At 72.5% G+C, this 54,602-nt stretch carries 55 protein-coding genes and 1 pseudogene; 15 read left to right on the plus strand and 41 right to left on the minus strand.

From position 1 onward, the window contains the following. Positions 1–49: 49 nt before the first annotated feature. Positions 50–1,411, minus strand: coding sequence for a sensor histidine kinase (locus ACFWB8_RS01665; RefSeq protein ID WP_385221289.1), 1,362 nt, complete (start codon positions 1,409–1,411; stop codon positions 50–52). A 118-nt stretch (positions 1,412–1,529) separates the two neighbouring features. Continuing rightward, positions 1,530–2,207: a response regulator transcription factor gene (locus ACFWB8_RS01670; protein ID WP_385220900.1), complete on the minus strand. Its 678-nt coding sequence runs from the start codon at positions 2,205–2,207 to the stop codon at positions 1,530–1,532. 279 nt (positions 2,208–2,486) lie between these two features. Between ACFWB8_RS01670 and ACFWB8_RS01675 the strand changes: the two genes are divergently transcribed. Further along, positions 2,487–2,996, plus strand: a complete 510-nt coding sequence (locus tag ACFWB8_RS01675) for a hypothetical protein (protein ID WP_385220903.1) — start codon at positions 2,487–2,489, stop codon at positions 2,994–2,996. Between the two features lie 301 nt (positions 2,997–3,297). Here the strand turns inward: ACFWB8_RS01675 and hypE are convergent, their stop codons facing one another. The 16 genes from hypE to ACFWB8_RS01755 all read right to left on the minus strand — a co-directional run bounded on the left by hypE (position 3,298) and on the right by ACFWB8_RS01755 (position 19,106). Then, on the minus strand, positions 3,298–4,377 hold the full coding sequence (gene hypE, locus ACFWB8_RS01680) for a hydrogenase expression/formation protein HypE (protein ID WP_385221291.1): 1,080 nt from the start codon (positions 4,375–4,377) through the stop codon (positions 3,298–3,300). 37 nt (positions 4,378–4,414) lie between these two features. Beyond that, complete coding sequence (gene hypD, locus ACFWB8_RS01685) at positions 4,415–5,557, minus strand: hydrogenase formation protein HypD (protein WP_385220907.1); 1,143 nt, start codon at positions 5,555–5,557, stop codon at positions 4,415–4,417. Then, complete coding sequence (locus tag ACFWB8_RS01690; protein WP_385220909.1) at positions 5,554–5,898, minus strand: HypC/HybG/HupF family hydrogenase formation chaperone; 345 nt, start codon at positions 5,896–5,898, stop codon at positions 5,554–5,556. Before ACFWB8_RS01690 ends, hypD begins: the two co-directional genes overlap by 4 nt. After that, positions 5,867–8,326: a carbamoyltransferase HypF gene (gene hypF, locus ACFWB8_RS01695; RefSeq protein WP_385220912.1), complete on the minus strand. Its 2,460-nt coding sequence runs from the start codon at positions 8,324–8,326 to the stop codon at positions 5,867–5,869. The genes ACFWB8_RS01690 and hypF overlap by 32 nt, the downstream gene beginning before the upstream one ends. Beyond that, a complete protein-coding gene (gene hypB, locus ACFWB8_RS01700) occupies positions 8,323–9,177 on the minus strand; it encodes a hydrogenase nickel incorporation protein HypB (protein ID WP_385220915.1) in 855 nt (284 codons plus the stop codon). Before hypB ends, hypF begins: the two co-directional genes overlap by 4 nt. 3 nt (positions 9,178–9,180) lie before the next feature. Further along, positions 9,181–9,576 carry a hydrogenase maturation nickel metallochaperone HypA gene (locus ACFWB8_RS01705; RefSeq protein WP_385220918.1) on the minus strand — a complete coding sequence of 132 codons (396 nt, stop codon included), beginning with the start codon at positions 9,574–9,576 and terminating at the stop codon, positions 9,181–9,183. Positions 9,577–9,701: 125 nt separating this feature from the next. Beyond that, complete coding sequence (locus tag ACFWB8_RS01710) at positions 9,702–9,818, minus strand: DUF6893 family small protein (protein WP_385220921.1); 117 nt, start codon at positions 9,816–9,818, stop codon at positions 9,702–9,704. Continuing rightward, entirely contained in the window at positions 9,815–10,357 is a 543-nt protein-coding gene (locus tag ACFWB8_RS01715; RefSeq protein ID WP_385220923.1) for a hydrogenase maturation protease, read from the minus strand. Before ACFWB8_RS01715 ends, ACFWB8_RS01710 begins: the two co-directional genes overlap by 4 nt. Further along, positions 10,354–11,787 carry a hypothetical protein gene (locus ACFWB8_RS01720; RefSeq protein ID WP_385220926.1) on the minus strand — a complete coding sequence of 478 codons (1,434 nt, stop codon included), beginning with the start codon at positions 11,785–11,787 and terminating at the stop codon, positions 10,354–10,356. Before ACFWB8_RS01720 ends, ACFWB8_RS01715 begins: the two co-directional genes overlap by 4 nt. Further along, positions 11,784–12,485, minus strand: coding sequence for a DUF6084 family protein (locus ACFWB8_RS01725; protein ID WP_385220928.1), 702 nt, complete (start codon positions 12,483–12,485; stop codon positions 11,784–11,786). Before ACFWB8_RS01725 ends, ACFWB8_RS01720 begins: the two co-directional genes overlap by 4 nt. Further along, the gene (locus tag ACFWB8_RS01730) at positions 12,482–13,144 is read right to left on the minus strand and encodes a DUF5947 family protein (RefSeq protein WP_385220930.1); all 663 of its coding nucleotides are present in this window, start codon (positions 13,142–13,144) and stop codon (positions 12,482–12,484) included. The genes ACFWB8_RS01725 and ACFWB8_RS01730 overlap by 4 nt, the downstream gene beginning before the upstream one ends. Beyond that, positions 13,141–13,677, minus strand: a complete 537-nt coding sequence (locus ACFWB8_RS01735) for a hypothetical protein (RefSeq protein ID WP_385220933.1) — start codon at positions 13,675–13,677, stop codon at positions 13,141–13,143. The genes ACFWB8_RS01730 and ACFWB8_RS01735 overlap by 4 nt, the downstream gene beginning before the upstream one ends. Further along, a complete protein-coding gene (locus ACFWB8_RS01740; RefSeq protein ID WP_385220936.1) occupies positions 13,674–15,458 on the minus strand; it encodes a nickel-dependent hydrogenase large subunit in 1,785 nt (594 codons plus the stop codon). Before ACFWB8_RS01740 ends, ACFWB8_RS01735 begins: the two co-directional genes overlap by 4 nt. Before the next feature lie 84 nt (positions 15,459–15,542). Beyond that, entirely contained in the window at positions 15,543–16,601 is a 1,059-nt protein-coding gene (locus ACFWB8_RS01745; protein WP_385220939.1) for a hydrogenase expression protein HypE, read from the minus strand. A 101-nt stretch (positions 16,602–16,702) separates the two neighbouring features. Beyond that, a complete protein-coding gene (locus tag ACFWB8_RS01750) occupies positions 16,703–18,463 on the minus strand; it encodes a hydrogenase maturation protein (protein WP_385220942.1) in 1,761 nt (586 codons plus the stop codon). 271 nt (positions 18,464–18,734) lie between these two features. Continuing rightward, positions 18,735–19,106: a low affinity iron permease family protein gene (locus ACFWB8_RS01755; protein ID WP_385220944.1), complete on the minus strand. Its 372-nt coding sequence runs from the start codon at positions 19,104–19,106 to the stop codon at positions 18,735–18,737. Positions 19,107–19,340: 234 nt separating this feature from the next. On the opposite strand from ACFWB8_RS01755, the gene ACFWB8_RS01760 reads away from it, so the two are divergent. Beyond that, a complete protein-coding gene (locus ACFWB8_RS01760; protein WP_385220947.1) occupies positions 19,341–19,712 on the plus strand; it encodes an STAS domain-containing protein in 372 nt (123 codons plus the stop codon). A 12-nt stretch (positions 19,713–19,724) separates the two neighbouring features. Beyond that, positions 19,725–20,231, plus strand: coding sequence for an ATP-binding protein (locus tag ACFWB8_RS01765; RefSeq protein WP_385220951.1), 507 nt, complete (start codon positions 19,725–19,727; stop codon positions 20,229–20,231). Here the strand turns inward: ACFWB8_RS01765 and ACFWB8_RS01770 are convergent. Beyond that, positions 20,191–21,081, minus strand: a complete 891-nt coding sequence (locus ACFWB8_RS01770; RefSeq protein WP_385220953.1) for a SigB/SigF/SigG family RNA polymerase sigma factor — start codon at positions 21,079–21,081, stop codon at positions 20,191–20,193. The genes ACFWB8_RS01765 and ACFWB8_RS01770 overlap by 41 nt on opposite strands. Before the next feature lie 222 nt (positions 21,082–21,303). Here ACFWB8_RS01770 and ACFWB8_RS01775 point away from each other — a divergent pair, with 222 nt between their 5' ends. Next, positions 21,304–22,887, plus strand: a complete 1,584-nt coding sequence (locus tag ACFWB8_RS01775) for an FAD-dependent monooxygenase (RefSeq protein ID WP_385220956.1) — start codon at positions 21,304–21,306, stop codon at positions 22,885–22,887. A gap of 24 nt (positions 22,888–22,911) precedes the next feature. On the opposite strand, the gene ACFWB8_RS01780 is transcribed toward ACFWB8_RS01775, so the two are convergent. After that, positions 22,912–24,405: an FAD-dependent monooxygenase gene (locus tag ACFWB8_RS01780; RefSeq protein WP_385220958.1), complete on the minus strand. Its 1,494-nt coding sequence runs from the start codon at positions 24,403–24,405 to the stop codon at positions 22,912–22,914. A gap of 39 nt (positions 24,406–24,444) precedes the next feature. Here ACFWB8_RS01780 and ACFWB8_RS01785 point away from each other — a divergent pair, with 39 nt between their 5' ends. After that, positions 24,445–25,095 (plus strand): TetR/AcrR family transcriptional regulator C-terminal domain-containing protein, encoded by a 651-nt coding sequence (locus tag ACFWB8_RS01785; protein ID WP_385220961.1) that lies wholly within the window; start codon positions 24,445–24,447, stop codon positions 25,093–25,095. A 31-nt stretch (positions 25,096–25,126) separates the two neighbouring features. On the opposite strand, the gene dacB is transcribed toward ACFWB8_RS01785, so the two are convergent. From dacB to ACFWB8_RS01825, 8 genes are all read right to left on the minus strand, one after another. Next, the gene (gene dacB, locus ACFWB8_RS01790) at positions 25,127–26,746 is read right to left on the minus strand and encodes a D-alanyl-D-alanine carboxypeptidase/D-alanyl-D-alanine-endopeptidase (RefSeq protein ID WP_385220962.1); all 1,620 of its coding nucleotides are present in this window, start codon (positions 26,744–26,746) and stop codon (positions 25,127–25,129) included. Positions 26,747–26,852: 106 nt separating this feature from the next. After that, a complete protein-coding gene (locus ACFWB8_RS01795; RefSeq protein ID WP_385220965.1) occupies positions 26,853–27,335 on the minus strand; it encodes a hypothetical protein in 483 nt (160 codons plus the stop codon). Positions 27,336–27,349: 14 nt separating this feature from the next. Then, positions 27,350–27,736, minus strand: a complete 387-nt coding sequence (locus tag ACFWB8_RS01800) for an ArsR/SmtB family transcription factor (protein ID WP_385220968.1) — start codon at positions 27,734–27,736, stop codon at positions 27,350–27,352. Continuing rightward, on the minus strand, positions 27,733–28,179 hold the full coding sequence (locus tag ACFWB8_RS01805) for an SRPBCC domain-containing protein (protein WP_385220971.1): 447 nt from the start codon (positions 28,177–28,179) through the stop codon (positions 27,733–27,735). The genes ACFWB8_RS01800 and ACFWB8_RS01805 overlap by 4 nt, the downstream gene beginning before the upstream one ends. Positions 28,180–28,306: 127 nt before the next feature. Then, positions 28,307–28,732 carry a VOC family protein gene (locus tag ACFWB8_RS01810; RefSeq protein WP_385220974.1) on the minus strand — a complete coding sequence of 142 codons (426 nt, stop codon included), beginning with the start codon at positions 28,730–28,732 and terminating at the stop codon, positions 28,307–28,309. A gap of 59 nt (positions 28,733–28,791) precedes the next feature. Beyond that, on the minus strand, positions 28,792–30,228 hold the full coding sequence (rox, locus tag ACFWB8_RS01815) for a rifampin monooxygenase (RefSeq protein ID WP_385220977.1): 1,437 nt from the start codon (positions 30,226–30,228) through the stop codon (positions 28,792–28,794). A gap of 146 nt (positions 30,229–30,374) precedes the next feature. Further along, positions 30,375–31,361 carry a HEAT repeat domain-containing protein gene (locus ACFWB8_RS01820; protein WP_385220979.1) on the minus strand — a complete coding sequence of 329 codons (987 nt, stop codon included), beginning with the start codon at positions 31,359–31,361 and terminating at the stop codon, positions 30,375–30,377. Between the two features lie 102 nt (positions 31,362–31,463). Continuing rightward, entirely contained in the window at positions 31,464–32,429 is a 966-nt protein-coding gene (locus tag ACFWB8_RS01825) for an ankyrin repeat domain-containing protein (RefSeq protein ID WP_385220982.1), read from the minus strand. A 115-nt stretch (positions 32,430–32,544) separates the two neighbouring features. Between ACFWB8_RS01825 and ACFWB8_RS01830 the strand changes: the two genes are divergently transcribed. Next, positions 32,545–33,198: a maleylpyruvate isomerase N-terminal domain-containing protein gene (locus tag ACFWB8_RS01830; protein ID WP_385220985.1), complete on the plus strand. Its 654-nt coding sequence runs from the start codon at positions 32,545–32,547 to the stop codon at positions 33,196–33,198. An 18-nt stretch (positions 33,199–33,216) separates the two neighbouring features. Here ACFWB8_RS01830 and ACFWB8_RS01835 read toward each other — a convergent pair whose 3' ends face one another. After that, the gene (locus ACFWB8_RS01835; RefSeq protein ID WP_385220988.1) at positions 33,217–33,957 is read right to left on the minus strand and encodes an SDR family NAD(P)-dependent oxidoreductase; all 741 of its coding nucleotides are present in this window, start codon (positions 33,955–33,957) and stop codon (positions 33,217–33,219) included. Between the two features lie 77 nt (positions 33,958–34,034). Next, entirely contained in the window at positions 34,035–34,655 is a 621-nt protein-coding gene (locus ACFWB8_RS01840; RefSeq protein ID WP_385220991.1) for a TetR/AcrR family transcriptional regulator, read from the minus strand. 94 nt (positions 34,656–34,749) lie between these two features. Between ACFWB8_RS01840 and ACFWB8_RS01845 the strand changes: the two genes are divergently transcribed. Beyond that, entirely contained in the window at positions 34,750–35,793 is a 1,044-nt protein-coding gene (locus ACFWB8_RS01845; RefSeq protein WP_385220993.1) for an aldo/keto reductase, read from the plus strand. Here ACFWB8_RS01845 and ACFWB8_RS01850 read toward each other — a convergent pair. After that, positions 35,745–35,954 carry a hypothetical protein gene (locus ACFWB8_RS01850; protein WP_385220996.1) on the minus strand — a complete coding sequence of 70 codons (210 nt, stop codon included), beginning with the start codon at positions 35,952–35,954 and terminating at the stop codon, positions 35,745–35,747. The genes ACFWB8_RS01845 and ACFWB8_RS01850 overlap by 49 nt on opposite strands. A 96-nt stretch (positions 35,955–36,050) precedes the next feature. Here ACFWB8_RS01850 and ACFWB8_RS01855 point away from each other — a divergent pair, with 96 nt between their 5' ends. After that, entirely contained in the window at positions 36,051–36,506 is a 456-nt protein-coding gene (locus tag ACFWB8_RS01855; protein ID WP_385220999.1) for an SgcJ/EcaC family oxidoreductase, read from the plus strand. 13 nt (positions 36,507–36,519) lie between these two features. On the opposite strand, the gene ACFWB8_RS01860 is transcribed toward ACFWB8_RS01855, so the two are convergent. The 5 genes from ACFWB8_RS01860 to ACFWB8_RS01880 form a co-directional block, all read right to left on the minus strand. Then, a complete protein-coding gene (locus tag ACFWB8_RS01860; protein WP_385221002.1) occupies positions 36,520–37,656 on the minus strand; it encodes a substrate-binding domain-containing protein in 1,137 nt (378 codons plus the stop codon). 40 nt (positions 37,657–37,696) lie between these two features. Beyond that, complete coding sequence (locus ACFWB8_RS01865) at positions 37,697–38,716, minus strand: ABC transporter permease (protein ID WP_385221004.1); 1,020 nt, start codon at positions 38,714–38,716, stop codon at positions 37,697–37,699. After that, positions 38,713–40,239 carry a sugar ABC transporter ATP-binding protein gene (locus tag ACFWB8_RS01870; protein ID WP_385221007.1) on the minus strand — a complete coding sequence of 509 codons (1,527 nt, stop codon included), beginning with the start codon at positions 40,237–40,239 and terminating at the stop codon, positions 38,713–38,715. The genes ACFWB8_RS01865 and ACFWB8_RS01870 overlap by 4 nt, the downstream gene beginning before the upstream one ends. Positions 40,240–40,316: 77 nt before the next feature. Then, positions 40,317–43,061, minus strand: coding sequence for a SpoIIE family protein phosphatase (locus ACFWB8_RS01875; protein WP_385221294.1), 2,745 nt, complete (start codon positions 43,059–43,061; stop codon positions 40,317–40,319). Between the two features lie 105 nt (positions 43,062–43,166). Continuing rightward, positions 43,167–44,135: a cyclase family protein gene (locus tag ACFWB8_RS01880; RefSeq protein WP_385221010.1), complete on the minus strand. Its 969-nt coding sequence runs from the start codon at positions 44,133–44,135 to the stop codon at positions 43,167–43,169. Between the two features lie 171 nt (positions 44,136–44,306). On the opposite strand from ACFWB8_RS01880, the gene ACFWB8_RS01885 reads away from it, so the two are divergent. The 3 genes and pseudogenes from ACFWB8_RS01885 to ACFWB8_RS01895 all read left to right on the plus strand — a co-directional run bounded on the left by ACFWB8_RS01885 (position 44,307) and on the right by ACFWB8_RS01895 (position 45,541). Then, positions 44,307–44,717: a VOC family protein gene (locus ACFWB8_RS01885; RefSeq protein WP_385221012.1), complete on the plus strand. Its 411-nt coding sequence runs from the start codon at positions 44,307–44,309 to the stop codon at positions 44,715–44,717. Between the two features lie 108 nt (positions 44,718–44,825). After that, positions 44,826–44,927 (plus strand): annotated as a pseudogene (locus ACFWB8_RS01890) (AraC family transcriptional regulator); the annotation flags it as partial. 5 nt (positions 44,928–44,932) lie between these two features. Beyond that, positions 44,933–45,541 (plus strand): glyoxalase, encoded by a 609-nt coding sequence (locus tag ACFWB8_RS01895; protein ID WP_385221014.1) that lies wholly within the window; start codon positions 44,933–44,935, stop codon positions 45,539–45,541. 16 nt (positions 45,542–45,557) lie between these two features. On the opposite strand, the gene ACFWB8_RS01900 is transcribed toward ACFWB8_RS01895, so the two are convergent. The 4 genes from ACFWB8_RS01900 to ACFWB8_RS01915 all read right to left on the minus strand — a co-directional run bounded on the left by ACFWB8_RS01900 (position 45,558) and on the right by ACFWB8_RS01915 (position 48,445). Next, positions 45,558–45,746: a hypothetical protein gene (locus ACFWB8_RS01900; protein WP_385221016.1), complete on the minus strand. Its 189-nt coding sequence runs from the start codon at positions 45,744–45,746 to the stop codon at positions 45,558–45,560. A gap of 117 nt (positions 45,747–45,863) precedes the next feature. Next, entirely contained in the window at positions 45,864–47,252 is a 1,389-nt protein-coding gene (locus ACFWB8_RS01905; protein WP_385221019.1) for an MFS transporter, read from the minus strand. Beyond that, a complete protein-coding gene (locus ACFWB8_RS01910; protein WP_385221022.1) occupies positions 47,249–47,896 on the minus strand; it encodes a TetR/AcrR family transcriptional regulator in 648 nt (215 codons plus the stop codon). The genes ACFWB8_RS01905 and ACFWB8_RS01910 overlap by 4 nt, the downstream gene beginning before the upstream one ends. A 72-nt stretch (positions 47,897–47,968) precedes the next feature. Then, entirely contained in the window at positions 47,969–48,445 is a 477-nt protein-coding gene (locus tag ACFWB8_RS01915) for a carboxymuconolactone decarboxylase family protein (protein ID WP_385221025.1), read from the minus strand. A 206-nt stretch (positions 48,446–48,651) separates the two neighbouring features. Between ACFWB8_RS01915 and ACFWB8_RS01920 the strand changes: the two genes are divergently transcribed. Both ACFWB8_RS01920 and ACFWB8_RS01925 read left to right on the plus strand, forming a co-directional pair. Beyond that, on the plus strand, positions 48,652–49,590 hold the full coding sequence (locus tag ACFWB8_RS01920) for an RNA polymerase sigma-70 factor (RefSeq protein WP_385221027.1): 939 nt from the start codon (positions 48,652–48,654) through the stop codon (positions 49,588–49,590). Between the two features lie 167 nt (positions 49,591–49,757). Next, entirely contained in the window at positions 49,758–51,800 is a 2,043-nt protein-coding gene (locus tag ACFWB8_RS01925) for a calcium-binding protein (protein WP_385221030.1), read from the plus strand. A gap of 248 nt (positions 51,801–52,048) precedes the next feature. On the opposite strand, the gene ACFWB8_RS01930 is transcribed toward ACFWB8_RS01925, so the two are convergent. Further along, positions 52,049–52,249, minus strand: a complete 201-nt coding sequence (locus tag ACFWB8_RS01930) for a hypothetical protein (RefSeq protein ID WP_385221033.1) — start codon at positions 52,247–52,249, stop codon at positions 52,049–52,051. A gap of 596 nt (positions 52,250–52,845) precedes the next feature. Between ACFWB8_RS01930 and ACFWB8_RS01935 the strand changes: the two genes are divergently transcribed. Together ACFWB8_RS01935 and ACFWB8_RS01940 are read left to right on the plus strand one after the other, a co-directional pair. After that, entirely contained in the window at positions 52,846–53,811 is a 966-nt protein-coding gene (locus ACFWB8_RS01935; RefSeq protein ID WP_385221036.1) for an LLM class F420-dependent oxidoreductase, read from the plus strand. Between the two features lie 13 nt (positions 53,812–53,824). Next, a complete protein-coding gene (locus tag ACFWB8_RS01940; protein WP_385221037.1) occupies positions 53,825–54,496 on the plus strand; it encodes an HAD family hydrolase in 672 nt (223 codons plus the stop codon). Positions 54,497–54,602: the final 106 nt, after the last annotated feature.

Below are 54,602 nucleotides of genomic sequence, written 5' to 3' on the forward strand. Positions count from 1 at the left end.
GCGGACCCCGCCGGGGCTCGCGGAGGGGTCCGCCGCACGGCGTCGGCGGCTACCGGGAGGGATCCGCCAGCGGCAGCCGGACGACCATGCGGGCCCCGCGCGGGGAGTCACCGGCGGTCAGGGTGCCGCCGTGGTGGGAGGTCAGGTCACGGGCGATGGCGAGCCCCAGCCCCGTACCGCCGTGGTCACGGCTGCGGGCGTCGTCGAGGCGGGCGAAGCGCTCGAAGACCCGCTCCCGGTCTTCCGGCGGGATGCCGGGCCCGTCGTCGGTCACCTCCAGTACGGCGCTGCGCGCGTGCGGGACGCCACCGGTGCGCAAGGCGACGCGGATCTCCCGGTCGGCGTACCGCTGGGCGTTGTCGAGCAGGTTCGTGACGACCCGGCTGAGCCACAGCTCGCTGCCGGACACCTCGACGCCGGGCGCCAGGTCGGTGCGTACGGGTACGCGGTCGCCGAGCCGGGCGTCCACCGTGTCCTGGACGAGGGCGGTCAGGGACAGCCGGACGGCCGCCACGGGCTGGGCCGCGTCGATGCGGGCGAGCAGCAGCAGGTCCGAGGAGAGCTGCTGGAGCCGCTCGATGTCCTCCAGCGCACCGCTGATCAGCTCGGGCCACAGCTGCGGGTCCCGGACGGCCAGGGCCACCTCCAACTGCGTGCGCAGGACGGTGATGGGGCTGCGCAGCTCGTGGGAGGCGTCCGCGATGAACTGCCGCTGGCGGACACCGGAGGCCTCCAGCCGGTCCAGCGTGGCGTTCATGGTCTGGGCCAGGCGGGCGACCTCGTCGCGGGTGGCCGGCACCGGCACCCGACGGTGCAGGTCGCGGTCGGAGATTCCGGCGACCTCGGCACGGATCTCCTCGACCGGCTTCAACGCGCGGCCGGTGACCCGCCAGGTGACGAGCGCGACGGTGGCCAGCAGCAGGGGCACGCCGATCGCGAGGGCGGCGGTCGTGGTGTCGTCGGCGGCGTCCGCGTCGCGCAGGGAGGCCCCCGCGTAGACGGTGGCCAGGCCCTGCGGAGTGTCCGTGACGACCTGGACGACCCGCTGACGGTGCTCGCCCCCGCCCGGGCGGACCTTCCAGGTGTGGAAGCGGGTGCCCGGCACCCCGGGGCCGGCAGGGGGGAACGGGGGCACGCCCGCCAGGGTCGGGCTGGTGAACAGGATCTGCCCGTCTGGGCCCACCACCTGGACGAACTCGACTCCGCGGCCCACGGGGCGCACGCGGTCGAGCCTCCCGGTCGCGGCGAGCCGGGCCACCGTCTCCGCCTGCCGACGGGCGTCGTCCTCCGCGTTGCGCCGCAGATTGTTCTCGAGCAGGCCGAGCAGCGCGAACGAGGCGAGAGCCAGGGCCGCGGCCACGACCGCGCAGGCGCCCACGGTGGCCCGTGCCCGGACCGTGGTGGGCCACAGCCGCCACAGCCGCCGCAGCCACCGCAGCCGGCGCAGGGCGGGCCACCGGCGCAGGGCCGCGTGCGCGGCGGCGCCCGCGCGGCGGAGCAGGAGGGGGCGCAGGGGGGCCAGGTGCCGCTCAGCCACCGTCGGCCGCCAGCCGGTACCCGGCGCCGCGTACGGTCTCCAGCGCGGTGCGCGCGAAGGGGGCGTCGATCTTGCGGCGCACGGCGCTGACGTGGACCTCCACCACGTTGGGGTCGCCGTCGAAGGCGCTGTCCCAGACCTGCTCCAGGATGTCCCGTTTGGGCACCACCTCCCCGGAGCGCCGGGCCAGGCACTCCAGGACCGCGAACTCCCTGGCGGTGAGCCGGATCTCCGTACCGCCACGGGAACAGGCGCGTCGTGCGGGGTCGATCAGCAGGTCGCCGAACTGCATCACCTGGGGGCGCCGACGGCCCGTACGCCGTCCCAGGGCGCGGAGCCGGGCGACCAGGACGAGGTAGGAGAACGGCTTGGACAGGAAGTCGTCGGCGCCGGTGTCCAGGGCCTCCGCCTCGTCGTACTCGCCGTCCTTGGCGGTGAGCATCAAGATCCCCGACTCGTTGCCGGCCGCGCGCAGCTTCGCGCACACCCGGTAGCCGTTCAGGCCGGGCAGCATGATGTCGAGCACGATCAGGTCGTAGTCGTGCTCGGTGGCCATCCACAGGCCCTGAGGGCCGTCGAGGGCCACGTCGACCGAAAACCCTTCCGACTGGAGCCCCCGCTGCAGGGCCACCGCCAGTCGCCGTTCGTCCTCCACCACCAGTACGCGCATGCCGACCAGGGTCTCAGGCGCGCGGGACGGTCGGCTGAAGAGGTCTTCAGGAAGCTTCAGGTGGGCTTCAGCATCGGCTCAGCATGCTCGGGAACCAGCCGGGTGCAGTGCCCGGTTGTCCTGAGGAGTACCGGTATGCCTGATACTTTCCCGCCGTCCGACCGATCCCCGCAGCCCCAGCAGCTCCCGCAACCCGAGAACGCCCCGAAAGGCGGGGGCCGTGGGCGTGCGGCCCTGGGCCGCCTGGTGCCCCGGAGCTCGGGTGCCCGGTGGGCGGCAGTGGGCACGGCCGTGGTGATCGTGGGCGGCGGAGCGGTGGCCGTGGCCGTGGCGGAGCACCACCACGGGCGGATCGAGCGGGGTCCCCACTTCGCCCGGTCCGAGGCCGTGCCCGGGGGCGGCGGCAAGGGCGGCGGCACGTGGGGCCCCGTCGGCGGCGAGCGCCGCGGTGGTCCCAAGGGCGACGGCCCCAAGGCCGACGGACCCGGTCGGCCGGTCGGCCCGAAGGTGCGCGACGGCCTCGAAGGCCTCGACGGCGCCGACGGGCGCGGGGGGTCCGCGAAGAGCGCCCCTGCGCCGCTCCCGTCGCTGGCGATCGGCGCCGCGGCCGACAAGGCCGCCGCGGCGGTGCCGGGCGGCAAGGTCGAGAGCCTGCGCGTGGTCGCCCAGAAGGGCGGCGGCAGCGCCTGGCGGGCCGTGGTCCTCGGACCGGACGGCGTCCGGCACGCGGTCACCGTGTCCGGCACGGACGGCACGATCACCGACAACACGACGCCCGCGGGCCGTTAGCCCCGGGAGCGAAACCCCCGTCGGCCGCCGTGTGGGGCGGTGGTCGGCGGGGCCGGGCCGGGCAGTGTGAGGGGCTGCGCCGTATGGGTCTCAGGCGACGGTCCCCGGCTGCCCGCCGAAGGCGGCGCCCCCCTTCGACCCCGAACCGGGCGCCGCTGGCCGACGGCCGGGGAGCCGCGCGCCGACGGGCGTTTCGAGGTGGCGGAGTTCTCCGTGCCGGGCCCGCCGGACGGACCGGACGTCACCCTCGTGCGCGCCCGGCGGGGCCGGGTCGGGCGACCGGCCCGGGTCGCAAACCGGCTCAGCAGATCCGCGGGAGCTGTTCCCCGACCGGCAGGTCGATCACACGGGTCCCGCCGAGCCGGGTGCGTGCCACGACGAGGCCCGGGTGCGCTTCCACCGCCTCGCCGATCACGGTGGCTCCCCGGCCCAGCGGATGCGCCCGCATCGCGTCCAGTACGGCCTCGGCGTGCTCGCGCGGCACGAAGGCGACGAGCTTGCCCTCGTTGGCCACGTAGAGCGGGTCGAGACCGAGGATCGAGCAGGCGTTGGCGACGGAGTCGGGAACCGGGATCCGGGCCTCGTGGAGCAGGACGCCGGTGCCCGAAGCCGCCGCGATCTCGTTCAGCGAGGCGGCCAGGCCGCCTCGGGTGGGATCGCGCAGCACGTGGAGGTCGGGAGTGACCGCCAGCATGCTCTGCACCAGACCGGCCAGGGGCGCGCAGTCGCTCTCGATGTCCACACCGAACTCGAGGCCTTCGCGGACGCTCATGATGGCCACGCCGTGCAGCCCGATGTCACCGCTGACGATCACCACGTCCCCGGGCACCACCCGCTGGGGGCGAAGGTCCACTCCGGCGGGGATCACCCCGATCCCCGCGGTGTTGAGGTAGATGCCGTCTCCGTGCCCCGCCTCGACGACCTTGGTGTCCCCGGTGGCCACCTCCACATCCGCCGCCCGGGCGGCGGCGCCCATGGCCTGGGCGACCCGCGCCACCACGGACATCTCGACGCCCTCTTCGAGGATGAATCCGCAGGAGAGGTAGGCGGGCCGGGCCCCGCTCATGGCGAGGTCGTTCACGGTGCCGTTGACCGCGAGGTCCCCGATGCAGCCACCGGGGAAGAACAGCGGGCGGACGACGTAGGAATCGGTCGAGAAGGCCAGCCGGACCCCGTCCAGGCAGACCGCGGCGGAGTCCCCGAGCTGGGCCAGTACGGGGCCCCCGAAGGCCGGGGCGAAGAGGTGCTGGACCAGTTCGGCGGACAGGGCACCACCGCCCCCGTGGCCCATCACCACCCGGGGGTGGTCGCGCAGCGGGGCGGGGCAGGTCCATCCGGTGACGTCGAGCACGGCCTCGGTCCGGGCGTTCGCCCCGGGCAGGGTCGTGTCCGGCCGGCCGGCCGTGGACGAAGCGGTCTCAGGCAACGGGGCTCGCCTTCCGTGCGGTGCTCGGGGAAGCCGGCACGACCGGGAGGTCCAGGCGCCGGTAGAGGTAGTACGCCGCGCAGGCGCCCTCGCTGGACACCATGGTGGCGCCGAGCGGGGTGCGCGGGGTGCAGAGCGTTCCGAAGGCCTCGCACTCGTGTGGTTTGAGCAGGCCCTGGAGCACCTCGCCGCTGCGGCACTCCGCGGGCTCACGGGTGGTGATGCCGGTGACGTGGAAGCGGTGCTCGGCGTCGAACTCCCGGTAGCGCGGCGACAGTCGCCAACCGCTGTCGGGGATGACTCCGATGCCGCGCCAGGCCCGGTCGGTGACCTCGAAGACGTCCTCGAGCATGGCGAGGGCGGCCGGGTTGCCCTCGGGGCGGACGGCGCGCGCGTAGGCGTTGTCCACGGTGTGCTCGCCGCGCTCGAGCTGGAGCACGGCGCGCCGGACGCCTTCGAGGATGTCGAGCGGCTCGAACCCGGTCACGACGATCGGCACCCGGTGGCGCTCCGCGAGCTGCGGGTACTCCCGGGTCCCCATGACGCTGCACACGTGCCCCGCGGCGAGGAAGCCCTGCACCCGGCAGCTGGGCGAGCGCATGATGGCCTCGATCGCCGGGGGGACCCGGACGTGGGAGACGAGCAGGCTGAAGTTGCGGATGCCCAGTCTCTTCGCCTGGTGCACCGTCATCGCGTTGGGCGGGGCGGTGGTCTCGAAACCGATCCCGAAGAACACCACTTCGCGCTGCGGGTTCTGCCGGGCGATCGTCAGGGCATCGAGAGGCGAGTACACGACCCGTACGTCACCTCCCTCGCTGCGCACCCGGAACAGGTCGCGGCCGGTGCCCGGCACCCGGAGCATGTCGCCGAAGGAGCAGAAGATCACTTCGGGTCGGGAGGCGATCTCCAGCGCCTTGTCGATCACCTCCAGCGGTGTGACGCACACCGGACAGCCGGGACCGTGGATCAACTCCACCTCATCCGGCAGCAGTTGGTCGATGCCGTGCCGGATGATCGTGTGTGTCTGGCCGCCGCAGACCTCCATCAGCGCCCAAGGGCGCGTCACGGTGGCGTGGATGTCGTCGAGCAGCCGGCGCGCGAGCTCCGGGTCCTGGAATTCGTCGATGTACTTCACCGCTGCACCCCTTCCCGCGGGGCCGCGTCGCCGGCCGGACCGTCGTCGAGGTCGAAGGGCGCAAAGCCGCCCCCGGCCTCCTCGGCCAGCGCCCAGGGATCGCCGAACTCCTCCTGGAGCATGCCGAGTTCCGCGAAGAGTTCGAGGGTCTTGCGGGCCGATTCCTCGTCGAGGCGCTGCAGGGCGAACCCCACGTGGACGATGGCGTACTCGCCGACCTGGAGATCGGGCAGGTACTCCAGGCACACCTCCTTGCGGACGCCGCCGAAGTCGACGGTAGCCATGCGGGTGCCGTCCCTCTCTCCGATGTCAAGCACTCTGCCGGGTACCGCCAGGCACATGAGCCTCTCCTTGCTGTGGGTGATCCGTGAGGTCGCGGCCGGCCGCCACCATGAGCTGACCGAGCGCCAGTCCGCCGTCGTTCGGCGGTACGCGGTGCTGGCGCAGAACGTTGAAACCCCGCTCGCGCAGGGTGCGCGCGCAGGCCGAGGAGAGCAGGGTGTTGGCGAAGACCCCGCCGGTCAGGACCACCGTGTCCAGCCCCTCCCGGTCGCGCGCGAGAGCGCACAGCGCTCCGACGAGACCGGCGACGCCGGCATGGAAGCGGGCGGCGATCACCGCCGGGTCCACCCCCGCCCGCAGGTCGGCCACCGCCGCGGCCAGGACGGGCGCAGGGTCCGCGGTGACCGGGCCGCCCGCGCTCGCCACCGGGGGGCTGAGGCGGAAGCCGTACCCGGCGGCCCCGTATCCGGCCCCGTATCCGGCCCCGTGCTCCGCACCGCTGGCGGTGCCCCCCTCGCGGTGCTCCCGCTCGGTCGCCCGCAGTGCGGCGTTCTCCAGCTCCATTGCCGCCTGCGCCTCGTACCCGGCGTGGTGGCAGACGCCCGTCAGGGAGGAGACGGCGTCGAAGAGCCGTCCCATGCTGGAGGTAGGGGGGCAGTTCAGGCCGCTTTCCAACTGCTGTGACAGAACGCGCAGTTCATCCGGCGGGCACGCGGCCGTGCACGGCAGGTCCGGCTCCCAGGCGATGCCTGCCGACCGCAGGTGCGCCAGGGCCATCCGGTACGGACGCTGCACGGCCGCGTCACCGCCGGGCAGCGGCACGTACGCGAGGTGGGCGAACCGCGTGTACCCCGCGTAATCGGCGAGGAGCACCTCACCGCCCCACACCGCGCCGTCATCGCCGTGACCGGTGCCGTCGAAGGCGACTCCGATCACCCGCCGGCCCGCCTCCAGGCCGTGCTCGGCCATCGCGGACGCGATGTGCGCGTGATGGTGCTGCACCCGCACCAGCGGCCGGTCCCCGGCACTGCGCCGCGCCCATTCACCGGACCGGTATCCGGGGTGCCGGTCGGCGACGAGCCGCGCGGGACGGACGCCGGTGATGGACTCCAGCTGCTCTTCGGCCCGTTCGAAGGCGTACTGGGTGGCGAGGTTGTCCATGTCGCCGATGTGCGCCGACAGCCACGCCCGGCGTCCCTCGCCCAGGCAGAAGGCGTTCTTGAGATCGCCGCCGACGGCCAGGGTGGCGGGCACCGACAGGGGCAGTTCGACGGGCAGCGGGGCGTAACCCCGGGCGCGCCGGATCGAGAGCGTGCCGCCGTCGCAGACGCGTACGACCGAGTCGTCACAGGGCACGTGGATCGGGCGGTCGTGCGTGAGCCAGCCGTCGGCGATGCCCGCCAGCCGCTCCAGGGCCTCGTCCTCGTCGGTGACGATCGGCTCGTCCGCCAGATTTCCGCTGGTCATGACGAGCAGCCGGGGGCCCGGAGGGTCGGTGGGCAGCCCGAGCAGCAGATGGTGCACGGGGGTGTACGGGAGCATGACGCCGAGGTCGGGGCTGCGCGGGGCGACGTCCTCGGCCGGGCCCGGGACACCGGCTCGGCGTCGCAGCAGCACGATGGGCCGGACGGCCCCGGTGAGCAGGGCCCGCTCGTCCGCTCCGACGTGGGCGAACCGCTCGACCTCGCCGAGGTCGCGTGCCATCACGGCGAACGGCTTGTCTCCGCGGGCCTTGCGACGGCGCAGCTCGGCCACGGCGTCGGCCTGGGAAGCGTCGCAGGCCAGGTGGTAGCCGCCGAGTCCCTTCACGGCCAGGATCGCCCCGTCGGCCAGCATCCGGCGGGCCTGCGCGACCGGGTCCGTGCCGGCGGCCTCGTACGGTGCCTCGTTGGGCCGGGCCCCGGCGATCAGCAGCCGCAGCCGGGGCCCGCAGGCGGGGCAGGCCACCGGCTGGGCGTGGAAGCGGCGGTCCGCGGGATCGGCGTACTCGCGCGCGCAGTCGGGGCACATCGGGAAGGCGGCCATGGTCGTGTGGGCACGGTCGTAGGGCAGCCCGGTGACGATCGTGAAGCGGGGGCCGCAGTGGGTGCACGTGATGAACGGGTGCCGATGGCGCCGGTCGGCGGGGTCGGCCAGCTCCGCGAGGCAGTCGGCGCAGGTGGCCGTGTCGGGGGCGACCAGGGTCCGGGTGCGCCCGCCGGTCCGCGAGGCGACGATGGTGAATCCGGCGGCGCCCGACACCGGGACCTCGCAGTGGTCGACGGTGTGCACCACGGCCAGCGGGGGAGCGTCCGCCGCGAGCCGTTCGCAGAAGGCCGCCACGGCGGCCGGCGCGCCCTCGACCTCCGCGACCACGCCCTCGGGGGTGTTGGTGACGTGCCCGGCCAGACCCAGTCCCGTGGCGCGGGCGTACACGTACGGCCGGAAGCCGACGCCCTGGACCACGCCCCGGACGATGACCCGGCGGCGCTGCGCGGCCTCCGTCATCGGTACTGCTCCGCGACGGGGTACGGGGGAGCGGCGGACAACTCGGCACCGTGCCCGTGCCCGTGGTCGTGCCCGTGGTCGTGGTCGTGCTCCTGCCCGTGCTCATGTACGTGCCCGGGCCCGTGCCCGTGTGTGTGCCCGGCCACGGTCGCGTGGTCGCCCCGAGCCCGCGCCATCACCGGTACGTGCACCCCGGCGCCGGATCCCGCTGCCAGGGCCCGCTCCAGCAGCAGGCCCGCCCCCTCGCCCGTGCGGGCCGAGGTGAGCACCACCTCCACACCGGGGTTGACCCGCTGGACGTGCTCGCGGAAGGCGTCCTCGTCGAACTCGACGGCCCCGGCGATGTCGGTCTTGGTCACCACCACGAGCTGGGCCAGACCGAAGGCCGTGGGGTACTTCAGCGGCTTGTCCTCGCCTTCGGTCACCGAGGCCAGCACCACCCGCAGTGATTCCCCGAGGTCGTAGGAGGCGGGACAGACCAGATTGCCGACGTTCTCCACGAAGAGGAGCCGGGTGTCCTCGGGCAGCCAGCCCTCCAGGTGCCGGCTCAGCATCCGTGCCTCCAGGTGGCACAGCCCGTCGGTGAGCACCTGCTTGACGGGCGCGCCGGAACGGGCCAGCCGTACCGCGTCGTTCTCGGTCGCGAGATCGGCCGTCAGGGCCGCCACGGCCACCCCGCGCTGCCGGGCGAGGAGCAGCTCGGCCTCCAGCAGCGCGGTCTTGCCGCTGCCCGGACTGGAGAGCAGGTTGACGACCGTGACGCCCCGGGCCGAGAGTTCGGCGCGCAGGGCCTGCGCCTGCGTATCGTTCCTGGCGAGTACCGCCTGTTGCAGGTCGACCACTCGGCACATGGTTCAGCACTCCTCGGAGATCGGTTCGGCGGTGCGCACGGGGTCGGGACCGTCCTCCCATCGCACGCTGAGGATCTGCAGCTCGCGGCCCGAGACCAGCTCCACGTCCGTCGCTCTCGCGCAGCGGAGGCAGCACAGTTCGGGGGGCATGCCGACCGGCCAGGCGGCCGCGCAGGAGCCGCAGCGGGCCCGGGCCGGTACGAACTCGGTGGCGAGCGCGGCCCCTTCGAGGACGGTGCCCGCGCAGGCCAGCCCGAAGCAGAAGTCCAGCGCGTCGGGAACCACTCCGGCCAGCTCGCCGACCTGCAGTCGCACCTCGGTGACGGCGCTCGCCCCGCCGGCCCGGGCAGCTTCCTCCACCTGGCCGACCACGGCCATGGCGATCGACATCTCGTGCATCGGACTCCGTCCTGCCGGGCCTCATTACACCGGCAGGATCAGGGAGGCGGCGCCGGGCACGCCGATGCCCCGCGGGCCCCGTCCGCCATTCGGACGCGGACGGGGCCACCGGGCGGCCCGCGGCGTCACATGCGGCGCATCCGGAGGTAGCGCTGGATGTCGGGGAGGACCTGCTTCAGTACGGCGACGAGCGCGGCGGCGGTGACCGCGCCGATGGCCCCGCTGATGACGGTCTTCTTCATGGGGTTCTCCTCAGGTCGCGGCGGGGCCCGCACGGCTCCCCGGACGCGTTGCCCGCACCGGAGCCGAGCAGCTCCAGGACGAGGCGGACGGCTTCCGGTACGGCGGCGGCCACCGGCTCGCTCAGGCCGATGCCCTCGTCGATGAGGGCGGGTTCGCATCCGACGACCAGGGTGCGCCGGGGTGGGGTGGAGCCGGTCCCGGCGCAGAGCGTGCCCAGCAGCGCCAGGACCGCGTCGGGCGACATGTGGTGCCCGTCGAGGACGGCCGGGCCGGCTCCGCCGGGGGCGTGGTCGGCGTCGGCCTCGATCAAGTACAGCGTGCCGGGAACGCCGCCGCGCGCGGTGGCGTCGAGGAGCACCAGCGTGTCGTATCCGTCGAGCAGCTGGTAGGCGAGGTGGACGCCGCGCACCCCGAAGTCCACCGCCTCCACGTCCTGCGGCAGCCGGTGGCCGGACAGGGCCCGCACGGCGGCGACGCCGAAACCGTCGTCGCCGAGGAAGACGTTGCCGACTCCGGCGATCAGGGTCCGGCCGCTCACGGCGCCTCCAGCGGGGTGACCTCGTCCGGCTGGAAGTACAGGAACCTGCCCTGCTCCCGACGGATGTCCGCACCCGGGTCGCCCTCCACGGTGACCGCGAGGTGCACGCCCCCGTCGACGTCGTGCAGCACGGCCTCGACCAGGGCGCTGCGGCCCTGGAGGAACAGGTCCTGCGCATCGGTGCGGCGCAGGCCCGGGCGCAGCAGCACGCGGCTGCCCACGCCCACCGATGTGCCGTCGATCGGGATCCGGTCGCGGGCCGGGTCGGCGGTGTCGTCCCGGGCCGGGTCCCACCAGGGCGTGTCGGGTCTGAACACCGCTTCCTCGTCCAGGAGTTCGGTGACGGCTTCGGGAACGTCCGAGGATGCCGCGCCCGGGTCGGTGATCTCCCGCAGCGACCGGACCGCCCCGTGGAGCCGCTCCAGCACCTCGGGCGGCATCGATTCGGCCAGGTCGATCACCGCGGCCGCCCGTACGTCCGTCCCGCGCGCCTCGCGCTTCTCCTGGTCGGTCAGGGCGGCCGTGCGCAGGGCGAGGATCTCGTCGATCTCGGTGGCGTCGTACATCGCCCCGGCGCTCTCGGGAGCGATGGCGGGATGGTCCTCCAGGATGATCGGGGAGGACAGGACCACGTCGGCGCGGCCCGGTTCGCCCGCCAGGACCGGCCACGTGTGCAGGTTGGCGCAGGAGGCGACCGCGTCCCTGGCCCACTCGGGCGGGTCGGTCATGGACAGGAAGGAGCCCGCGCCGAGACCGAGCAGCAGGTGGGTGGCGACCAGGGACCGGGGCAGGGCGGCGTCGCGGTCGGCGGCCCCGGGTTCCGGCGCCCACCGGCTGGTGTTCTCCACCACCGCGGTCAGTTTGAACACCCGGTAGGGTCCCGGGACTTCGGTGGCCCGCAGCCTTACCACCCCGTCGATCTCCGCGGTGTGCCGGACCAGTCGGCCCACCGTGCGCCCGTCCGCGTCGAGGACGGGTTCCGTCTCCTCGCGGGCGGGCCGCCGGAAGGGGAAGTCCGCGCCCACGCCGACGAGTCGGGACACGTCCACGGTGACTTCGACGCGTTCCTCGGCCCCCTCGTCCCAGGGCACGAGCACCCGGTCGGTCAGCCGCAGCTCGGAGGCCTCCGTGAAGGAGCCGTCGTCCAGGGCCCGTTGGACGGTACGCCGCCGGGCGTGCAGGAAGCGCAGCTCCACGGCGAGCGCGGGGTCGCCCTTCGGTTCCATGAGGATCTCGGTCCGCTGGGCGGACGGCTCGTCGTGCGCGGGACCCCAGGACGGTGGCACCAGCACGCCGAACTGCCAGCGCAGCCGGTTCTTGGCCGCCGAGGCCCGGTACGGGTAGAGCACGTAACCCTCGAACAGGACGGCGTCGGCCACCTGCCGGGCGGTCGCGAAACGGGCCGCCGCCGTGGTCGTCGTGGTGGTCACGGCGCCGTCCTCTCGCCGGCCCGCCGCAGTACGGCGCCCAGCCGCACGGGTTGCGGCGCCGGCGGCTGTTCCGCGCCGGCCGCGTCCAGCAGGACCCGTACGGTCGCCTCCCACGAGCCGAGCGCGCGGCGCGAACGGAAGGCCAGCAGCTCGTCCATGGTGTCGCGCGGCAGCCGCAGCCAGCCGCAGCCGGGGAAGTGCTGCTCGACCATCTCGCGCCACACGGCCACGGGCATCCGGTACGAGGCCTCGCGGTCCCAGGGCACGGGCTCGACCCGGAAACCGCCCTCACCGGTGAAGGCGGTGCCGGAGAACAGCATCAGCAGCGGCACCTCGCCCTCCCTCAGGGCGCCGAGGTACCGGGTGGACCCGATGTCCATGTCGTACGTGCAGGGCACCACGAGATCCGTCTCGGTCTCCCCGGTGAAACCGGGCACCATGACCGACACCTGCGCGAACTGCACGGGCTGAAGGGTCGCCCCCCACCGGGACCGCTCGCCGAACAGGTCGGCCAGTCCCTCGCCCTCGGCGGCCCCGTACGTCCGCCGGGCGGGTTCGATCCTGATCTGGCAGCGCAGGGCGAGCGCGTGCACCCGGGCGCCCCCGGCGGCCGTGACGCGCAGCCTGAAGACCAGGGTGGGCCCGGCGGCGTACGGGTCGGCGCGCACCCCGGTGCATTGGAAGGTGAGGTCCGTCATGACCGAAGCGCCTCCGTGGGGACGGCGCCCGCCCGGCGCTCCACCTGTTCGAAGAACTCACGCAGCGCGGCCCGTGCCTCGGCCCCGCCGTCGAAGCCCTGCCACAGCAGCCGCATCCGCCCCACCAGTTCGTAGCAGATGTCGATCGGCACGAGATAGCAGTCGGTCCGGCCGCCCTCCTGCCGGCGCAGCAGCAGCGCCTCCACATCGGGCCGCAGCAGCGCCGAGAGCCGGCCCGGGCCCAGCACCCGCTGCCAGGTCTCCGGGTCCAGCTCGCTCTCGGTGGCCCCGGCGGGACTCGGGTAGAGCGCGACCAGCCGGTCGAGGGCGGCGTTGCGGAAGAAGAACGCCACCCCGACGGGGATCTGCAGGACCTCCCACGCGCTCTCGTCGAGCGGCCGGTCGGGATCGGTGAGGTAGCGGTCCGGCACGGCGCGGAAGCGACCCGTCGCCGCGCCCGGCCGGTCGAACAGCAGGGCGCAGGCAGTGCAGGCGCACACCAGGGCCCGCCTCTCGGTCTCCACCAGATGGCGGTGCCCGTCCTCGCGCACGGGCACCCCGCACAGCTCACAGGTCTCCTGCCGGGGCGGCCGGGGTCCGGTGAACCGGCGCAGGCCGCGGGGGCCCTGGCCGTGCGCCGTCAGTCGGGGCCCGGTCACGGAACCCGCACCGCGGTGTGCGGCCGGGGGCCGATCTGCAGGAGGGGCGGTGGCGGAGCCCCGGCGGGCTCCGTCTCCACCCGTGTGACCTCGGGTGCGAAGCAGGCCAGGGCCTCCTCCACCGAACGGAGGGCGGCGCCCGGACCGCCGCTGCCGCAGCCGCAGCCGGTGCCGGCCGCCCCGGGGCGCAGCCGCAGCTCGCCGGTGGCCTCGTCGAAGCCGACGACCTCCGCCGGGTCGCCCGCCGCCCGCAGGGCCCGCCCGATCCGGGTACGGGTGTCCTCCGGGTGCAGACCGTGCAGGGTGAGCAGGCTCGCCACCAGCTCGTCGTCGAGCGCCGGGGCGAGCGGGCCGCTGCCGAGGCGCTCGAGGAGCCGGGCGAGCCCGGCGCCGTAGAAGTCCATGAGGGCGCGCACCAGTTCCTCGGCCGCCGCGCAGGCCGCCCGGTCTCCCGTGGCTGCCAGCCGGTCCAGCACCGCCTCGACGCGGAGACCCGCCTCCGGGGCGCCGGCCGTCGTGCCCGCCGCGCTCATCCGCCCAGTCCGCTCAGGCCGGTGGGCACGTGCATGGTCTTGACCGTCTTGCCGCCGCCGACGTACATGTGCACCCCGCACGGCAGGCAGGGGTCGAAGCTGCGTACCGCCCGCATGATGTCGATGCCCTTGAAGTTCTCCGGGGGGTTCTCCTCGAAGATCGGAGTGTTCTGCACGGCGTCCTCGTACGGTCCCGGCGTGCCGAAGGTGTCGCGGGTGCTCGCGTTCCACGGGGTCGGCGGATACGGGTGGTAGTTGGCGATCTTCCCGTCGCGGATCACCATGTGGTGCGACAGGACACCCCGTACGGCCTCGGTGAAGCCGACTCCGATCGCCTCGTCCGGGACCTCGAACTTCTCCCAGGTCTGGGTGCGTCCGGCGCGGACCTCCGCCAGCCCCTTCTCGGCGCAGTGCAGGGCGATGGCGGCGGCGTACGCCTGGAAGTAGGTGCGCGCCCGGTTGCGTTCCAGCGCGTTGCTCCACTTCGGGATCTTCCACTCGAAGCGGGTCTCGGGCTTGGTCATCGTCTTCGGCAGGTTGATGACGACGCTGTGGCCGGTGGCCTTGACGTAGCCGACGTCCACCAGCCCCGACAGGGCCGTGGACCACAGGCGCGCGATGGGGCCGCCGCCCGTGTCGAGCGCGAGGTGGTCCTTGCCGTCGAACCAGCGGGGCGACATCACCCAGCTGTACTTGTCGTCGAAGTTCCGCTTCTGCGGAGCGGGGATGGTGTGCTGGTTCCACGGGTGGCGGGGGTCGACCGGGTTGCCGAGAGGGTCGTGGGTGACGAACTGCTCCCGGCCCGCCCAGTCGTCGTAGTACGAACTGCCCAGCAGGATCCGGATGCCCAGGTTGATCTCGGTGAGGTCGTTGGTGACCAGCTTGCCGTCGACGACCACACCCGGGGTGACGAACATCTTCCGTCCCCAGTCGGTCATGTTGGCGTACGTGAAGTCGCAGTACTCGGGGTCGTTGAGCGCGCCCCAGCAGCCGAGCAGCACGCGCCGGCGGCCGACCTCCTCGTAGCCGGGCAGGGCTTCGTAGAAGAAGTCGAACAGGTCGTCGTGGAGCGGGACCACCTTCTTCATGAACTCCACGTACCGCATCAGGCGGCTCATGTAGTCCGTGAAGAGCTGGACGGAGGCGATGGTGCCGACACCGCCCGGGTAGAGCGTGGAGGGGTGCACGTGGCGCCCCTCCATCAGACAGAACATCTCCCGGGTGTAGCGGCTGACTTGGAGGGCCTCGCGGTAGAACTCGCCCTCGATCGGGTTGAGCGAGCGCATGATGTCGGCGATGGTGCGGTAGCCGTGGTCGCCTGCGTGCGGTGCCTCGGTCCGTTCGGCCAGCTCCAGGACCCCGGGGTTGGTCTCGCGGACCATCTTCTCGCAGTAGTCGACCCCGACCAGGTTCTCCTGGAAGATGTTGTGGTCGAACATGTACTCCGCGGACTCGCCGAGGTTGATGATCCATTCGGCGAGGTGGGGCGGCTTCACCCCGTAGGCCATGTTCTGCGCGTACACGGAGCAGGTGGCGTGGTTGTCACCGCAGATCCCGCAGATGCGGCTGGTGATGAAGTGCGCGTCCCGGGGGTCCTTGCCGCGCATGAAGACGCTGTAGCCGCGGAAGACGGACGAGGTGCTGTAGCACTCGGCGACCCGCTTCTGCTTGAAGTCGATCTTCGTGTGGATGCCGAGGCTGCCGACGATCCGTGTGATCGGATCCCACGCCATCTCCACCAGGCCGCTGCCGTCGCCGGCCGCCTTCGTCTTCGGTGCCATCGTGTCTGCCGTGACCCTTCTTCGATAGGGGAGGAGGTGCGTCGGACGGGCGGGTGGCCGGGGGCCGGTCACCAGGTCACCAGGTCACCAGGGAGGGCGGTAGCCGGTGGTCAGCTTCTCGCCGGTGTGGCGCCACTTCGGCTCCTCGTCCACGGTGCGCAGCGTCATCGCCCGGAGCCTGCGCACGAGCGCGCCGTACGCCCTGCTGGCGTTGGTGGACACCCGGGCGCCCGGCGGCTCGTCCATGAACGGCATGAACTTGTCGGGGAAGCCGGGCATCGTGCAGGCGATGCAGATGCCGCCGACGTTCGGGCAGCCGCCGATGCCGTTCATCCAGCCGCGCTTGGGGACGTTGCACTTGACCACCGGACCCCAACACCCGATCTTCACCAGGCACTTGGGCGAGTCGTAGGTCTCGGCGAACTGGCCCTGCTCGTAGTAGCCGGCCCGGTCGCAGCCCTCGTGGACGGTGGCTCCGAACAGCCAGGTCGGCCGCAGTTTGTCGTCCAGGGGGATCATCGGCGCCGAGCCGGCCGCCTGGTAGAGCAGGTACGTCAGGGTCTCCGAGAAGTTGTCCGGCTGGATCGGGCAGCCGGGCACGCACACGATCGGAATCCCGGCGTGCGACTTCCAGTCCCAGCCCAGGTAGTCGGGCACGCCCATGGCACCGGTCGGGTTGCCCTCCATCGCGTGGATGCCGCCGTACGTGGCGCAGGTCCCGATGGCCACCACGGCGAGGGCCTTGGGCGCCAGCCGGTCGATCCACTCGCTGGTGGTGATGGGCTGGCCGGTGCGCGGGTCGTCCCCGAAACCGCACCAGTACCCCTCGGACTTGATCTTCTCGTTGGGTACGGAGCCCTCGACGACCAGGACGAACGGATCGATCTCGCCCCGCTCGCCCTTGAAGAACCACTCGATGAACGTGTCCGCGCCCCCGATGGGGCCGCACTCGAAGTCGATCAGCGGCCAGTGCACGGCGATCTTGGGAAGGCCGGGCAGGGTCCCCGTCACGATCTCCTCGATGCTCGGCTGCATGGCCGCCGTCAGGGACACGGAGTCGCCGTCGCAGCTCAGACCCGCGTTGATCCAGAGGATGTGGATCGTGGGGTCCGCCACTACCGGGTCCGGCGCTGCTGCATCCATGCGGACGCCTCCTTGGGAAAAGGGATCGTGGGAGCGGACGGGGAGCGGCGGTCGTTCTCGGCGTATTTCCGGCCCGGGCCGCCTGCGCCCCATGCTCCTTGCTAACACCCGGCGGGTCCGGATGCCCCGTCATGAGCGTCCGGTCCAGTGACGCCGCCCGGACGCGCCGCCGTGTGGCGGCCCGCCGCCCGGGGGGTCAGATGGGGCGGGGTCGCGACGGCGGCCTCCTTGCGGACGAAGGCCCGGCGCAGCGCGTGGTACGGGGCGTCCGCGTCGAAGAAGGTCTGCCGCATCAGGTCCAGCTCGGCCGCGCGGTAGGCGGCCAGCGGACGCTCGGCCTCGTCGTGCTCCCGGCGGGCCTTCTTCACCGCGATCCGGGACGCCGTGGCGGGCGCGGTGGCCAGCCGTGCGGCGAGCGCGGCGGCCCGGCCGGCGAACGCCCCGGGCGGGCAGTCGAGCGTACGGTCCACCAGGCCGAGCCGCTGGGCGGCGTCGGCGCTCAGCGGCAGCGCCTCGGAGGTGAGGCGCTCGGCGGTGGCGGCGCCGACCCGGCGCGGCAGGGTGTACGTCCAGTACTCCGAGCCGTACAGGCCCATCAGCCGGTAGTGGGGATTGAGGACGGCGCCCGAGCGGCACCACACCTCGTCCGCGGCGAGTGCGAGCATGGCTCCGCCGGCGGCCGCGTTGCCGCCCAGGGCGGCGACGACGAGCCGGTCCGTGGTGGTGAGGACCGCCTCGACCAGGTCGTCCATGGCGTTGATGTTGGCCCAGGACTCCTCGGCGGGGTCGGCGGCGGCCTCGATCACGCCCAGGTGGATGCCGTTGGAGAAGAAGTCGCGGCCGCCGCCGAGGACCACCACCGAGGTGGGGCGGGCACAGGCCGCCCGGTAGGCGTCCAGCAGACGCCGGCAGTGTTCGGTGCTCATCGCGCCGCCGGGGAAGGAGAACGACAGGAAGCCGGCCTGTCCCTCCTCCCGGTAGCCGATGTCGCACCAGGTGCGCCGGCGGAGATCGCTGCCCGGCGGGGCGGGACGCTCCGGCAGCGCGGGCAGCCGGTCCCCGAGCGCGAGGGTGGCGGGCAGCTTGGGCGCGGCCGGCTCCCCGGGGGCGCGGTGGGCCCGCAGCTCGGGGATCCACACGGCGCCGTCGGCCGTGGCCCGGCAGATCGCCCCCGCGCGGGTGGCCAGCAGCTCGCCCGGACGGCCGCGCAGCCGGTCCTCGGGGTGGCCTCCGTGCAGGAACCAGGTGCCGCCCAGGAGCTCGTCGCGTACGCCGGGCCGGGAATCGGCGGCCCGCAGCATCCGCAGGACGCGCTCGGTGCCGTCCGTCGCCCAGTCGATCCGGCGGTCCTGCTGACGCATGGCGGGACGGGCGCGGCCCGCGGTCTGCGGCGCGGGCACGTGGGAACCGGAGGCGAAGCGGTCGACGGCGAGCAGGACGGCTTCCAGGGCGGCGTCGGCGATCTCGCCCCGGTACAGGGCGCTCTTGCCCTCCTGGGGCAGGGCGCACTCGACCGAGGCCCAGACGTCGCCCGCGTCCATCTCGCCGTTGGCCTGAAGTACCGTCACGGCCCACCGCGGCGCCCGCTCCTGGACGGCCCAGTCGAGCGAGGCGGGGCCGCGGTCGCCCACCGGGCCCGGGTGGACGATCAGACAGGTGTGGGCGGACCAGACCTCCTCGGGCACGGCCGACGTCAGCATCGGCGCGAGCACCAGGTCGGGCCGGTGGCGGCGGACCGCATCGGCCAGGGACACGTGGGGGAGCGCCAGCTCGACCGCCACGCTGTGGCCGTGGTCGCGGAGCTCGGCGTGGACCCGCTGGGTGAGGCTGTTGAAGGCACTGGCGACGAGCAGGACGTGCACGTGATCTCCCTGCGGCGGCCCGGAACGGAGGCGCCGCCGTACCCGGCCCCCGGCGGCGGCCTGATCGACGGTTGCGTGACCGGAGCATGACCGGCCTCGGACGATGATCCGGGAATCCCGTGGGGGCTCGTTCCAGGCCCGGCGGCCGTGTCACCCGAAGGCGCTGCCGCGTGGGCCGCTCGGCGGCACACCACGGCGTACGAAAGCGCCGTACGGGTGAGATCGCGGATCGCGCGCCGTGCGACGGCGGCTCGGCCCTCGTGGGCGGGTGCTACTGGCGCTCCTCCATGCCGATGGCCTTCTCCAGATCCCGCGACGCCTCGTTCCGCTCGCCCTGCTGCTGGTCGAGGAGGGCGGCGGCGATCGCGTCCAGCTTGCGCTGGACGGCGTGCTCCGCTCGGCGCTCGGAGTTCTTGAGCAGGGCCAGCAGCAGCAGCGACACAGCGGTCATGGTGTCGCCCGCCAAGTGCTGCCACGAGGTGGACAGGTGGGTCAGGTGAATGGAGAGGAATCCCGCCACGAGAAGCAGGCACACCACTGAAAAGGCGGCTGAACTCGTGAAGTTGGAGGCCAGTTCGGCCAGCTTCTCGAACCGGCCGATCCGCCCGGGACGGCCCTTCTCGGCAGGATGCGCGAAGGTCATGGCACGCGCCCGTCACCAGCGGTTCCAGCGCGAACGTAGGTCAGCGGGGCCATGGCGATCAGCTCCTGGTGCCGGCGGCGGTCTCCCAGAGCCGCTGCTACCCGGGATCGGGACGGCCATGCCCTGCCCTAGGTGGCTGCCCATGCCATGTCATAGGGTCGGTCGGCGCAGGACTAGGCCCGGGGCGCCTGGGCAGAAGCGCAGCAGAAACCCGTATGGAAGAGGTGGTTCCGGATGGCTGTGCCACCGCGTGAGGACCGGTTCACGGTCGAGGCGAGCCATGCCGCCGACGCGCTCGTACTCGTGTTGGCCGGGGAGCTGGACCACGACACGGCGGAGCCTTTGCGGCAGGCGCTGGAGGCGGCTCTCGCCGACGGGGCCGCGCGGGTGCTGGTGGACTTCTCCGATGTGGAGTTCTGCGATTCCACGGGGCTGAACGCGCTGCTGCAGGGGCGCTTGGAGGCCCAGAAGTCCGGGAGCCGGATCGAGATCGCGGGCCTGCGCCCCTCGATCGCACGCATGTTCCGGATTACGGGTGCCGACGGGGTTTTCACCGTGCACCCCGACATGGCGGGGGCTCTGGCCGACCGACCGCAGACTGCCTAGCGGAGGAGCGAGATGAACACGGGTCGGCAACCGGAGCAGAGCCGGCAACCGGAGCAGAGCCGGCGCCTGATGCTGGCCGGGGTGGACGGCGACGTGGTCACGCGGTCCCGGGACTTCACCAGGCGGGCCCTGGCCGACTGGGGCTGGCTGGCGGTGGTCGCCGCCGACGGGCGGGCGGACGGCGAGGCCGCGATGGTGGCCGAGGACGTCCTGCTCCTGGTGTCCGAAGTGGTGGCCAACGCCTGCCTGCATGCCGGCGGGCCCGGCTCGCTGCTCCTGCTCAGCACCGAGAGCGGGCTGCGCATAGAGGTCACCGACGGGAGCCCGACCCTGCCCGTGCTCCGGCGGCGCGCCGACCCGGCACGGCCCGGGGGCCACGGCCTGCTCATCGTGGACCGCCTGACCCGGAACTGGGGCGCGGACCCGGTGCTCGGCGGCGGCAAGTGCGTGTGGCTGGACGTCGACGCGCCGGTGGAGGTCAGCCGGTCGGAACCTGGTCGTCCAGCATCCCGGCCCTGAGTTTCAGGAGGATGCGGCTCAGCAGCCGGGACACGTGCATCTGGGAGACGCCCAGCTGCTCTCCTATCTCGGCTTGCGTGCGTTCCTCGCAGAACCGCAGGGACAGGATCATGCGCTCACGCTCACTGAGCGTGGCGATCAACGGCTTCAGCGTCGCCCGGCACTCGACCCGGTCGTACGATTCCTCCTCGAAGGCCAGGGCGCGGTCGGTGGACCCGCCGTCCCCCTCGTCCCGCAGGGGTGTGTCGAGGGGGCCCGCGGCATAGCCGTTGGCGGCCCGGCGTCCCTCGGTCAGCTCCTCTCGGGTGATGCCGAGGCGCTCCGCCAGCTCCTCGTCGGTCGGCCGGCGGCCGAGCGACTGCTCCATGGCGTCGTGGGTCTTCGCGATGGCCAGGCGCAGCTCCTGGAGGCGCCGCGGCACCCGCACGGACCAGCTGGTGTCCCGGAAGAAGCGTTTGATCTCGCCGGTGATGGTGGGCAGGGCGAAGGTGGCGAACTCGACCCCGCGCTCGGCGTCGTACCGATTGATGGCCTTGATCAGGCCGACGGTGCCGACCTGGATGATGTCCGCGATCGGCTCGCTGCGGTTGCGGAACCGGCGGGACGCGTACTTGACCAGACTGAGGTTGAGCTCGACGAGGGTGTTGCGCACGTACGAGTACTCGGCCGTGCCCTCCGTGAGCCCGTTCAGCCGTTGGAACAGGGCGACCGACAGGGTGCGGGCATCGGCGGTGCTGACGCCGAGCAGGTCCTGCGGAAGGTCCGGGGTTTCGGCCGGGCCGCGGGCCGCGAGGTCCGCGGAGGCCGACCTATGGACAGGCTCCGTAGTGCCGCTGGAATGGGATGACATGGAATCCTCCGACGGATGGGCCCGGGGGTGCGCCTGTGGCGCGACGGGTCCGTCGTGGTCTCTAGGGTTCTATACCCGGTAGAGGGCGGGCTGACCCGTTTCCCCGGTGCGGCGGCCCGAAGTCTCACACAGGGTTAATGTGATCTCACGCTACGAGGCCGAGGGAGGGCTGCCTGCCGCCGGCGCCCCGTAGGGACCCGAGGTGACCAGGAGGAGTCCGCCATGCCCGCAGCGAACATCGAGGTGGAGGTGCTGATCGTCGGCGGTGGGCCGGTCGGGCTCACCGCCCGGGCGCTGCTGGAACGCTGGGGCGTTCGGACCCTGCTCGTCGAGAAGCACCGCGAGCTGTCACCCTTCCCAAGGTCCCGGCTCGTCAACGCGCGCTCGATGGAGATCTTCCGCCAGCTCGGCCTCGCCGAGAAGATCACGGCCAACGCTTTCGCACCGGAGTTCGGCCGCATCCGCTTCCGCGACACCCTCCACGACCGCGACTTCGCCACCGCGCCGATGGTGGGGGTCAACGCGCCGATCCCCGAAAGCCCCGTGATCGGCGTGGCCACCTCGCAGGACCGGCTGGAACCCGTCCTGCTCGCCGCGGCAGACGCACAGGTGCGCTTCGCGGTCGAACTCGTCGACCTGGCCGAGGACGCCGGCGGCGTCGTGGCGTCGCTCGTCGACCGCCGAAGCGGTGGAGCGACCCGCGTCCGCGCCCGGTACGTACTCGCCGCCGACGGCGCGAACTCCACCGCCCGGCAGCGCCTGGGCATCGCCACCACCGGCCCCGGAGCGATGGGTGCCGTCACCACCGTCGTGTTCGACGCCGACCTCGCCGGCTGGTGCGCCGACCAGCCCGCCGGGGTCTACTTCACCGCGCACGGATCGTTCCTCCCCCTCTACCCCGAAGGGGGCTGGGCCTGGATCGCTCCCACCCCCGAGGACGCCGAGCACGCCGACTGGCCCGGTCTCGTCTCGCGCGCCCTCGGCCCCGGCGTGCGGGCCGAGGTGTTGCGCGTTCAGCACTGGGTGATGAACGCGTTCGTCGCCGAACGCTTCCGCGCGGGCCGGATCCTGCTGGCCGGCGACGCGGCGCACGCGATCCCCATCACCGGCGGCCTGGGCATGAACACCGGCATCGCCGATGTGCACAACCTGTGCTGGAAACTGGCGGGCGTGGTCCACGGGTGGGCCGGACCGGGACTGCTGGACACGTACGAGACGGAACGCCACCCCGTCGCCCACCGGACTCTCCGCCAGGCGGTGGCCAACACCCAACTCATGCTGCAGGCGCAGAGCCTGCGCCGCGAGCAGCTCGAAACCGGCGGTGCGGCGCCGGACCGGATCGAACTGCCCTGGTCGGAGCGGTACTTCGCTCAGCTCGGGCTCGTGCTCGGCGTCGCCTACCACTCCGACGCCGTCCTCGCCGTCGGCGGCCCGTCGTCCGAACCACCCGAACTGCCCGAACCGTCCGAACCGTCCGGCACGGGCACGGATTACGTCCCCACCGCGGCGCCCGGCCACCGCATGCCACACCTCTGGCTCACACCGGACCGCTCCACGCTCGACGCCTTCGGCGAATGGTTCACCCTGCTCACCCCGGACCCCGCCTCCTGGGAGCGACGCGCCGCCGCGCCATGGCCGCTGCACGTGGAGACGCTTGGTCGCGAGCACGCCGGCCTCTGCGACCTCCCGCCCCGCGGAGCGCTGCTCATCCGACCCGACGGCCACGTCAGCGCCCGCTGGCACGAAGCCCCGCCGGGAGACTCCGTCCTCCGCCACGCCCTGGCCGCGATCACCGGCCGGAAGTAGGCCGGCTGGCCAAGGGCGGACTCCTCAGGCGACGCCCCAGCGGGCCGCGTACGCGCCGAGTCCCTCCGCCGTCCCGCCCGCCCAGCCCACGTATCCGTCGGGCCGTACGAGGAAGATTCCCGTGCCGTACGCCTCGTACGGCGGGATCCGGACCGTCCGGGCGCCGGACAGCGTCGGCAGGCCGGTGGCCGTACCGACCGCGAGAAGCGTCCAGTGCGGTCCCCGGAACGCGTCGAAGAGGCGGACGCCGCCCCGCACGCCGTCCGGTGCGCGGTCGCCCGCCTGCAGCGCGTCCTCCGGCAGGCCCGCGCGGGTCTCCACCGCGAGCGAGGAGCCGCGGTAGCCGAGGCCGAGCTGCCGAGTGGCCGCGCCGCGCCGGACCTGGCCGCGGTGGACCCGGGTGCTCAGTCCGAGCATGTCCGCGGCGTTGGGCAGCCGCTCTTCCTCGTACGAGTCGAGGAGCGACGGGGCCGCCCCGCCGCGCAGCACCGCGTCAAGCTTCCAGCCCAGGTTGTACGCGTCCTGGACGCTGGTGTTGAGGCCCTGCCCGCCCGCGGGAGAGTGGACGTGCGCGGCGTCGCCCGCGAGGAAGACACGGCCCTGGCGGAACCGGTCGGCCATCGCGGCCCGCGGCCGGAAGTCTGAGGCCCAGCGCACCTCGGTCACGTCCTCGGGGGAGAGGTGCGAGCGGGCGCCGACGGTCTTGCGGATGCCGTCGAGGGAGAGGTCGACCTGCGTACCCTCGGCGAACTGGGCCATCACCTGGAAGTCCTCGGTCCCCGCCAGCGGAAAGATCGCGAGGAAGCCGTCGCCCTCGCCCCCGCCCTCGGCGGGCGGGAAGAAGTGGATGTTGCCGCGGTCGAGCCCCGTGATGCGGACGTCGGCCACCAGCGTCGGGTTCGGGTCCATCGTCATGCCGGGCTCGCCGGTCATGCCGATGCCGAGCGCGCGCCGCACGGTGGAGCGGCCGCCGTCGGCGGCCACGGCGTAGCGCGCGCGGACCGGCGCGCCCGACGCGAAGGAAGCGGTCACCCCGTCCGCGTCCTGCGCGATCCCCACCAGCTCCCGCCCGAACGCCACCCCGGCGCCGAGTTCCGTCAGCCGCGCGCCGAGGATCTCCTGCGTACGCCACTGGGGCAGCATCCACGGCTCGTGGTACGGCTCGGCCTCCGACGCCCGGGTCTCGTCGGACATCCGGTGCTCGCCCTTGCGCTCCCCGTCCTGCCAGATCACCCCGACGGGGTAGGGGCCGGCGGCCGCGCGGACCGCGTCGACTACGCCGAGGTCGTCGAAGACCTCCAGGGTGCGGGGCTGCAGGCCCTTGCCGCGCGAGCCGGGGAAGAGCCCCTCGGCGCGCTCCACGACGAGGGCGGGCACCCCGCGCCGGGCGAGGTCGACGGCGAGCGCCAGTCCGGTGGGACCGGCGCCGATGACGAGCACGTCCGTGTCGACGGTGTTCGCGGTGTTCGCGGTGTTCGTGGCATTCACGGGAATCTCCTTAACGTTGTTAAGTTCCATGCTCCGGAGCATGCCCTTAACGGCGTTAAACTGTCAAGTGTGGCTACTCAGAGACCCCCCAAGCTGGACAAGAAGCAGGTCGTCGACACCGCTCTAGGGCTCCTCAACGAGGTCGGCCTCGACGGGCTGACGCTCCGCGCGATCGCCAAGGAGCTGAACGTCCAGGCCCCGGCCCTGTACTGGCACTTCAAGAACAAGCAGGCGCTGCTCGACGAGATGGCGACGGAGATGTACCGCCGGATGGTCGCGGGCGCGCAGCTCCCCCCGGGCGCCACCTGGCAGGAGCGGCTCGTGTCGGCGCAGCGCGGGCTGCGCGAGGCCCTGCTCGGCTACCGCGACGGCGCCAAGGTGTTCAGCGGCTCCCGCTTCACCGGCACCGAGCACGCGGTCGCGATGGAGGCGACCCTCCGCGCCTGCGTCGAGGCCGGCTTCGAGCTCCCCCAGGCCGTCCGCGCCCTCTCCACGGCCTTCTTCTTCACGCTCGGTCAGGTCACCGAGGAGCAGGGCGTCCAGCCGCTGCCGGGCGAGCGCCGGGAGGGCTACGACGTCGAGGAGCGCGCCGCCCGCATGGCCGGCTTCCCCCTGTCGGCGGCCGCGGGCGCCGAACTCTTCCAGGGCTTCGAGGAAGCCTTCGAGGAGGGGCTGCGCCTGGTGATCGCGGGGATCGAGGCCCGGTACGGGGTCGCGTGAGCGGCCGGACGGGCGCCGTCGCGCCCGCGCGTCAGGGCGACTCCTGGAGGTAGGCGGCGATCAGGGCGAGGTCGTTGGCGATGGCCAGCACCTCGGCGGGGTCGGCGGTCGCCGTGGAGGCGCCGTTCACGCCGGCGTAGAAGGTGTCGAAGCGGCCGCCGCCCTTGTCCAGGTAGCCGGCGATGGTGATGGCTTCGACGGACAGGCGGTCGCCCAGGGCGTCGCCCCCGACGGCCGCGCCGGTCTTGCCGAACACCTTCCCGCGCGCCGGGCAGCTGCGGCAGTTGTCGGCCAGCAGACCGTCGACACCCATGATGGGCAGGGCCTCCCGGAAGAGCCGCGCTTCAGGGGTGCGCTGCCAGTACGTCAGCATCTGCACCAGCGCCTGCGGCGTGGCACGGTCGGCGGGGTTGCCGCCCCGGCCGTCATTGAGCTCGGCCTGCTTGCGGTCGACGCCCGCCCGGTCCAGGAAGCCGGCAAGCACCGGGAAGCCGTCCGCGCACTGGTGACTGCCGGCGGTACCGGCCATGAGGCAGATGCCGAGGTTGGCGCCCAGGTTGTGGCTGACCTTGAGGATCAGCTTGGCGTACTGGCCGAAGGGCGGGGAGGTGTACTCGGCCACCCGCGACCGGCCCGCGTAGTCGCGCGGCAGCCGGCCGGCCGGGTTGGGCCCCGTGGGGACGGCGGTGACCCGCACCCCGGCCCGTCCGAGCGCCTCGATCAGCGCGGTGCGGCCGAAGGCGGCCGGGTCGGTGACCGGGGAGGTGCGCAGCAGCGGCTCGGCGTCCGCCGCGATCGTTCCGGACAGCCGGATCCGGGTGCCGCCGTCGGTGGCCGTGACCGTGACCGCGGTCGGCTTCCCGGCCGCCACGGTCTTCACCGTGGACGTGACCTGGTACGGGGCCACCCTCGGGCGCCAGTCCAGTACGGCGTCGGCGCCGGGGCGGGCCCCGGGAGTGGTGAGCAGGTCGATCAGGTTGTCGTTGATGATCAGGGGCGTCGGGGTGGGGTCGAGGACGGGATCGGGCAGGAAGAGCCGGCTGTCGACGATCACGTCACCCTCGACGCGGGTGATGCCGGAGGCGCGCACCCGCCGGGCGAGCTGGTCGATCCCGGCGAGGGGGTTCTCGGGGGTGAGGGTCGCGCCGGCGAAATCGTTGGCGTAGGTGTGGTCGAGATCGGTGTACGCGACCGTGCCGTCCGCGCGTGTCCTGCCGCCCATGGTGAGGTCGCCCTGGGCGACGAGGTCGAGGTCGCCGGTCAGCGTGGCGCCGCTCCGCTCACCGACCGCGTAGAGCGGGGTCACGAAGCGGTGGTCCGTACCCAGCGACTGCCACGCGCCGGAGACGCTGAGCAGTTTGGCGGTGGACCCGGGGATGAAGAACTGCCGGGGGAACAGGCTCTGGACCACGCGCCCGCCGTCCGGTTCGGTCTGCAGCAGTCCCCACTGGGCATGGGCGTACTCCGGCTTCCGCATGATCTCCGTGATGCGCGGATCGAGCCGGCTCAGGTCCGCGTCGCCGGACGGCGAGGGTGGCGGGGACGGGTCCGCCCCGGCCGCCGTACCCGCGGTCAGCGCCACGCACAGCAGGGCGGCGCGGGCGGCGGCCACTGTGCGCCGCACCGACGCGGTGTGGATCGGACTGCTCACAGCACGCTCCGTTCGTCGCGGCTGTCTGGTCCCGAGGCCTGTCAACAGGGTGGCACGCCCGGATTCGGGGTGCATGCCACCCGGCACCCGGTGTCGTTCGGCGCCTTCAGCCGTGCCCGGGAGCCGGTGCGCGCAGGGCGAGGAGCTGCTGGGCGTGCTTCGGTACGTGGTCTTCGGCGAGACCGTCGATGAGGCCGGCGAGCGGAATCGGCTGGTCCAGCACGAGTGAGCCGTTGGACAGGATCAGTGAGGGTACGAGGGTCGAGGCGGCTTCCGCGCGGAGCTGATCGGCGATGTCACACAGGACGGCGGCTTGGCGCCGGACGTGATCGATCAGGTCCGCCCTGCCCGAGTGCTCGGCGATGATGCGATCGAGATTCCAGGCGTCGAGGGAGATCCGGTTGTCGAACGCGGGGCGCGAGCCGGAGACGACGCCGAGAGCCGCCGCTGCGATCGAGGCGTCGACGCTGAGCAGATGGGCCAGGATCCGGTCGGCGTTCCATCCTCCGTCGGCCGCGTCGCCGAGGCCGGGGAGGGCCGCCACCTCCAGCAACGTGTCGTAGGCGCTGCGAAGCGCTGTCGTGTCCATGGGCTTGCTTCCCTTCAGCCGGACCGTGTCGAGCCGGAATCCTGCTCCCGTGGCAGGTCCTGTTCCGCCGCCTCGGCGAGGCGTTTGATGTTCGCCAACCGGCGGTCCCAGTCGGCCGCGAGCGCGGCCATCCACCGCGCGGTCACGTCCAGGGCCGCGGGCCGCACCGCGTACCGCACCTCGCGACCGACGCGACTGCCGTGAACCAGGCCGGCCGCGTCGAGGACACCGAGGTGCCTGACCACCGCCTGCCGCGAGATGGGAAGCGGTTCGGCGAGCGTCGTCGCGGTGGCCTCGCCCCGCGCGGCGAGCAGTTCGAGCAACCGCCGCCGCGTGGGGTCGGCCAGTGCGGCGAGGACGCTGTCGACCGCCTGGCCGGCGGCGCGGTGTTCGTCCGTCACGCGCAGGGCTGCTCGGCGCGCGCCTTGAACGCGTCGAGCACCTGCGGCCAGCCCCCGGTGTTGTCCTCCACGGCCTTGCTCCGCAGTTCCTCGGACCCCGCCAACGCGGCGAACCCGCTCTCCACGACGCGCAGCCGCGTCTTGTCGCCTTCCGGCGTCAGGGTGAACTCCACGAGGGTGCTGTTGTCCTCGCGCAGCTCCTCCCCGGGGAACGCGCTGGCCCAGCGGTACGCCAGGTACCTCGGCTGCTCGACCTTCTCCACGCGCACGGGGAACTCGCCGTACTCGGCGTTCTTCGCCACCATCGACTCGCCTTCGATCGCCACGGTGCCGGGAAGGCTCGCCTCGTCGGCCACCCAGAACCCGGGCTGGGCCACCAGGGACCAGACCCGCTCCAGGGGCGCCGCGATCAGGGTTTCGCGCTCGATGCGGTCATCGCTCATGAGGGGGCTCCTTCATCGCTGCCGTCAGATGCAACTCCAGAGTTGCATGTCGCTCGCCCACGTGCAACCGGAAGGTTGCGCGTCAGGGTGGCGGTGCGGACTCACGGTCCCAAGCCGCCCGCCCGGCTCACTCGACCGGCTCGCCGATGCCCAGCAGGTTCCCCTCGCTGTCACGGAACCAGGCGCCCCGTTCGCCCCGTGCGCCCTTGCTCGGGTAGTTCCCCTCGATCTCGGCGATCCCGTCCTTCGTGCGGAGCCCGGGCACGTCGACGTCTTCGAACACCACACCGCGCTGTTTGAGCTCCGACACGACCGCCTCGATGTCATCGACCTGCCACCCCATCTGAGTGAAGGTGCCGGGCGAGGCGCCCGTCGACGTGAACACCGCGAACTCCGTGCCGCCGCACCGGTACAGCAGCCCGCCGGGCCGTTCGTCGACGGGCTCCAGGCCGAGCTTCTCGGCGTAGAAACGTCGAGCCCGCTCCAGGTCCTGGGCGGGAAGCCTGCTCGCCGCACGTCCTCGGGCCAGAGTGTTCCTGTCGTCTGCGTTCATGACTCCACTGTGCCGTGAGCCGTCGGCGGACGATCAGGCGACAGGCCCGGACCGCGCGTTCAGCCGGTGGGGGCGCCGAACCACGTCGACAGTCGGCCGAGCAGTTCCTGCTGGTCCTCACCGACCCACGCCACGTGGCCGTCGGGCCGCAGCAGCACCGCGGGCGCGTCCAGTTCCTCGCCGGTGTCGATGACGTCGATGACGTGGTCGACCCGGTCGGTCCAGCCCTCCACCGAGAGCCGGCCGGTCTGGTCGAGCAGCAGGCCGCGGCCGCCGTGCATCAGCTCGTAGAGGCGGCCTTGCTTCAGCTGTACGTCCCGCAGCCGTCGGCCGAGCAGTTCGTGGCCCTCGCCGAAGTCGTAGCGCACCCCGACCGCGGTGATCATCTCGGTCACGTACCGGTTCACCTCCTCGAAGTCCATCAGCTTCGAGAGCAGCTCCCGCAGCGCGGTCGCACCCGGATCGGTCCCCAGCAGTGTGATCTGCGCGCGGGTGTTGTCCAGCACGGTCGCGCCCACCGGGTGCCGTTCGGCGTGGTAGCTGTCCAGCAGCCCCTCCGGCGCCCAGCCGTTGACCTCGGCGGCCAGCTTCCAGCCGAGGTTGAACGCGTCCTGCACGCCGAGGTTGAGGCCCTGCCCGCCGGTCGGCGGGTGGATGTGCGCCGCGTCCCCGGCCAGCAGCACCCGGCCGACCCGGTAGCGCTCGGCCTGCCGGGTGGCGTCGCCGAACCGGGACAGCCAGCGCGGCGAGTGCACGCCGAAGTCGGTGCCCGCGACCGCCCGCAGCTGCCGCTGGAACTCCTCGAAGGTGGGCTCGGTCGCACGCTCCTCGGCCACGCCGTCGGCGGGCACGACGACGCGGTACGTCCCGTCCCCGTTGGGAATGGTGCCGAACCGCAGTTGGGTCTTGCGGACCTCCTCGACGACGGCGGCAACCGTCGCGGGATCCTCGGACATCTCCATGTCACCCAGCAGCGTCTCGACCTTGGCGGGCTCGCCGGGGAAACCGACGCCGAGCAGCTTGCGCACCGCACTGCGGCCGCCGTCGCACCCGACGAGGTAGCGCGAGCGCGAGCGCGTGCCGTCCGCCAGTTCGACGGTCACTCCGTCCTCGCCCTGGCTCAGCCCGACCACTTCGCAGCCGCGCCGGATCTCGGCACCGAGTTCGAGGGCACGCTCGCCCAGCAGCCGCTCGGTGACCGGCTGCAGGGTGGAGAGGCCGTACGCGTGCGCCGTGTCCGACCGCTCCGGCCACGGTTTGACGATGCCGCCGAAGAGACCACCGACCTGGAACTTCTCACTGACCGCGAGGAACCGGTCCAGCAGACCGCGCTGGTCCATCACCTCGACGCTGCGCGCGTGCAGGCCGCGGCCGCGGGACTGCTCGGTCGGCTCGGCCAGCTTGTCCAGCACGACCACGTGCACACCGTGCAGCCGCAGTTCGGCGGCCAGCATCAAACCGGTCGGTCCACCGCCGACAACGATTACATCGGTCACCGCACATCCTCATTTCCGCAGGTCCTGGCTTCGTCCGGTGATTCTGCGGCACGCCCCGGGTCTTGCCGCAAGCCCCCTGGTGCGCTATATCTTGAGAGTGGCAAGGAGTGGGTGACCTCCTTGCCTTCGTCTTTTTGCCGTCGGATTCAGACGGGCTGCTCGGACGCGACCAGCGCCGCGGCAGCCGCTGGGCCGCCGTGTGCGCGCTCGAGCAGCGCCTCGACGTCGTAGGCCGGTGAGCCGAAGGCGGCGCCGAGGCCGAGGGACATGCCGGATGCGAAGCGGTCCATGTACACAGAGGCGTCCAGATCGGGGCGGAGCCGGTCGAGCACGCACAGCAGCTCCCAGGCGGAGGCGTCGAGTCGGGCGCGCCGCACCGGGTCGCTGGCGTGAACGGCGGCGGTGACCCCGACGCCGTCGGGCTCGTACTCCAGCAGGGCCGGCAGCAGTTCGGGGATGCCCATGATCTGCGCCGCGCCGAAGGTGAGGACGTGCGCGCCCCCGGGACTGCTCAGCAGTTCCGACAACAGCGGGACCGCGCGCCGGTCGTGTCGCCGGGCGAGTCCGCGGATGCCTTCCTCGCGGACCTCCGCGTCCTCGTCGGTGGCCCGTTCCCAGAGTGCGTCCCGGATCGCGGGGCTGTCGGCTTCGGCCTGGAAGCCCAGCGTGAAGGTCGCCCAGTCGCGGACCTCCGGGTCCTGGTCGCGGGTCAGCACGATGAGCGCGCGAATGTCCGGGCCGTCCGGCAGGCCGGTCGCGACCCCCGCGAAGGAACCGGCCACCTGCCGGCGGATCGCGGCGTCGTGGTGTCCGGCCAGGGCGACGAGGACGGCGACGCCGCGCTGGTCGTACGTCATTTCCATCGCGCGCGCCAGGGACCACAGAACGCGGCCCTCGGTCTCCCGCTCCGCCAGCGCGACCAGCGCGGTCGCAGCCCCGGCACGGACTGCCTCGTTCTGGCTGCTCGCACGGCCCAGCAGGTCACAGCCGGTCTCGCGCGCGACCGGATCAGCCGAACCGATCAGCTCCAGCCCGAGTGGCAGCGCCCCGACCCCGTCGGCCGCCGCCTGCCCCAGCAGGCTTTCGTACGCGTCCCAGTCACCCGTCTCCCCGGCAACACCCGCCGCTGCCAAGGCCTGTCCGACCAGATCCGCTGCACACGCCGAATGCACGCAGTCTGGCGCACGAGCCCGCGCGGCCGTTCGGCACGCGTGCAGCCCAAGCCCCCTTTTGCGTCAGTACTCCCAGTAGTCACGCCGCGGCAGCTCCACCCACATGTCGGGCGGCCCCACGACGGCGCGGGCATCGGTCAGTTGCAGTCCTGCGAAGGCGCACGAGTACGCCACCGCGCTGTGCCGGTAGAGGTAAGAGGTGAGGACTTCCTCGGGGGTGTCGTCCAGGTCCGGTCCGCCGCCCGGATGGAGGTCCCAGCCCTCGACCGTGCCGTTGCGGATGATCTTGCCCTGGTTGCCGCTCTTGGGGTTGGCGTACAGGCCGTAGCTGACGGTTCCGGTGGACAGCCGGGTCAGTACACCCGGCGTCGAGGGCGCGTACCCCCAGGGCTGGGTGACGACGCAGCCGCCGGGCACGGTGGTCACACCGACGATCCGCAGGCTCTCCGCGGAGTCGTAGGCCCACGGCTCCTCGAGCAGTACCTCCAGCTCTTCGCCTTCCGCAGGGGTCGCCTCCAGGCGACGCACCGCCTCTCGGGCGTCGATGCCGGCCACGCACGCCAGCCCCGTGCCTTCGTAGTGGAACTCTCCCAGGGCGGCGACGAGCCGTTTGCCCTCTCGGGCCGCCGCCTGCTCGGCCTCGCTCAACCCGCGTCCACCCTCCGGCACGACGAACAGGTCCGGTGCCGGACCGGCCAGGCCGAGCCGCCCCGGTGACCAACCGCCGATCAAGGGCCGCCAGGGGTCTGCCCCGGCAGTGATCAAGGCCTGCGCATTGTCCGGGCGGTCGGAGAAGACCGCTTCCCACAACGCGGTCGTCCCGTCGTCGAGCGCGTCCACGTCCGCGACGCGTCCGGCCAGTTCCGCAACGACCTCCGGTGACCCGAAGGCCGCCGCCCGGTGCAGGGGCCGACCCCCGCCCCACACCTCTGGATCCGCACCCTGATCGAGGCGCCGCCGGACGCCGTCGTGGTCCTGCCAGCCGTCCCAGCCGATGCCCGCCCAGCCGTCAACACGACCCGTCGCCATGCCCTGCCCCCTACCGCCGATCCGGACGGCTCCTGCCGTCGCCCCGTACGCGCAGCATCGCAGGCAGCTCTGACAACGCCCCCGAATGAGGCCCGGCCACTGCTAATTTGCAGCCGTGGATCTCTTCTCACGCTCCTGGGCGGCGTTGCGCGCAGCGGTCGCCGCGCTCCCGGACGAGGACTTCGCGCGGCCCTCCGGCTGCGCCGGCTGGCTCGTGCGGGACCTGGTGTGCCACCTGGTCATCGACGCCCAGGACGTCCTGATCACCCTGGTCACCCCCGCCGAAACGGCACCCACCCGGGACGCGGTGACCTACTGGGACCTCGTCGAAGCCCCGACCGGCGACGACCCGCTCGACGCGCTGACCGTCCGCCTCGCAGCCGCGTACGCAGAGCCGTGGCTGCTCAAGTTCCACCTCGACGACGTCGGTTCCGCAGCCGGCCGCGCCGCCGAACTCGCGGACCGCGCGGACCGGATCGGCACCCGCGACGAGGTGCTCACGGCGGGCGACTACCTCTGCGCGTACGTCCTGGAATGGACGCTGCACCACCTCGACCTGATCGCGCACCTCCCGGAGGCGGCACAACCGCCCGCCGAGGGTCTCGCGCGGTCACGCGAACTGCTGGAGAAGATCGCCGGCGCCGCGTTCCCCCCGTCGTTCTCCGACGAGGACGCGCTGCTGATCGGCACCGGACGGCGCGCCCCGACCGAGGTGGAGAACGCCGCGCTGGGGGAGTTGGCCGCGAGGCTCCCGCTCGTCCTCGGCTGATCGCCGCGCCGCGACGTCTCAGGTCAGATTGAGCCCGCCGTCGAACACGATGACCTCGCCGGTGAGATAGGCGCTGGCGACCACCGACGCCACCAGGTCGGCCACGTCGGCGGGCCGCGCCGGCCGGCGCATGGGCGCTCGGTCCCGCCACAGCTCGTGCGCCTGCACCCAGTCCTTCGTCATCGGCGTGTCCACCAGCCCCGGCGCCACCGCGTTGACCCGCACCTCGGGCCCGAGCGCCGCCGCGAGCAGCCGGGTCACGTGGTTCAGGGCGGCCTTGCTCGCCGCGTACGGCACCGACGAGCCCTTGGGGCGCACCCCGGCGTGGCTGGTGACGTTGACGATGCTTCCGCCCGCGGGGGATCGACGCAGCGCCGGAAGGGCCTCCGTGCACAGCACCCACGGCGCGATCAGGTTGACCTCCAGCAGCTGTCGCCAGGCCGCCGGCGTCGCCGCGGCCAGGTCGTCGTGCGGGATCGGCCAGCTGACGCCCGCGTTGTTCACCAGTACGTCCAGCCGCCCGCAGCGGTCGAGCGCCGCCTCGACCAGCTCCCGGGCCTCCTGCTCCACCGCCAGGTCCGCCCGTACGTACACCCCGCCGAGCTCCGCCGCCAGCGCCTCTCCGGCCTCCGTACTGCGCCGCGAGTGCACGACGACCCGCATCCCGTCCGCGGCCAGCCTCCGCGCGACGGCCTCCCCGATCCCCGAAGTGGATCCGGTGACCAGGGCGACGGGCCGATCCGCGTGTTCGATGCTCATGCCCGCGGATCTTGCCACAGGCCCTCTCGCGACAGGTCGGCCGGTCGCGGGCCTCCTGCAGCTGCCGCGCCGCGCCGTCAGGCGAAGGCGCCCGCACGGGCCGCCGTGGCGGCGGCGGTCGCGGCGCGTTCCGCCGTCGCCGTGTCGAGCGGGGCGCCGGTGGTCAGGAGCCGGTAGTAGAGCGGAGCCGAGACGGCGCGGATCACCTCGTCGGCGTCGGTGCCCTCCGGAAGCTCGCCGCGCGCGACGGCCTGGTGGACACACGGCGCCCATTCGGCGACGCGCACCTCGTAGAACCGGTGCAGGGCCTCGGCGGTCTTCGCGTCCGTCGTGGCCGCGGCGATCACCGCCTTGAAGAGCGCGCCCTGGCGCGGGTCCGCCAGCGTGCGCCGGACCAGCTCGGCATTGGCTCGCAGGTCGTCGAGGAGCGCGCCCGTCTCGGTACGGGGCAGGGACTGCTCCGCCATGTCGCCCAGAAGGTCGGCGACCAGGCCGGCGGCGGTTCCCCAACGCCGGTACACCGTGGTCTTGCCGACTCCGGAGCGCCGGGCGACCTCGGCCAGGTCCAGCTGGTGGAAGCCGTGGTCGGCCAGCATGTCCCCGGCGGCTTCCAGGACGGCCGTGCGTACGCGGGCGGTGCGGCCGCCGGGCCGGACGGTGCCCGGCTCCGAGGTGTCCTCGTACCCCTCAACAGTCATAACGGGACTCCGGTTCCATTAATGGCTCACCCTTGTTACGGTGGACCCATCTTAACGGTTCCAGGGTTCCATTAGCGCTCGGAAGGGTTTCGTCATGGAATACAGGCAGCTCGGCGCGTCCGGTCTCAAGGTCCCCGCCCTCAGCTTCGGGGCCGGCACCTTCGGCGGCCAGGGGCCGCTGTTCGGCGCCTGGGGCACCACGGACGCCCAGGAGGCCCGCCGTCTCGTGGACATCTGCCTGGAGGCGGGCATCACGATGTTCGACACCGCCGACGTCTACTCGGCCGGGGCCTCGGAGGAGGTCCTCGGCGCGGCGATCAAGGGTCGCCGGGACCAAGTGCTGCTGTCGACCAAGACCGGGCTGCCGATGGGTGACGGCCCCGGCGACGCGGGCTCCTCGCGCACCCGTCTGATCAGGGCGACCGAGGACGCCCTGCGCCGGCTCGGCACCGACCGCATCGATCTCTTCCAGTTGCACGCCTTCGACGCCGCCACCCCGGTCGAGGAGGTGCTCTCCGCGCTCGACCAGCTGGTACGGGCGGGCAAGATCCGCTACGTCGGAGTCTCGAACTTCGCGGGCTGGCAGCTGATGAAGTCCCTGGCCGCCTCCGAGCGCCACGGCTTCCCCCGCTATGCGGCCCACCAGGTCTACTACTCCCTCATCGGCCGCGACTACGAATGGGAGCTCATGCCGCTCGCTCGTGACCAGCGAGTCGGCGCCATGGTCTGGAGCCCCCTCGGCTGGGGCCGGCTCACCGGCAAACTGCGCCGCGGCCGCCCCCTGCCCGCGCAGAGCCGGCTGCACCGGACCGCCGACTACGGCCCGCCGGTCGAGGACGCGCACCTCTTCGACGTCGTGGACGCCCTGGACGGGATCGCGCGGGAGACCGGCAAGACGATCCCGCAGGTGGCCATCAACTGGCTGCTGGGGCGGCCCACCGTGTCCTCCGTCATCGTCGGCGCGCGCAACGAGGCGCAGCTGCGGCAGAACATCGGAGCGATCGGCTGGACCCTGGCCCCCGAGCAGGTGGCTCGTCTCGACGCCGCGAGCCACCGGCCGGCGCCGTACCCGTACTTCCCTTACGAGCGTCAGGAGGGCTTCGCCCGGCTCAACCCGCCGATGATCCCCTCGCCCTGAGCCGGCTTCCCGCCCCCGGCCGTCTTGTCCCGTCGGGGCGACGCCAGCAACTCCGACGTGTGCAGGCCGGCGGCCTCCGCGCTGGCCAGGCCCTGGAGCCCGACGGCGTCCAAGTGGTGACGGAAGGCCGCGTGCCTGTTCTCGTCGCCGGCTGTTGCCATCTCCGCACTCTCCTCGTACCTTTATATCTGCACGCATGCAGATACTGCTCTCCATCAGTATCTGCGCCAATCGAACCAATAGGGGAGTGGTCCGTCATGCAGCCCATCGCCAACGACGACGTCACCGCCGTTCAAGCCCTCATGGCCCGGCTCCTCGGCGCCTGGGAACGGCACGACGCGGAGGCCTACGGTGCGGTCTTCACCGAGGACGCCACCTACACCACCTATGTCGGCACCCTCTACCAGGGCCGTCGCGACATCGTGGAGAGTCACCGCACCCTCTTCGCGGGCTTCCTCAAGGGCACGCGGCTGGCCGACGAGATCCTCGACATCCGCTTCTACGGAACGGGTTCGGCCGTGGTCAACAGCCGTGGTGACACCTACAAGGGCGCGCGCCCGGCGAAGCTCGGCAAGGTGCAGACGTACACGCTCGTCCGCGAGGGTGACGGGCAGTGGCGGATCGCGGCCTTCCACAACACCAAGCGCAAGCCCCTGATGGAGGCGGTGTCGTACCGGTTGGCCCCTGGCACCGTCCCCGCCGCCGAGCGCTGAGCGGCCCGTCTGGTCACTTGCGCCAGATGGTCCGGTACGCCTCGCGGTAACCGGCCGGATTCCAGGACGAGGCGCCGCTGCTGTTCTTCGCCATGGCGATGTGGACGGGGGCGACGTAGCCGCTGGCGGGCCGGCCGGCGAAGGCGCGGTTGAACTCGTCGATGATCTGCCAGCCCTGCTGGGACAGCGGCTCGGGGACGGTGGCGGCCTGGAACTGCTTGTTGTTGATGCGCTGGAAGGCGGAGGGGTCGCCGTCGCCCGCGCCGATGTTGAAGGGCGGTCCGGAGCCCGGCTTGCCGCCCGCGCGGAGGGCTGCGGCGGCGTCGGCGAAGTAGAGGTCGTTGATGGCGACGGAGTAGGTCCACTCGTCGGGGAAGCGGGACAGGAGGGAGGAGACCTCCTGGGGAGTGCGGCTGCTCGCGTCCGGGATGGGGATGTTCTCGTACGCCAGGAGCTTCACGCCGGAACAGGTGGCGAGCTCCCGCTTGATCAGTTCGGACTTGTTCCTGGCGAACGGGATCGAGTCGTCGGTGAAGACGACGACTCCGGCATCGCCGTCGGACTGGGCGACGATCCAGTCCGCGCTGATCCTCGCCACGTCCTCCACCTTCGTCGTGACGTTGGTGAAGAGCCCGCCACGTTCGCTCGGGCCGGGGGAATCCACGGCGTGCCAGCCGATGAGCGGGATGTGCGCCGAACGGGCCCGCGCCACCTGTTGCGAGGTCAGCTGGGGGTCGAAGCCGCCGATGACGATGCCCGAGGGCCCCAGGGTGACGGCCTGGCTGAGCGCCGCCTGGATCCCGGCGGGGGTGCCCTCGCCGTCGATCACCCGGACCGTCCAGCCGATCGTCTTCGCGGCGTCCTGGACGCCCTTCGCGACGCCCGCGACACCAGGGTTGGTCATGGTCTGCGCGACGTAGACGATGGTCCTGCCGGGAACCGCCGCCGGGCCGATGGTCGGGCCGTTCCAGGAGGCGTCGGCGTTCTCCGCCTTCCGCACGGCCGCCCCGGCCTTCGCGAGGGCGGCCGGACAGCCGGTCCGCGACGGCCCGGCGCCGGCCGACGGGCCGCCCCCGCAGCCGGCGACGAGGGCGGCGGCTGCTGTCAGCAGGGCCGTGGTGGTACGGGTGGCCTTGCGGTTCGAGTACACGGTGCTCCTGACGCCGGTGCGCGTACGAAGGGTTCTGGCTCTAGGGGGTGGCGACCTCGGCGGCGCCGGTGCGCAGGCGGCGCCGGGCGGAGTAGCCGGCCAGACCGACGGCGATGAGCAGGGTGGCGCCGTTGAACAGCGGCGTGGCCCAGAACCGGGCGCCGAGCTGGCCGATGCCGGCGAGGCCGACGGCGAGGACGGCGACGGCCACCACGGTGCCGAGGGCATTGGCGCGGCCGGGTTTGACCGTGGTGGACCCGAGCAGAGCGCCGACGAAGGCGGGCAGCAGGTAGTCGAGCCCGACACTCGGATTGCCGGTCTGCTGCTGGGCGGCGAGGAGGACACCGGCGAAGCCGACGACCAGGCCCGATCCGGCGAAGGCGTAGACGGAGTATCTGCGGGTGGGGACGCCGATGATGGCCGCGGCGCGCGGGTTGGAGCCGATGACGTACAGGTACCGGCCGAGCGGCAGTCGCTCCTGCACCAGCCACAGGGCCGCCGCGACGGCGAGGACGTAGAAGGCGGGTACCGGCAGGCCGAGGAGCCGGGAGTCGTAGAGGCCGGTGAAGGAGGGCGGCAGGCCCTGCGGTCCGGGGACGATCCGGGCGCCATCGGTGATCCAGCCGGTGAAGGCGTACATCACGCTGCCGGTACCGAGCGTCGCGATGAAGGAGTCGATCTGCCCGAACTCGACGATGCCGCCGTTGAGGGAGCCGACCACCGCGCCCCCGAGGATCACTGCGAGGCAGGCGAGGGGCCAGGGCCAGCCTTCGTTGACGATGAGCTGCAGCACCATGACGTGCGCCAGGCCGAGACCGTAGCCGATGGACAGGTCGAACTTGCCGGTGGCGACGGGGATCGTCGCACCGAGCGCGAGGAGCGCCGGGATCGATTGGTTGGAGAGGATCGAGGAGACGTTGTCCCGCGTGGGAAAGGTGTCCGGCAGGGCGAGGGAGAAGACCAGGAAGAGCAGGGCGGCGAGCGCCAAGAGGCCGTAGGCGCCGATGAGGTGCCCGTGACGGCGGCGCGGCACGGATCGGGGCGAAGGGGAGGCGGTCATGGGCCCGTTGTGGTTCCGGTGACGGCGGGCATGGCCGAGGCGGTTCGGGTCAGCGCGGTGACGGTGAGGGCCGCGCCGGTCAGTTCGGTGCTCACCCTCCCGCGGACGAACACCAGGGCGCGGTGGCACACGCCCGCGACCTCTTCGAAATCGGTGGAGATGAGCAGCACCGCCAGGCCGGACGCCAGCGCGTCGTCGAGCAGCCGGTAGATCGTGGCCTTGGCGCCGACGTCCACGCTGGCGGTCGGTTCCTCGAGGATGAGGAGGCGCAGGTTCCCCCCGAGCCATCGGCCGACCATGACCTTCTGCTGGTTGCCGCCGGACAGGGTGGCGATCGGCACCTCGCTGTCGCGCGGGTGCACGGAGAACCGGTCGATCAGGGCGGCGGCTTCGGCGCGCTCGCGCCGGGGGCTGATCCAGTGCAGCGCCGAGACGCCGGCTGCCCGGGGGTTCGCCAGGAAGTTCTCCCGCACGGTCAGTTCGGGGGCGCAGCCTTCCTCCTGGCGGTTGCCCGCCACGAAGCCGACGCCGGAGGAGAGCGCGGCGCAGACCGTACGGGGCTGGTACGGCCGGCCGTCGAGCAGCGCCCGCCCGCCGAGGATCGGCCGGGCGCCGGCGAGGGCGCGGCCCAGGTCCATGTGGCCGGCGCCGGTCAGACCCACCATGCCGAGGATTTCGCCGGCCCGCAGGTCCAGGCTGACCTGCGCGGCGTACTCGGTCGTCACGCTCTCGAGGCTCAGGACGGGCGGGCCGGCGGCGGGGGTGGTGACGGGCCGGTAGTCGGCCGGTTCGCGGCCCACGATGGCGTGCACGAGACGGGCGGGGCTGTGGCCGGCGAGCGGACCTCGGCTGACCAGACGGCCGTCCCGCAGGACGGCGAAGGTGTCGGCGACCTTGTACACCTCGTCGAGGCGGTGGCTGACGTAGAGGATGCCGTGCCCGCGGTCGCGCAGGGCGTGCAGTACGTCGAACAGCCGGGCGCAGTCGGCGGCGGGGAGGGTGGCGGTCGGTTCGTCGAGGACGATGAGTTCGGCCTGCGTCGCCAGGGCGCGGGCGATGGCGACCAGCGAGCGCTCGGCGGGGGCGAGGTCGGCGATCCGGGAGTCGGCGTCCAGGTGCCCGGCCACGAGCCGCAGGGCCTCTGCGCAGCGCTCCCGGGTCCGTCGCCAGGAGATCAGTCCGCGGCGGCGTGGGTAGCCGGTGCCCAGGGCGATGTTCTCGGCGACCGTCATCCACTCGACGAGACCGAGGTCCTGGTGGATGAAGGACATGTTCCGGGTGGCGGCGCGGGAGCCGAGCGGATGCCCCGCCACCGTGACCTCGCCCTCGTCGCCGTGGTGGACCCCGGCGAGCACCTTGATGAGGGTGGACTTCCCGGCTCCGTTGGGACCGAGCAGGGCGAGGACGCTGCCCCGGTGGATGTCGAGGTCGACCGCGGTCAACGCGAGGGTGCCGCCGAACCGCTTGCCGAGACCGCGGATGCGGACGAGAGGGTCTCCGCCGGCGCGCGAGGATGAGCTCATCGAGGGGGAGTCTACGCAGATGTAACGCTACAAATCCGGCATTTCCTGCTACGGCTCCCGAAGGCGCCGGTCATGGATCACGCCGCCTCCAGGGCGCACTCCGCCCAGATGACCTTGCCGTTGACGGTGTAGCGGGTGCCCCAGGCCTGGGCGAGCTGCGCGACGAGGAACAGGCCGCGGCCGCCCTCGTCGGTGGTGGCCGCGTGCCGCATCCGTGGGGCGGTGCTGCTGGCGTCGTACACCTCGCAGATCAGGGTGCGGTCGTGGATGAGGCGAATCCGGATGGGTTCGGCGCCGTAGCGGATGGCGTTCGTGACCAGTTCGCTGAGCAGCAGTTCCGCGGCGAAGGCGGCCTCGTCCAGCCCCCAGCGGCTCAGCTGGCCCATGACGGCCGCGCGGAGGTCGCAGACGCGGGCCGGGTCGGCGGGCAGGTCCCAGGTGGCGATCCGGTCGGGGGACACGGCGTTGGTGCGCGCGACGAGGAGCGCGATGTCGTCGGCGGGGTGCTCGGGTGCCAGGGCGTCGAAGACCGCTCGGCAGGTGTCCTCGGGGACGCGGTCCGGATGGGCCAGGGCCCGGCGCAGGTGGTCCAGGGCCACGTCGATGTCGCGGTGGCGGTCTTGGATGAGTCCGTCGGTGTAGAGGACCAGCTGGCTGTGTTCCGGCAGGTGGATCTCGGCCGATTCGAAGGGCAGGCCGCCCAGGCCGAGAGGGGGACCGGCGGGGAGGTCGGGGAAGGTCACGGTGCCGTCGGCCAGGACCACCGCGGGCGGGGGGTGGCCGGCGCGCGCCATCGTGCACTGCTGCGAGGTGGGGTCGTAGACGGCGTACAGACAGGTGGCGCCGACGATGCCGGAGCTGCTGAGGGCGGGATCGTCCCCGCCCTCCTCCCGGTCGAGCCGCACCATGAGGTTGTCCAGGTGGGTGAGGAGCTCGTCGGGGGCGAGTTCCAGTTCGGCGAAGTTGCGGGCGGCGGTGCGCAGTCGGCCCATGGTGGCGGCGGCGTGCAGTCCGTGGCCGACGACATCGCCTACGAGGAGGGCGACGCGGGTGCCGGAGAGGGGGATCACGTCGAACCAGTCGCCGCCCACCCCGGACTCGGCGGGCAGGTAGCGGTGTGCGACCTCGACGGCGCCCTGCTCGGGAAGGCCGCGCGGGAGCAGGCTGCGCTGCAGGGCCAGGGCCAGGGTGTGTTCGTGGGTGTAGCGGCGGGCGTTGTCGATGCAGAGCGCGGCGCGGGCGGCGAGTTCCTGGGCCAGTGAGCGGTCGTCGTCGCCGTAGGGGGCCGGGTCCTGAGAACGGTAGAAGCTGACGATGCCCAGGACGACGCCGCGCGCGAGCAGCGGGACGGTGATGAGGGAGTGGACGGCGTGGGCGAGGAGCAGCTCGGCGTGCTCCGGATCCTGGGCGATCCAGCCGAAGGCGGCCTTCAGGTCGGGTTCCAGCACTGGCTCCCCGGTGGTCAGACAACGCAGATGGGGAGTGGTCCGCCGCAGGGCGACCCGCTCGCCCACCGGGTAGAAGGGGCAGTCCTCGCGGATGCCGTGGACCACCGTCCGGTGCAGCTCACTGGTCGGGTGGGCGGCCTCTTCGCCGCGCAGTACGGCCTCGGGCAGGTCGATGGTGACGAAGTCGGCCAGGCGGGGGACCGCCATCTCGGCGAGTTCCCAGGCGGTGCGGGTCACGTCCAAGGTGGTGCCGATACGGGCGCTGGCCTCGGCGAGCAGCTCCAGGCGGCGTCGGGCCGCGACGGCGTACTTCCCCACTTCCGGCTCGCCGACCAGCACCAGCCCTCTGACGGCGTGCTCGGGCACCGGGACGGCAGGGGCAGGGGCAGGGGCGGGGGCGGGGCCATGGGCATCGGCATGTGCGGGGGCGGGGGCGTGCCGCTCCGAGTCATCGGGAATCAGCGCCTCGATGACGACTCCCTCCACCCCGGACGGGGTGGTCACGGGGCGGCTCACGAGGGTGACCCGGCGGCCGCGGGACAGGGGCACCTCGGAGGCGGCCCGCTGCGCCGAGGACATCAGCTCGGTGGCCTTCTCCTTGAGGACCATCTGATCGTTCTGGTCCAGCTCGCTCTGGAGCAGCTCCTCCATCCTGAGCGGGTGCCCGTTCAGGCTTCCCCCATCGGCCGGGGCATGGCTCCCGGCGTCGAGATACGCCTGCAGCAGGCCGCGCTCCCGCGCCGAACTCTGGTCCATCAGCCGTCGCTCGATGGCTTCGGCTGCCTTGCGCACGACGGGGACCAGCGCCGGGTCCGCATCGGTGTACGGGTAGCCGAGGCACAGGACGCCCTCGATCCGCCCGCTGAGCTGGTCGCGGACGGGTATGGCCGTGCAGGCGCTCGACTGGGACCGTTCGGCGAAGTGCTCGGCTCCGTAGACCTGAACGAGTCGGCGCTCCGCGAGGGTGAGACCGATGCCGTTCGTCCCCGCCACACGCTCGGAGAACACGAAACCGGGGACGCTCTGGATCGCCGGGAGATGCCTGACCAGGGATTTGTCCCCGAATCGGCGTTCGAGCACCGTGCCCAGTCCATCGGCGAGACATATGTTCATCCGGCTGCCCGCGAAAATGGACTCGAGCCGGTCGAGTACGGGCCTGGCGGCGTGGACGAGCGGACCGTCCCGGTCGAAGTCCTGCGTGAAGGGCAGCTCGGACTGGTCCGGCGACAGCCCCAGCAGCTGACAGCGCTGCCAAGAGCTCAGGATCGGTCCTCTCACGCTCCCCTCGGCCGACCCGGCCGCCTCGATCGACTCGCCGTGCAGAAATCGGTCACGGGAACGCACGGGGCCGATGCGGTCTCCGACGACCACCATCTGCACCACTTCCCTCACGCTCTCGTTCGCCCGATTTGAGTATATTCCTCACATTTTCGGGGTCGGGTGCGGGGGCAGGAGCGATCGGCCGGGCCGGACCGGGCATCACAAGATCGCGACCGGGTTGACGGGTGAGCCGGTCCCGCCGGGAACGTTCAGCGGCGCCACGACGAGCGCGAACGCGTAACGACCCGCCTCGGCGCAGGCGGCGGAGAGTGCTTCGAGGTCGAGGTTGTCCAGCAGCGGTACCCCCATCGCCGCGACGGCGAGGGCGTGCACGGGGGAGTGCAGGCCCTCGACCGGCGACGGCCGTACATCGCTGTCCCCGTCGCCACCGAGCAGCGCGATGGCGCGCTCCGCCAGCAACGGCACGGCGTCCACGTGCCAGCCCGCGCTCACCGCGTCGGAGTTCCAGGGGCCCGTCTCCCGGCGGCGGCGGAGGTGGCCGGAGCGCAGCAGCACCGCGTCGCCGTCCCCGATCGTCACATCGAGCGCCTTTTCCGCCGCGATGACGTCCGGCGCGTGCACGGCGCGGCCGGGCTCCAGCCACTTGAGCCCGAGGACGGCGGGCAGGTCCAGGAGGACGCCCCTGGTGACCAGGGGGCCGAGCGCCGACACCGCGCCGAACCGGGCGCCCCCGGCATCGACGACCCCGCGCGCCACGCGGCCGTCATAGAGCCGCCCGCGGTACGCGATGTGTGACAGCGCGTCCAGGTGGCTCACGCCCTTGCCGTGGTAGTCCACGGCAAGGAAGTCCTTGTAGGTGGAGGGCTCCGGGGCCTCCACGTCCCCGAGGTCGGACATGTAATGCAGCGCGGGCTTTTCGTTGTCCGCTTCCGGGCGGGTGTTCCATGGCCGCCCCAACGGCACGATCGTGCCGGACCGGATCAGGACGGCGGCCCGCCGCACATGCTCCGGGGTCACCCTGTTCCACGCGCCGCGGTCGGCTGCGGCCCAGCGGCCCCACGTACGGACCGCCTCGAAGAGCGCGTCGAACTCCCCGCGGGAGACGGCGGGCCCGTTTCCGGGACCGGCCGGCGGGGGAGCGGCGGCTCCAGTGGTGTTGCTGCTCATGTGTGCTCAGCGCTCCCGTCGCACTCACGCCGTGCCGGATGCCACCTCGCCAGGATTCCCGATGACGCCGCCGCGTGCACTGCCTGAGCCCCGGGACGGATACGCCGGGTGACCGCCGGAGATCAGAATCCGAGAAGCGCGGGTGGGGCAGCCGCCCCTAGCATGACCGCCATGGACATCAGCATCCACACGACCTTCCTCCCGCACGACGACCCGGACGCCTCCCTGGTCTTCTACCGCGACACCCTCGGCTTCGAGGTCCGCAGCGACGTCGGCCACGGAAAGATGCGCTGGATCACCGTGGGCCCCATCGGCCAGCCCGGCACCTCGATCCTCCTGGCGCCGCCGGCCGCCGACCCCGGGGTCACCGAGGACGAGCGCCGCACCATCGTCGAGATGATGGCCAAGGGCACCTACGGCTGGATCCTGCTGGCCACCCACGACCTCGACGGCACCTTCGAGAAGGTGCAGGCCGGTGACGCCGAGGTCGTCCAGGAGCCGACCGAGCAGCCGTACGGCATCCGCGACTGCGCCTTCCGAGATCCCGCGGGCAACCTGATCCGCATCCAGGAGATCCGGTGAACCGTCACCGGTGAGCACCTCGACGGCTCTATGAAAGGAGTTCTCCCGTGTGCAAACCGGCATGGGCGCGCGCACGCACGGAGGCGGCTGCTGCGCCACCAGCACCGGGCGGCGGGCACTGCGGCGGGGATGCCGTCGTGCGTCGAGGAACAGGTCACCAGACCGGTCAGGAATCGAGAAGCGCCGGTGACCGAGCCGCAACTAGCGTGACGGTCATGACTTCCATCGCATCCATCACCCTCGAGGTGGCCGACCTCTCGGCCGCCGACCGCTTCTACACCGCCTTCGGTCTCGGCGACCGGGTGGGCCTGCGGGCCTCCGAGGCACCGACGACCGGCTTCCGCGGATTCACCCTGTCGCTCACGGTGTCCCAGCCGGCCACCGTCAAGAGCCTCATCGGCGCCGCCCTCGACGCCGGTGCCACGCCGCTGAAGCCCGTCGCGAAGTCGTTCTGGGGCTACGGCGGCGTCGTACGGGCCCCTGACGGCGCGATCTGGAAGGTCGCGACCTCGGCGAAGAAGGACACCGGCCCGGACACCGGGCAGATCGACGACATGGTCCTCCTGCTGGGAGTCGCCGACATGGCCGGGACCAAGCGGTTCTACGTGGAACGCGGCTTCACCGTGGCGAAGGGCTTCGGCAGCAAGTACGTCGAGTTCGCCGCTCCGGCGAGTACCGTGAAGCTGGCCCTGTACGGGCGGGGGGCCCTCGCCAAAGACGCCGGCGTCCCCATCGACGGTACCGGGTCGCACCGGCTCGTCATCGGCGGCGACATCGGTCCGTTCAGCGACCCGGACGGTTTCGCCTGGGAGACGGCCGCCTGAGCGAGCCGAACGCGCCTTACAGGGCGTTGCCGGCGGCGGTGGTGTTGGTGGCGTTGTCGAGGACCGCGGTGGCTGAACCTGCCGCCTTGCGGACGGTGTTGCCCTGACAGGAGACGTTCGCGGCGTTGCCGCCGATGCGGATGGCGTACGTGGTCGGGGCGGCGGCCGTATTGACGCCGCTGACCTGGTTGTCGCGCAGGGCCATGTCGGTGGCGCCGGCGGCGATGCCGTGTCCGGTGGTGCTGAGGACGGTGTTGTGTCCGACCGGTCCTGACCGACGCGGACGCCGATCGGGCAGCGCGCCCCGGGCGGCGTGCGAGCTCTACTGGCCGCGGGGCAGGAGCGACGCCGGCAGCAGGGCGAGGGCGGACACCGCGGCCAGGACCAGCAAGGTGGGACCCATCGCCGGATTCGACATGGCCGTGGTCGCGCCCGCGGCCGAGGGCCCTGCGGCCGGGGGCTCCAGCAGCATCATGCCGGCGGCGACGGCGATGCCGAAGGTCGGCCCGACGTTCATGGCGGTCTGCTTGAGTCCGCCGACCACCCCGGCGTACCCGGGCGGCGCGTCGCCGACGACGGTGCCGGTGGCCGTGACCATCACGGTGGCGAACCCCGCACCGAGCACGGCGAACGTCGCGCCGGTGCTCACCCACGTGCCGGCCGCATCGAGCCGGGACACACCCACGATGCCGAGAACGACGAGGACGGTACCGGCGACCGCGGTGCGACGCGGTCCCGACCTGCGCAGCGCGGCGCCGGCGAGGGGCGCGCCGAGGACCATCAGGGCGGTCAGCGGGAGGACCCGCAGGCCGGTGGCGAGCGGGTCGAGCCGCAAGGTGTTCTGGAGGAAGAACGTGGTCACGAACAGCGCGCCGAACAGGCCGCCGGTGGTGAGCAGCAGGATCGCCATCGACGCCGTCACCGGTACGGACCGCGCCACGGCGGGCGGCACGATCGGGTGCGCGGTACGGCGTTGTTGCACGACGAGCACTGCCACGACGCCCGCGGCGGCGGCGAGCCCGTACAGCGTCGGCGCGCCGCTCCACCCGTGCGCCGGTACGCCGACCAGGGTGTGCACCAGGACCGCGAGCGCGCTCGCGAGCAGGGCCGCGCCCGCGAGGTCCAGCCGCTCGGACCGGGTCCGTTCGGGCGTCGGCGCCGGTACGGCGAGGGTGAGCGCGGCGATCGCGAGCGCGGCCGGGACGTTGACCCAGAACACGGCACGCCAGCCGAGGTGCTCGACGAGGACGCCTCCGAGAAGCGGACCGGCCCCCGCGGCCACTCCGATCGCGCTGGTACGGATGGCCACCGGGGTGCCGAGCCGGTCCGGCGGGTACGTCAGCCTCAGCAGTGCGAGGGTCGCCGGCTGCAGCAGTGCGCCGAACACCCCCTGGGCGGCGCGAAGGCCGATCACCCAGCCGACAGTAGGGGCGACTGCGATGCCGGCTGACGCGGCCCCGAAGCCGAGGACGCCGAGGGACAGCAGCCGCTTGTGCCCGTAGCGGTCGCCGAGGCGCCCGGCGAAGACGAGTAGCGCGGCCACCGCGAGGAGGTAGCCGGTACTGGTCCACTGGACCTGTGCCACGCTCGCGCCGAGGTCGTGCTGCAGGCTTGGCTGGGCCACGAGCAGGACCGTGCCGTCCAGTGCGACGATCATCGCGCCGGCCGCGCTGACCAGGAGCGCGAGGTGCCGCCGTAGGGTCGTGGTCACGAGTCCACCGGCCCGAGATGAGCGTCCAGGGCCGCGGCGACGAGCCGGTCGAGTGGGCCGCGCGCGTGGCGTTCGTCGTGTTCGTCGTGTTCGCCGTGCCGGTCTGCGGTGAGGGCGAGTTGCAGGCTGCCCCAGGCCCAGAGCTGGGCGATGCCGTGCAGGTTCGACCAGAGGGCGGCGGCCGTGACGGCCGACGCCTCCGCATCGTCGTCCCGTTCCGTTCGGCACTGGGCGACGAGCCCCACGAGGAGGCCGAACAACGGAAGAGTCGATTCCCGCAGTCGCGGGCCGTCCGACGCGTGCTTCTCGCTGTCGAGCAGGTCGTGCCGGAACATCAGCTCGAACATGCCGCGGTGCTCCAGCGCGTACCCGACGTACGCCTGCCCGAGCGCCTGCAGCCGGCCGCGGGGCGACGTCGTGTTGCCGGTGGCGATCTCGAACCGGGTCTTGAGGTCCGCGAAGCCCCGGTGGGCGATCGCGGAGAGCAGGGCGTGGTGCGTGGGGAAGTACCGACGCGGCGCTCCGTGCGAGACGCCCGCCCGGCGGGCGATCTCACGCAGCCCGAGCGCCGCGGTTCCCTCGGTCATCACGAGTTCCACGCCGACGTCGACCAGTCGTTCCCGAAGGGAGCTCTCAGGTTCCATAGACAGTGTCTACCCGATGGGGTAGACACTGTCTACTGCTGGAGGCGTGCGGTGGAGGCGGCAGAACCCGGGTTATCCGTGCTGGCCGGGCTGGTAGTCGCCGGTGGCGCGATGCTGGAGCATCACGTTGACGCGGTTGAAGGCGTTGATGAGGGCGATGGCGCACACGAGGGCGGCGAGCTCGTTCTCGTCGAAGTGCTTGGCGGCATTCGCCCAGACCGCGTCGCTGACGCCACCGGCCGCGTCGGCGATGCGGGTGCCCTGCTCCGTCAGCTCCAGAGCGGCGCGCTCGGCGTCGGTGAACACCGTGGCCTCCCGCCAGGCGGCGACCAGGTTGATGCGCGTCGAGGACTCCCCGGCGTGCGCGAGCTCCTTGGTGTGCATGTCGACGCAGCCACTGCAGCCGTTGATCTGACTGGCGCGGAGCAGCGCCAACTCCCGCGTCGCGAACGGCACCGTCGATTCCGCGAGCACCTTGCTCGCCGCGATGACGTGCTTCAGGGACTTGGTCGCGACCGGGCTGTCGAAGAGGTTCAAACGAGCATCCATCGTGCACTCCTTGCCGTTGTCCGCTGTCACCCCTCTAGGACAGGACGGCCCGCCATCCTGTGACGGGAACGAATGTGACCTGCGTCTCTCTTCCCCGTGCGCCCCTGCGTGATCGACGGGCCGGACGCCTCGGATACCCTCCTGGGCATCGTGGAGAAGGGCGGCTCGACTGGGAGCCGCCGTAAGCGAGTTGGGGGGCGGGCTGCGTGCCTGGAACAACGGATGAGGCGTCCGCGGCCGGCTACCGGCCGCTGCTGTTCTCCATCGCCTACGGGATGACCGGATCCGTGGGCGACGCCGAGGACATCGTGCAGGACGCGTTTCTCGGCTGGACCCGCGCGCAGCGGGCCGGAACGGAGATCGCCGCCCCGAAGGCGTACCTGACCACGGCGGTGACGCGGCTGGGCATCAACCACCTGAGTTCGGCGCGGGTGAGGCGGGAGACCTACGTCGGCGACTGGCTGCCCGAGCCGGTCGTCGTGACGTCCGACGGGCCGGGGACGGGGCCGGCCGAGCACGCCGAGCTGGCCGACTCGCTGTCGATGGCGTTCCTCGTGCTGCTGGAGTCCCTTTCACCGGTGGAGCGGGCGGTGTTCGTGCTCCGCGAGGTGTTCGGGTACGGCTACCCGGATGTGGCGGAGATCGTCGGCAAGACCGAGGCGAACTGTCGGCAGATCTTCGCGCGCGCCAGGCGGCGCATCGCCTCCGGGCGGCAGGCGCGCGACAGCGCCCCGTCCCCGGCGCGGCGGGTGGAAGGCGAGGAGTTCGCCCGCAGGTTCTTCGAGGCCGCCGAGGGTGGCGACATGGAGGCGCTGCTCGGCATGCTCGCGCCCGATGTGGTGTTCCACGGGGACGGCGGGGGCAAGGCGCGGGCGGTCGGGAAGCCGGTGGCCGAGGCGCGGCGCGTCGTAAAGCTGCTCGTGGGCGGGCTCCGCCGGGTCCGGATCCTCGGCGCCACCCTCCGGCCGGCCCGGGTCAACGGCCGGCCGGGCTTCGTGATCTACGACGCCGAAGGGCGCGTGGTCAGCGTCGTCGGGCTCGACATCGCCGACGGCGTGGTCCGATCCATCCACTCGGTGGCCAATCCCGACAAGCTCGGCCACATCGGACCGGTATCCGATCTGACGCGGATGCCGGAGAAATAGCCCCCCGCGCGGAAGGGGCCCGGTCACTCCCGCGCGCTCCCCCGCCGGGGTGGTTCCCGGGGGCCCAGTGGGCGCAGTACGGCACGGCCTGCGGGGCCGCGGGCGGGCTCCGGTACGAGGCTGTGCGCTGCTCCCTGCCCGCCGCGACGACGGAGGTCCGTACGCCCATGACCCACGCACACCTGAGATCGGCGGGACGGCGCCGCGCCGCGGGCGGGAGGGCGGCGGTACTGGCCGCGCTCGGCCTGGTGCTCGTACTCGTGCTGCCCGGCACCGCGCTGGCCGCCCCCGGCGACCTGGACCCTGCCTTCGGGCCCGACGGCCGGGTGACCACGGCCTTCCCCGGCTACGCGGAAGGCCACGACATCGCGCGCCAGGCGGACGGCAAGCTGGTCGTGGTGGGTCTGAGCGAGGGCGGCTTCGCGCTCGCCCGCTACAACACCAACGGAAGCCTCGACAGCACCTTCAGCGGCGACGGCACGATGACCAGCGACTTCGGTGGCGGCAGCCACGCCGCCAACGCGGTGGCGATCCAGCCCTCGGACGGGAAGATCGTCGTGGCGGGCACCACCGAGGTGGTCGCGGAGGAGGGTGGCGGCTGCTGCTTCTTCTCCGTGGCCCGCTACAACACCGACGGCAGTCCGGACACGGGCTTCGGCAACGGAGGTCTGGTGCGGGTCGACGAGTTCGGGGGATCCGCGGACGGCGCGGACGTGGCGGTGCAGCCCGACGGCAGGATCATCGCCGCGGGCAAGGGCGGCGGTGGCGGCTTCGCGCTGGTCCGCCTCAACACCAACGGAAGCCTGGACCCGAGCCTCGGCGGCGACGGCGCGGTGGTCGCGGGCTTCACGCCCGCCTCGCCGCAGGACGCCGGCGGCGTCGCCCGGGGCATGGCACTCCAGCCGGACGGCAAGATCGTCGCGGTCGGCTACGTGGGCAACACCGCCTTCGACATCGGCGTGGCCCGCTACAACACCAACGGAAGCCTCGACACCACCTTCAGCGGTGACGGCATGGTGACCGCGGACTTCGGCGGCACCGAGTTCGGCAACGCCGTGGCGGTGCAGCCGGACGGCAGGATCGTCGCCGCGGGTTCCGGCGGCTCCGGCTTCGCCCTCCTGCGCTACAACGCCGACGGCAGCCCCGACGGCGGCTTCGGCGCCGGCGGCCGCACCTCGGTCAGCTTCCCCGGTGACGGCGGAATCGCGTACGGCATGGCGCTCCAGCAGAACGGCAAGATCGTCCTCGCCGGCCGGGCCGACGACCCGAACAGCTCCGAGGCCAACGACTTCGGCCTGGCCCGCTTCAACCCCAACGGCACCGTGGACACCGGCTTCGGCGGCGACGGCTTCGTGGTCACCGGCTTCGGGGACTTCGACGAAGCCCGCGGGGTCCTCGTACAGCCAGACGGCAAGATCGTCGCGGCCGGGTACGGAGCCGGCTTCGCCTTCGCCGTCGCCCGCTACGAGGGCGGCGACGGGACGCCGCCCCCGCCGCCCGCGCGCGCGGACCTGTCGGTGACGAAGACCGGCACGGCCACCGTGAGCATCGGCGACCGGGCCTCGTACACGGTGACCGTCTCCAACTCCCCGGCCTCCACCGCCACCGCGACCGGAGTCACGCTCTCGGACACGCTCTCCGGAGCGGGCGTGACCCTCACCTCGGCCGCTTCCTCCCAAGGCACCTGTACGACCACCGCCACTGCGGCCAACTGCGCCCTCGGCTCCCTGGCCCCGGGCGTGAGCGCGACGGTCACGGTGACGGCCGAGCCCCGCGCCACCGGCACCCTCACGAACACGGCCACCGTCAGCGCCACCCAGCAGGACCCGGCGACCTCCAACAACACGGCCACCGCGACCACCTCGGTGAACAACGCCCGCGGCTGCACGATCATCGGCACCAGCGGCCCGGACACCCTCAACGGCGGCTACTTCAACGACGTGATCTGCGCCCTCGGCGGCAACGACACGGTGCTCGCGAGCTACGGCAACGACACTGTCCACGGCGGCTTCGGCAACGACAACCTCGACGGCGGCTTCGGCGACGACACCCTCAACGGCGGCCCGGGCAACGACACCCTGACCGGCTACTACGGCAACGACCGCCTCACCGCCACCGACGGCGTCGCGGGCAACGACACCGCCAACGGCGGCCTCGGCACCGACACCTGCACCACCGATCCGGGTGACAGCCGCATCAGCTGCCCCTGATCGGCACCGGCGAGCCCGACCGCAGGAAGGTGGGCGGCCGGGCTCGCGGGTCTTCTCACCGGTCGTATCACCGGCGCGTTTCAGGAAGCCGGGTAGGGGCTGGCCTTCAGACGCCGGGAGGGGGACAGCGTGCACACGAGCGCGACGGCGCGGAGCGGGGTGTTTTCCGTGGTTTCCATGTCCATCCGGCTACCCGAGAGGTCCACTCGTATGCTGCTTCCGCCGTCGGCGCGGAAAGCGGTGGGATGTCAGCGTCTGCGGCCCCGCCGACGGGCCGCCCAACCGCTGCCGCCGCCGCTGCCGACGCCGAATCCGGCGACGTGCAGCGCGAGTGCGGCGAGACCGATCAGCATGAAGTTGGTGGAACTCAGCACGTCGTTGGTGGCGATGTGAGCCGCGTTGATCAGGAACGCGATGAAGAACAGCACGGCGGCGGCGATGCCCAGCATGGTCGGGCTCCTTCCGTTGGGTGAGCGGCGTTTTCCCCGTGCGGGCCGGATCATGAGCCGCCGATCCGGCGTATTTCGCACAGCTTGCGCACCGCGCCGCCGACCGGTCGGCGACCCGGCCTCGTAGCCTGGAGCAATGCGTCACCACGATCTTGTCGTCCTCGGTGCGGGATCCGGCAACGCCGTCGTCGACGATGCGTTCGCCGACCTGGACGTGGCCATCGTCGAGGACGCCTGCTCGGCCCCCAGGACGAGAAGGTCGCCGCACGCTTCACCGAACTGGCCCGCTCCCGCTACGACCTCAGACTCGGCCGGGAGGTCACCGCCGTCGGCGCCCACCTCATGGGCCCGCAGGCTCCCGCCCTCATCCAGCCCCTCGTCTTGGCGGTGACCTTGGGCATCGACGCATCGACGCATCCACGCTCGCCAGGTCCCCGTACTGGATCCACCCGGCGCCCACCGAGCTCGTCGAGCAAGCCCTCCTCGACCTCCACCTGTGACGACGGGGCGGGTTCGGCGCCTCGGGTACTGGGCCGTCGGGAGGCTACTGCTCCGCGAAGGGTTTCGAGAGGGGTGATCGCGGCAAAGCGCCCCGTATGGTGCGAATCGGGTACACGATGATGACCGAGCAAGCCGGCCCGCGCGAGCTGGTGTCCCACGTGGTGGGAGCGGAGGAGGCGGGCTTCGACTTCTCCGTCATCTCCGACCACTCCTTCCCCTGGCTGGAATCCCAGGGCCACGCCCCCTACGCGTGGAGCGTCCTGGGCGCGGCGGCGCAGGCCACCTCCCGGATCCCGCTCATGACGTTCGTGACCTGCCCGACCTTCCGCTACCACCCCGCGGTCGTCGCGCAGAAGGCGGCGACGATGCAGATCCTGTCCCGGGGCAGGTTCCGCCTGGGGCTCGGCTCGGGGGAGAACCTGAACGAACACATCGTCGGCGGCGGATGGCCGGCCGGCCACGTGCGCCTGGACATGCTGGAGGAGGCCGTCGACATCATCCGGCGCATGTTCGCCGGGGAGAGCGTGAACCACCACGGCGCCCATTTCGACGTCGAGAACGCCAAACTCTGGGACCTCCCCGACGAGCCGCCCCCGATCGGGATCGCCGTCTCCGGGCCCCGCTCCTGCGAGATCGCCGGCAGGTACGGCGACCTCGTCATCGCCACGGAGCCGAAGCCGGAGCTGCTGCAGGGCTTCGACGCGCACGGAGGCTCGGGCAAACCGCGCATCGGTCAGCTCCCCGTCTGCTACGACACCGACCGGGGCGCCGCGGTGGCCCGCGCGCACGCCCAGTTCCGCTGGGCGCTCGGCGGCTGGAAGGTCAACGCCGAACTCCCCGGCCCCGCCGGCTTCGACCAGGCTGCGCAGCACACCCGGCCCGAGGACGTCGCCGAGGCCATCCCGTGCGGTGACGACGTGGACGCCGTCGTCGAGGCGGTACGCCCGTACGTGGATGCGGGATTCACCGAGGTCGCCCTCGTCCAGATCGGCGGCGACCAGCAGCAGCCCTTCCTGGAATGGGCCGAGGCCAAGCTCCTGCCCGCCCTGCGGAACCTGTGAGGACCCCACCGACATGAACCGCGCTGCTCTCTTCGACGTCGACGGCACCCTCACGGACACCAACCACCTCCACGTCACCGCCTGGTGGGAAGCGCTGCGCCAGGGCGGCCACCAGGTCCCCATGCACGCCATCCACCGGGCGGTCGGCCTGCCCGGCGAAGACCTCCTCGACCACCTCCTGGGGGAGGACCGCGACCACACCGGCGACGACCGGATGAGCGCCGCCCACGACACCCTCTACGCCACGTACTTCGACCGGCTCCCCGCCCTGGACGCGTCGGCCGACCTCCTGCGGACACTGGCGGGAGCCGGATGGAAGGTCCTCCTCGTCACCTCCGCCAAGGACAGCGAACTGGGAGCCCTGCGCCGGGCCATCGACGCCGACGACGCCATCACCGGCACCGCGACCTCCGACGACGTGGAGAAGGGCAAGCCCGCCCCCGACCCGCTGCTCCACGCCCTGGAGATGGTACAAGTGCCGCCCGGGCGGGCGGTGTTCGTCGGCGACACCGTCTGGGACATGAGGGCCGCGGTCCGGGCAGGCGTGGCCGGTGTCGCCCTGCTGTGCGGCGGAATCCCCCGCGGTGACCTGGAGGAGGCGGGAGCCGCCGCCGTCTACCGGGATCCGGCCGACCTCCTGGCCCGGCTCGGTGACAGCCCGTTCTCCCGGGTTCCGGCCGCGTGATCGGTGAATGATGCGCCGGGGGCGGGGCAGGCGGAGTTCAGGCGGACGGCGAAACCGCCGGCACGACATACGGAAGAGGACGTACGGCAGGGAATCCCTTGCCGTC

This window comes from Streptomyces sp. NPDC060031 (assembly GCF_042736805.1).
Taxonomy (GTDB): Bacteria; Actinomycetota; Actinomycetes; order Streptomycetales; family Streptomycetaceae; genus Streptomyces.

Coding starts and splice junctions, on each gene's coding strand:
- ACFWB8_RS01670 (WP_385220900.1), bottom strand. CDS start 2,207: ATGCGCGTACTGGTGGTGGAGGACGAACGGCGACTGGCGGTGGCCCTG.
- ACFWB8_RS01690 (WP_385220909.1), bottom strand. CDS start 5,898: ATGTGCCTGGCGGTACCCGGCAGAGTGCTTGACATCGGAGAGAGGGAC.
- hypF (WP_385220912.1), bottom strand. CDS start 8,326: ATGACGGAGGCCGCGCAGCGCCGCCGGGTCATCGTCCGGGGCGTGGTC.
- hypB (WP_385220915.1), bottom strand. CDS start 9,177: ATGTGCCGAGTGGTCGACCTGCAACAGGCGGTACTCGCCAGGAACGAT.
- ACFWB8_RS01705 (WP_385220918.1), bottom strand. CDS start 9,576: ATGCACGAGATGTCGATCGCCATGGCCGTGGTCGGCCAGGTGGAGGAA.
- ACFWB8_RS01710 (WP_385220921.1), bottom strand. CDS start 9,818: ATGAAGAAGACCGTCATCAGCGGGGCCATCGGCGCGGTCACCGCCGCC.
- ACFWB8_RS01725 (WP_385220928.1), bottom strand. CDS start 12,485: ATGACGGACCTCACCTTCCAATGCACCGGGGTGCGCGCCGACCCGTAC.
- ACFWB8_RS01735 (WP_385220933.1), bottom strand. CDS start 13,677: ATGAGCGCGGCGGGCACGACGGCCGGCGCCCCGGAGGCGGGTCTCCGC.
- ACFWB8_RS01740 (WP_385220936.1), bottom strand. CDS start 15,458: ATGGCACCGAAGACGAAGGCGGCCGGCGACGGCAGCGGCCTGGTGGAG.
- ACFWB8_RS01745 (WP_385220939.1), bottom strand. CDS start 16,601: ATGGATGCAGCAGCGCCGGACCCGGTAGTGGCGGACCCCACGATCCAC.
- ACFWB8_RS01755 (WP_385220944.1), bottom strand. CDS start 19,106: ATGACCTTCGCGCATCCTGCCGAGAAGGGCCGTCCCGGGCGGATCGGC.
- ACFWB8_RS01760 (WP_385220947.1), top strand. CDS start 19,341: ATGGCTGTGCCACCGCGTGAGGACCGGTTCACGGTCGAGGCGAGCCAT.
- ACFWB8_RS01765 (WP_385220951.1), top strand. CDS start 19,725: ATGAACACGGGTCGGCAACCGGAGCAGAGCCGGCAACCGGAGCAGAGC.
- ACFWB8_RS01770 (WP_385220953.1), bottom strand. CDS start 21,081: ATGTCATCCCATTCCAGCGGCACTACGGAGCCTGTCCATAGGTCGGCC.
- ACFWB8_RS01775 (WP_385220956.1), top strand. CDS start 21,304: ATGCCCGCAGCGAACATCGAGGTGGAGGTGCTGATCGTCGGCGGTGGG.
- ACFWB8_RS01780 (WP_385220958.1), bottom strand. CDS start 24,405: ATGGAACTTAACAACGTTAAGGAGATTCCCGTGAATGCCACGAACACC.
- ACFWB8_RS01795 (WP_385220965.1), bottom strand. CDS start 27,335: ATGGACACGACAGCGCTTCGCAGCGCCTACGACACGTTGCTGGAGGTG.
- ACFWB8_RS01805 (WP_385220971.1), bottom strand. CDS start 28,179: ATGAGCGATGACCGCATCGAGCGCGAAACCCTGATCGCGGCGCCCCTG.
- ACFWB8_RS01810 (WP_385220974.1), bottom strand. CDS start 28,732: ATGAACGCAGACGACAGGAACACTCTGGCCCGAGGACGTGCGGCGAGC.
- ACFWB8_RS01825 (WP_385220982.1), bottom strand. CDS start 32,429: ATGGCGACGGGTCGTGTTGACGGCTGGGCGGGCATCGGCTGGGACGGC.
- ACFWB8_RS01835 (WP_385220988.1), bottom strand. CDS start 33,957: ATGAGCATCGAACACGCGGATCGGCCCGTCGCCCTGGTCACCGGATCC.
- ACFWB8_RS01840 (WP_385220991.1), bottom strand. CDS start 34,655: ATGACTGTTGAGGGGTACGAGGACACCTCGGAGCCGGGCACCGTCCGG.
- ACFWB8_RS01845 (WP_385220993.1), top strand. CDS start 34,750: ATGGAATACAGGCAGCTCGGCGCGTCCGGTCTCAAGGTCCCCGCCCTC.
- ACFWB8_RS01850 (WP_385220996.1), bottom strand. CDS start 35,954: ATGGCAACAGCCGGCGACGAGAACAGGCACGCGGCCTTCCGTCACCAC.
- ACFWB8_RS01855 (WP_385220999.1), top strand. CDS start 36,051: ATGCAGCCCATCGCCAACGACGACGTCACCGCCGTTCAAGCCCTCATG.
- ACFWB8_RS01865 (WP_385221004.1), bottom strand. CDS start 38,716: ATGACCGCCTCCCCTTCGCCCCGATCCGTGCCGCGCCGCCGTCACGGG.
- ACFWB8_RS01870 (WP_385221007.1), bottom strand. CDS start 40,239: ATGAGCTCATCCTCGCGCGCCGGCGGAGACCCTCTCGTCCGCATCCGC.
- ACFWB8_RS01875 (WP_385221294.1), bottom strand. CDS start 43,061: ATGGTGGTCGTCGGAGACCGCATCGGCCCCGTGCGTTCCCGTGACCGA.
- ACFWB8_RS01880 (WP_385221010.1), bottom strand. CDS start 44,135: ATGAGCAGCAACACCACTGGAGCCGCCGCTCCCCCGCCGGCCGGTCCC.
- ACFWB8_RS01885 (WP_385221012.1), top strand. CDS start 44,307: ATGGACATCAGCATCCACACGACCTTCCTCCCGCACGACGACCCGGAC.
- ACFWB8_RS01895 (WP_385221014.1), top strand. CDS start 44,933: ATGACTTCCATCGCATCCATCACCCTCGAGGTGGCCGACCTCTCGGCC.
- ACFWB8_RS01900 (WP_385221016.1), bottom strand. CDS start 45,746: ATGGCCCTGCGCGACAACCAGGTCAGCGGCGTCAATACGGCCGCCGCC.
- ACFWB8_RS01910 (WP_385221022.1), bottom strand. CDS start 47,896: ATGGAACCTGAGAGCTCCCTTCGGGAACGACTGGTCGACGTCGGCGTG.
- ACFWB8_RS01915 (WP_385221025.1), bottom strand. CDS start 48,445: ATGGATGCTCGTTTGAACCTCTTCGACAGCCCGGTCGCGACCAAGTCC.
- ACFWB8_RS01925 (WP_385221030.1), top strand. CDS start 49,758: ATGACCCACGCACACCTGAGATCGGCGGGACGGCGCCGCGCCGCGGGC.
- ACFWB8_RS01930 (WP_385221033.1), bottom strand. CDS start 52,249: ATGCTGGGCATCGCCGCCGCCGTGCTGTTCTTCATCGCGTTCCTGATC.
- ACFWB8_RS01935 (WP_385221036.1), top strand. CDS start 52,846: ATGGTGCGAATCGGGTACACGATGATGACCGAGCAAGCCGGCCCGCGC.
- ACFWB8_RS01940 (WP_385221037.1), top strand. CDS start 53,825: ATGAACCGCGCTGCTCTCTTCGACGTCGACGGCACCCTCACGGACACC.